Source organism: Nannocystis punicea, from assembly GCF_026965555.1.
Taxonomy (GTDB): Bacteria; Myxococcota_A; Polyangia; order Nannocystales; family Nannocystaceae; genus Nannocystis; species Nannocystis punicea.
In genome coordinates, this window is sequence record NZ_CP114040.1 from 2,070,385 (window position 1) to 2,127,766 (window position 57,382).

The window sequence follows — 57,382 nt, forward strand, 5'->3', positions numbered from 1 at the left end:
GGGTCTGCTCGCGCCGCTCCTCGCCGCCTTCGCTGCCGGTCACGCCGCCGGCGCTGCCCTGCGTCAGCTGGGCGCGGTACTCGTGGAAGGAGGTGCGGGCGCGTTCGATGGCGTCGCGGATCGACTCGAGGGTGGCGTCGGTGGCGGTACGGATCTGCTGCTCGAGCTTCTCGATCCGGGGCTCCATCTGCTGCTCCCAGCGGTCGCGGGCCTCCTTGCCGGCGAGGTTGAGTCGGACGCGGATCTCGTCGCGGAGCGTCCGTAGCTCCTGCATGCTGTTCTCCAGGGTATTTCTCAGGGAGGTCATCGCAGTCTCCTTGGCGCCGGTGGTTCGGCGCGGCCGCGGTGGTTATGCTGCGCCTCGCATGCAGCGCAACCGAACTGGACCACAGCGACGGAGGGCGACGTGCGCGCCCGCGGTCTGACCCGCCGGACCTGGCTCGCCGGGGCATCGGCGCTGATCGCGTGCCGGCCGGGCGGGGGCAAGACCGCAGCGACCTGTCCTCCGGACCAGGCCGGTGGTCTGCTGGTCGTCCGCAACGGCACGATCTGGACCGGCGATCCGGCCGAGCCGAACACCCGGGCGATCGCGGCCGTCGGCGGGCGGGTGATCGCTCGCGGGGCCGCGGCCGAGTCGCTGGCGCGCGACTGTCCCCGAGGACAGGTCCTCGATCTGGCCGGCGGCAGCGCGGTGCCCGGCCTCACCGACGCCCACGCCCACCTGGTCGGGCTCGGCTCGGCGCTGGTCGAGGTCGACCTCCGCGGGGCGCGATCGGTCGAGGAGGTGGTCGACCGCGTGCGCCGCGGCGCCCCGCCGGACGGCTGGATCACCGGCCGCGGCTGGGATCAGAACCTGTGGCCGGGCGCGGCGATGCCGACCCACGATCCGCTGACGACCGCGTTCCCCGAGCGACCGGTGTGGCTGCGTCGGGTCGACGGCCACGCCGGCTGGGCCAACGCGGCAGCGCTGCGCGCGGGCGACATCACCGCGGCGACGGAGGTGCCGACAGGCGGGGAGATCTTGCTGCGCGAGGGGCCATCGGGGCGCGAGCCGACGGGGGTGCTGGTCGACGCGGCGATGGACCTGATGCCGGTGCTGCCGCCGCCGGGGCCGGAGCTGCGCCGGCGGCTGCTGCTGGCCCAGGACTACGCGCTGGCCCGCGGGCTGGTGGGGGTGCACGAGATGGGCGTGGGCCGCCACGTGGACGCGCTGCTGCGCGAGCTGGCGGCCGAGGGCCTGCTCAAGCTGCGCCTGGTCGGCTACGCCGACGAGTCGTGGTTCCGCCGGGGAGATGGCCTTCCGGACCTGGCCGATCGGCCAGCCATGGACGACCGCTACGCGCTGCAGGGGGTCAAGATCTACGTCGACGGGGCGCTCGGCAGCCGCGGGGCGGCGCTGCTGCAGCCCTACAGCGACCGGCCGGGCCACACCGGGATGTTCCAGCACGCGCCGGGCGAGCTGGCCGCGGTGGTGACGCGGGCGCTGGCGCACCAGTATCAGGTGGCGGCGCACGCGATCGGCGACGCGGCCATCCGCGCGGTGCTCGAGGCGCTCGCGGGCGCACGGCCGCCGGCCGATCACCGCCTGCGGGTCGAGCACGCGCAGATCGTGGACCTCGCCGACATCCCGCGCTTCGCCGAGCTCGGGGCGATCGCCAGCATGCAGCCGACCCACGCGACCAGCGACATGCCGTGGGCCGAGCAGCGCATCGGCGCCCAGCGCCTGGCTGGGGCGTACGCGTGGCGCCGCTTCCTCGACGCGAAGGTGACGCTGGCGTTCGGCTCCGACTTCCCGGTCGAGGAGGTCGAGCCGACGTTCGGCCTCTATTCTGCGATCACCCGCCAGGACGCCGCCGGCAACCCGCCCGGCGGCTGGCTGCCCGACCAGCGCCTGACCCTCGCCGAGGCGCTGGCGGCGTTCACCCGCGGGGCCGCGTACGCGAGCCGACGCGAGCGCTGGGCCGGGACGCTGGCCGCGGGGATGCTCGCCGACGTGACCTGCTTCGAGGGCGACATCACGAAGATGCAACCGCTCGAGCTGCGCACCGCGAAGGTGCGCGCGACGATCGTCGGCGGGGAGGTCGTCGCGCCGAAGTGAGGGCGGGCCGCGGAGAGCTTTTGTCCGGGCGTCGACGATGCGACAGGCGGCCCGCGTCGAGCGAGACGCTCGCGGCGATCGTGCGCCTGCGAGTGATCAGCGGGGAAACCGAAGCAGCATCTCACGCAGGCGCTTCAGGGTCTTCTCAGAGGCGAGACATTCGCAGGGCGACAGCCCGGAGAGCGCTGGATTTCGCTGCCCGATCCACCCCAGGGCCGCGTCTCCTACGCTCGCGAGGATGACGTTCGCCAGGGCTTCGTCGCCGCCGAGCTGTCGCTTGAGCGCTTCACCCGCGGCATGCAGGGCCGTTTGCCCGCGAAACAGCGCGGCGAACCGCTCCCAGGCCTCATCACCCGAGTCGATGTCTTCCAGCTCCGTCATCTCCGCGAGGTCCTGATCGGGTGGGTGTGCCTTCAAACATGCCTTTATGGCAATGTTCTTGAGGGCATGTTCGTGAGGACATGCTTTCTAGGGCATGTCCTGGAGAGCATGCTCTTTTCGCGACTTCAGCCGCCGACCATGGCGCGCCAGGCGGGGTCGTCGGCGAGGGGGGCGAAGCGGGGGTCGAAGCGCATGCGGTCGGTCATCAGCTCGGGGGAAGGGGCGCGGCGGAGGGCGCGGGCGGCGAACTCGAGGGCGGCGTCGCGGTTGCCGGCGACGGCCTCGAGGGCAGCGCGCTCGTACTCGATGTCGAGGTCGGAGCGGCGGGCCGCCGGCAACAGCTCGGCCAGCGCGGCGGCGGCGGCCAGGTCGACGCGGGCCCGCTGCTCCTGGCGCAGGGCGCTCCAGGCCCGCCCGCGCTCGAACAGCAGCCTGACCTTGAGGACATGTCCGTCGACGTCCGCGGTGGCCGGGCGGAACTCGCCGAGGTCCGACAGCGCGGTGGTCAGCGCGCGCTCGATCAGCGGGTCGCCGTGGTGGGGGACGACGTCGGCCATCGCGTCCCAGAACAGGCGGAAGTAGCCGGGGCCGAAGGCGGCGCGCACCAGCGGGGCGATCGTCTGCCGGCGCGCGCGCATGAGGCCGAGCAGGACGGCGCGGGCGAGCGGGACCTCGAGCAGGCCGGGGCGCAGGGCCGCGCTCGCCTCGTGCCAGCGGCCGAGCTCGGACAGGGCCAGGGCGCGCCAGATCGCCAGCTGCGGGTCGTCGTCGGGGACCCGCTTCAGCTCGGCCAGCGCCGCCTCGGCCTCGCCCTGGACCAGCAGGCGGGCGGCGAAGGCGACGGGGGTCTCGTCGCTCGCGGCGCCGATGCGAGCGCCGCGGAGGGTCAGCGCGCGCAGCCTGGCCGAGCTCCACAGGCCGGTCGCGGTGCCGAAGCTGCTGGGCATGACGACCAGCTCGTAGCGGCCCGGGGGCGGCTGCGCGTCGGCGCCGAGCCGCACGCGGCGCTCGTGGCGGACGCCGTCGACCACGGCGCTGCAGGCGGCCTGGCCGAGCTCGGGCAGGAGCTCGAAGGCGAGGTGGAGGTGGCTGGGGCGGGCCGGATCTTCACCTGGCTCTTGGGTCAGGATGTGCTCGTCCTGGCCGCCGATCTCGCAGGAGTGTCGGCGGCGGAACAGGCCGCCGCCGCCGATGACGTCGATGCGGGCGGCCGTCAGGAGGTTCGGGCTGCCGATCGGGCGCACGCCGACGACGAGGCCGGAGCCCCACTCGCCGCGCTCGAGCACGAGGTCGACGTGGAGGGCGAGCGGGCCGGTCGACCACTCGAAGGGGAGGCGCGCGATCGGGCCGCGGCCGGCGAAGGCGTCGATCTGGAGGTGCTCGCCGACGAGGTCCTGGTGGGCCGCGGTCGGGTCGTCGATCTGCCACGGGGCCGGCAGCGGCTGGTCGAAGCGCAGGGCGACGACGTCGACGTCCTCGACGATCGCCGTCAGCTGGGCCACGCGGTCGCGCACGTGGGCCGCCTCGGCGCGCGGCAGGTCGTTGCGCTCGGCGAGCACCCGCGAGACCCGCAGGGCGTCGGCGAACCGGCCGGCCTGCTCGTAGGCGCGGGCCGCCCCCAGCAGGGCGCCGGTCTGCTCGCCGAGCTGCTCGAAGCGCTCGGCGGCGGCCAGGTGGTCACCGGCGGCCTCGTGCAGGCCGGCGGCGCGCAGGCGGGCGGCGGCGCGCGGCTCGTCGGGCAGGAGGCCGGCGAGGTCGTCGAGGGCGCGAGCTGCCTCGGAGGACAGGTCGAGCGCTGCCAGCTGCTCGGCCCGCTGCCACGCGCGGGCCAGCAGCGGGTCGGTCAGGGCGGGCGGCGGCGCCGACTCGGGCGCGTGCGGGACCCGCAGCACCGGCGTCGCCTCGGCGCCGGCGCCGAGCAGCCAGGTGTCCTGGCCGCTGGCCTGACCGGTGGTGCGGGCGATCAGCTCGGTGGCGGGGTCATCGTCGACCTCGACCAGAGCGATGGGCTCGAGGCCGGCCAGGATCGCCGCGGCGAAGCTGCCGTCGCTGCGCTGGCGGTGGATCACGCCGAAGCCCGGCTGCAGCTCGGGGTCGTGGGCGGCGACGACGATGTCGTCGAGGCCGTCGCCGTCGATGTCGCCGATCTGCAGCCGGTGCAGGTCGACCGGCGCGGCCGCGCCGGCGCGCCGCGGAGCCGGCAAGAAGCGCGCTGTCTCGAGCTCGCGGCCGACCAGGCGCAGCAGGTAGATGCCGGCCGGGGGCCCGGCGGGGGCGCTGGCGGGGAAGGCGATCTTGCTCGGGTAGCCGTCGGTCTTGGCGGCGACGAGGAGGAGCTCGCCGTCGGCGGCGCGGAGGGTGGCGAGGCCGACGACCGCGCCGAGCTTGCGGCGGGCCACCAGCTCGAGCGCGCGGCCCTTGCCCGGCCGCAGCACGCGGACGTCGAAGGCGCGCCACGGGCCGGCGGCGATCGCCAGCTCCTCGGCGCCGTCGCGGTCGAGGTCGGCGGCGACCACCGCGGTGATGTCGGAGTTGGTGGCGTCGGTCTCGGGGTGCGGATGGTCGATGCGCCATGTCCCATCGGACAGTGGCCGAAAGGACAGGAGAAGCCGGCCGTAGGGGCCGGTGCCGAGGTAGACCTCGCGCTCGCCGTCGCGGTCGAGGTCGGCGACGGCGGCGGACAGCGGCTCGTCGGCGGTGACGCTGACCAGCTCGGCCAGGCGCTCGGGCCCGGCGGCAGACAGCGAGACGCGGCGGTGCGCGGCGGACCAGGTGACGAGCAGCGGCGGCTTGCCTGGCCCGAGGGACAGGGGGTGCAGGCGCGGGGCGAACCGGCTCGGCAGGGCGTAGCTGCGGACGACCGGCAGCTTGGGGGTCGGGCGGACGACGTCGAGGCGGCCGGGCGCGGGGCTGTCGACGTGGAGGTAGAGCTCGCGCGGCGCGGCGCCGGGCGCGGTGAGGGTGCCGGCGCCGAGGACGTCGTGGCCGAGCGGGGCGGCGCCGGTCCAGGCGGCGGCCAGCGGCGCGAGGTCGACGAGCGTGGGATCGTCGGGGTCGCGGACGCGGGCGGCGGCGAGCGCCGCGAAGTCGTGGCGGGCGAACGCAGCCTCCGCGCACTGGCCCGACCACGGGCTCTTCGGCGCCGAGCCGGCCAGCAGGTCGCACAGGGTGCCGAGCTGGTCCCACGACCACTGCTCGTGGAACAGGCGCACGAAGTCGCCGAGGATCGATCTCTCGGCGGCGGGGTCGAGCGCGGCCGCGTAGGCGCGGGCGTAGGCGGCGCGGGCGGCGGGGATGTCGTCGCGGGCGCGCATGCGGTCGCCCCAGCCGCGCAGGGCGTCGGCGAGGGCGCGGGTGGTGCGGTGCTCGGGCACCGCGACGAAGGCGTCGAGCACCGCGGCGGCGTCGGCCTGACGGCCGGCGTGGAGGAACTCGTCGATGCTCTCCTCGGCGGCGCGCAGCCGCCCGGCGGCCAGCGCCTCGGCCTGCGCGCGGGCCTCACGGTCGCGCCATGAGCTGACCCAAAGGACAGATATAACCGCGGCCGTGAGCGCGGCGGCGGCGACGGTCGCGACGGCGACGACGCGGCGGCGGCGGCCGTGGTCGCGGGCCAGCTCGGCGGCCAGGACGTCGAGGCCGGGCCAGCGCGCGCCGGGGTCGTGGGCCAGGCCGCGCAGCACCAGCCGCTGCAGCCAGGCCGGCACCGGTCGCTCGAGGCGCGGCGCCAGCTGGCCGCGCACCACCGCCTGCGCGACCTCGTCGGCGGTCTCGCCGGCGAACGGCCGCTCGCCGTGCAGCGCCTCGTAGAGCGCCACGCACAAACTGAACTGGTCCGACAGCGCGTCGGCCGGGCGGCCGCGGAACTGCTCGGGCGACATGTACGCCGGCGTCCCGAGCAGGATGCCCGAGGCGGTGCGGGTCGCGTGCGCCCGCGCCAGCGGGACCTCGTCGGTGTGCTCGTCGTCGTCCTCGTCGCCGAAGCGGACCAGGCCGAAGTCGACCACGCGGACCCGGCCGTCGTCGCCGACGAGGATGTTGTCGGGCTTGACGTCGCGGTGGACCAGGCCCGCCGCGTGCGCGGCCGCCAGCCCGCGGGCCGCCTGGGCGAACACCGCCGCGACGTCGCGCCAGCTCCGACGCTGCTCCGAGAGCCATGTCCGAAGGGTCATCCCCGTGACGAACTCCATGGCGACGAACACCTCGTCGCCGTGGAAGCCGACCTCGTGGATCTGGACCACGTTGGGGTGCGACAGCTTGGCCAGCGCCTGCGCCTCGCGCAGCAGCCGATCCTGCCAGCGCGTGCTCGGCTCGCCGTCGCGGGCCTTCAGCAGCTTGACCGCGACCTTGCGGTCGAGCTGCGGGTCGTAGGCGGCGTAGACCACCCCCATCGACCCGGCGCCGAGGCGTCGGAGCAGCGCGAACCGACCGATCCGTCGCGGCTCGACGACCGGCTCATCGTCCTCGGCCTCGCCGCCGGGACGGTCGTTGGGTGTCCGAAGGGACATACGGGCCAGCAGGGCGACACGGACGCCCGGCGGAGAACAAGCTCAGGACTTGATATCGGTCGTGACGTCGAGGTACGCGATCGCGCGCACAAACTCGAGCAAACGGCTGCGAGTCTTCGGCGCGGCGTGGTGGAAGCGTACGCCCATGCCCGGCTTGTCGGGGGCGACCTGGCCGGTCGTGTTCCACACGACCTCGCCCGTCAGCTCGAGCCGCTGCGGCGCGCCCTCGCCGGCCCCGGCGCGCGGCGTGAAGCCGAGCTGCAGCACGGTGCCGACCGGCAGCGGCTTGTCGGTCGAGATGAAGATGCCCATCGACGAGATGTCGGTGATGTGGGCGAACAGAAAGGTGTCCCCCGAGGTGCAGTCGACCTCGAAGTGAACCGGGAGGCGGGGCTCCGCGCGGCGATTGGCAGGAGAGTCGGCGGTCACGAGGTGTCACGCCCCGAGGGCGGTGTCAGCGAGGGTACGGAAGGGCGAGCGGTACGGAAGAACGAGCGGGCCGCGAGGCCGGGGGCGCTGCGGCGCTAGAGATTGCACTGGATCAGCATGGCGGTGATGTTGTCGGTGCCGCCGGCGCGGTTGGCCTGCTCGATGAGCTCGGCGACCGCGTTCTCGAGGGTGCTGGCCTCGCGCACGATCTTGTAGATCGTCTTGTCGTCGACCATGCCCGACAGGCCGTCGGAGCAGAGGACGAACTGGTCGCCGTCGTTCACCTGGTGCTTGGTGATGTCGACCTGGACCGTGTCGCGCATGCCCAGCGCGCGCGTGATGACGTTCTTGTGCGGGAAGTTGCGCGCCTCTTCCTCGCTCATGTCGGGCCGCGCGTCCTTGTAGTCCTCGAGCAGCGAGTGGTCGCGGGTCAGCTGCTTGATCTCCGAGTTGATCCGGTAGCAGCGCGAGTCACCGACGTGGGAGATGTAGACGTGGTCGCCGACGAACATGCAGCCGACGATGGTGGTGCCCATGCCGCGCAGGTTCGGGTTCTTCTGCGCGGCGTCGTAGATGCGCGCGTTGGCCAGCCTTATCGCGGCGACCATGCGGTTCTCCGGGTAGGACAGGTTCGGGTCGTATCGGTACGGCCACGTCGCGTCCATGTCCTTGGAGTGCATGTAGAACTCGCTGATGACGTCGCCCGAGAGCTTGCTCGCGACTTCGCCGCACGCGTGCCCGCCCATGCCGTCGGCGACCAAGAACACCTTCTCGTCTTCGATCAGCGAGAAGTAATCCTCGTTGTGGGCGCGCTTCATGCCCACATCGGTCTTGGCAGCGTAACGAAGTCGCACGGTGGGCTTTATCCTAGCGGACCGGCGCAAGGGCGGAAAGGCCGGCGACCGGGCGCGCGGAGGGCGCTCCGGCCCGCGTACGCGAGCCAGGCCGTGCCGCGGCGAGGGGTGCTAGGGTGCCCGAGCGATGCCCACGGCCCAGATCCTCACCATCGGCGACGAATTGCTGTCTGGAGACACGGTCAACACCAACCTGGCCCATCTCGGGGAACGCTGTCGACGCCTCGGTTTCGAGGTCGTCCGGGCGGTTTCGGTCCGCGACCGGATCCCCGAGATCGTGGCCGCCGTGGCCGACGTCGCGGTCGATCTCTGCCTCGTGTCCGGCGGCCTCGGCCCCACGTCGGACGACCTCACCGCCGAGGCCGTCGCGCTCGCCGCCGGCGTCCCGCTGGTCCGCGACGCCGCCTCCGAGGCCGCCATCGCGGCCGTGTTCGCCGGTTTCGGCCGCCCCATGCCCGACATCAACCGGAAGCAGGCCGACCTGCCGGCGGGCTGCGACGTGTTGCCGAACCCGGTCGGCACCGCCCCGGGCTTCGCCGTCGGTCTGCCGCGCGGCGCGTACGTCGTCTGCATGCCCGGGGTCCCGCGCGAGATGAAGAAGATGATGGCCGAGCAGGTCGAGCCGCGGCTGCGCCGGCGGTTCGCGCTGCCGGACATCCCGCGCCGCGTCTATCGCCTGATCGGTCGCGGCGAATCGGCGGTGGCCGTCGAGGTCGAGCCGATCCTGGCCGCGGCGCGGGCCCGCTCGCCAGGGCTCGCGGCCCTCTACCTGCACTACCGGGCCGCGACGCCGCAGGTGCTCCTGATCCTCGAGGGCCTGGCCGGCGAAGGCGGAGCGCGGGCCACCGAAGAGGAACTGCGCAGCTTCGACGCCCCGTTCCAGGCGGCCCTCCGCAGCTCGCTCTACGGCATCGGCGAGGCCGAGCTCGAGGCGCGGGTGCTGGCCGCCTGTCGCCAGGCAGGCCTCACCCTGGCTACCGCCGAGTCCTGTACCGGAGGACAGGTGGCCGCCCGCCTCACCGCCGTCGCCGGCGCCTCCGACGTGTTCTTCGGCGGCGTCGTGGCCTACGCCAACAGCGTGAAGACGCAGGTCCTGGGGGTGAGCGAGGACAGTCTCGCGACCCATGGCGCAGTGTCCGAGCCGGTGGCGCGGGAGATGGCGGAGGGCGCGCGGCGGGCGCTGGCTGCCGATCTGGCGGTGGCCATCACCGGCATCGCCGGCCCCGGCGGCGGCACGCCCGAGAAACCGGTCGGGACGGTCGACTTCGCGGTCGCCGACACCGAGACGTGCACGCACAAGCGAGTGCAATTGTGGGGCGACCGGGCGCTGATCCAGCACACGGCGGGGATCGTGGCCCTCAAGCTGGTGTGGGACCGCCTGGTCGCCCGCGGCCTGGCCCGCGTCGCCGAACTCGATTGAGATTTTCTACGAACGATCGCCGAACAATTGGCGGCGAAGGAGTCTGCGACTTCACGCCAGGAAGATCTCACAGGCGCCGCCGGCAGCGCCGCGAGCGATCGAACCGGACTGGCGCCAGGTCGGGCGGCGCTCGTCGCGGTCGAGAGAGATAGATGAAGGTGGTGAGCGGGACATGCCCGCGAGCAACCGTCATGCGTGTCAAGGGAGAACGGACCACCTGGCGTGGGTCCGAGCCATCGCGTTGAGGCTCACGAGAAGCTCGCGCATGCAAGCGACGATGGCGGAGCCGGGCGCGGAGGAGGTCGGCGAGGACAGGTGGCGCCGGGATGGGTCGGAGGTCGGCGGGGACAGGTGACGCCGGTGGGTCGGTCGCCCGCGGGAAACAGGTGACGGCGGAAGTGGAGGATGTCCGCGGGGACAGGTGAAGCCGGGGCGGGTCGGCTGTCCTCGAGAGCAGGTGAAGCCGGACGCGGTGGATGTCTGCGAGGACAGGTGACGCCGCGGCGATCAGGGGCAGCGCACCGGGGGGTCGCTCGGGGCCTGGATCCGCGGGAGCGCGGGGTCGTGGTAGGCGAGCGGCGCGAGCGAGACGGGGCCCATCTTCTCGAGCTCGGCGGCCAGGGCCTCGCGCAGCGGCGGGTCGTCCTCGAGGGTGATGGTCGCCAGGCCGCGCTCCTGCAGGCCGGCGAAGGCCCGGTCGCCGCCGGTGGCGAGGAAGTCGCTGGCGAGGACGACGATCTCCTGCGTCGCCGCGAGCGGGACGCCGGCGGCCTCGAGGGTGACGCGGAGGTCGGGGCCGTCACAGGCAGCGACCGCCTCGAGGCCGCCGAGCGAGAAGAAGGCGCCGCCGCCGAGGCTGCCGGCGATCATGGCCGCGAAGTCGCCGGCGGAGAGCTTCACGCGGGCGAACCGGTTGTCGAACGGGAACGACTCGTACAGCGCGCCGTAGCGCAGCGGCCCGGCCGGCAGGTCGGCCCGCAGGCCGCCGCCGTTGATGATCGCGGCGTCGGCGTCGGGCCGGGCCCGCAGCATGAGGTCGACGAACAGGTTGCCGAGCGGGTTCTCGCCCTTGCGGCGGGCGACGAACGGGGCGGCGATGGTCGGGCCGAGCGGGCGCTCGCGCACGAGGTCGGCGGCGGCCAGGGCCGGGGCGACCACCGCGGCCACGGCGGGGTCGGGCGTCAGCGGCTGGCCCTGGGCGTCGCGCGGGTCGCAGACCGCGAGCGGATCGTCGGGGTCGGCGTCGGCGCCCGAACACAGGCGACGTGGCCCATGGACCATGTTCGATACGACATGTCCGGAAGTTCTGTCGATGACGAGGTCGACGCGGCCGTAGGCGGCCCCGAGCGCGTACGACTGGACGACGGCGACGCCGGCGACCCGGTGGGCCATGGCCTGGTGGGTGTGGCCGGCGACGATGACGTCGACCGCGCCCGGCGGGAGGGCGCGGGCGACGGCCATGATCTCGTGGTCGGGCTCGCAGCCGGTCAGGTCGTCGGGGTCGGCGAAGCCGGTGCAGCGGCCGCCGGCGTGGGCGGCGACGACGACGACGGCGGCCCCGCGCGCGCGCAAGGAGGCGGCCTCGGCGGCGATCGAGCCGGCCAGCGGGGCGATCTCGAGGTCGGCGATGTTGGCGGCGATGGTGGTGTGCGGGGTGCCCTCGGTGGTGACGCCGACGATGCCGACCTTGATCCCGGCGCGCTCGATCAAGGTCGAGGGCACGCCGAGGTCGGGCGGCTCGCCGCCCCTGCGCCGCAGGTTGGCCGTGAGGAAGGGGTAGGGCGCCTGGCGGATGCGGGCCTGCAAGGCGCCGCGCGGGTCGGCCTCGCCCTCGCCGAACGGGAGCGCGGCGGTCGCTCGCGGGCCGACCGGGCCGAAGTCGAACTCGTGGTTGCCGATGGCGACGGCGTCGTAGCCGAGCGCGGCGTAGGCGTCGACGACGCTGGCGCCCTCGACGAGGTTCGACTCGAGGGTGCCCTGGAACATGTCGCCGGCGTCGACGAGGACGACGCCGCCGCCGTCGGCCGCGCGCTCGCGCCGGAGGGCGTCGAGGTGGGCGGCCAGCAGCGGCAGGGCGCGCAGGTGGCCGTGGAGGTCGCTGGTGCCGACGATCGAGAGGACGACGCGGTCCGTGGGCGGCGGCTCCTCGGCGTGCGAGCGGCAGGCGCCGACGAGCAGGAGCAGGAGCGCGGCGAGGATTGAGAGCCGGGGCACTTCCGTGGTCCCCGTCCTGGACGCCGATTCGCGCGATCGCGAGGAAGGATGGGCGGTCGCCATGCGGCCGTCGCGGGTTGGTTCGCTCGGTGGCGAGGAAGGGTGGGCGGTTGCAGTGCAGCCGTCGTGATGGGGTCCGCGAGGCGGCGAGGAAGGGTGGGCGGTTGCAGTGCAGCCGTCGTGATGGGGTCCGCGAGGCGGCGAGGAAGGGTGGGGGGTCGCCATGCAGCCGTCGCAATTGGGTGCGCGCTGTCGTGGGGCTTCGCTGGCAGATGCGAGCGCCTCCCCGAGGCACACGTGGCGAGCCGATGCGGCCGGCGATGATGCGCGGGAGGTCGCTGCGATGCAGCCTTCGCGGTCCGGCTCGCGCGGCCTCATGGCTGCGCGAGCGAGCGGCTCTGCGGCGCGAGAGCACGCGCGGGGTCGCGGTGAATGGCTCGCGGTCCGGGCGAGGTGTAGGTCGAGGTCCGGTTCGCGGGGTCGCGGTGGTACGGCCCGGACGAGCGCCTCCGCGACGCGCAGGCTGCGGGCCCGAGACGAGGGGAGGCGCGAGCGGTCCGGCACGGCGGTCAAGATAGCCCGGCCGGGCCGGCGGCGGGCGCTCCGCGGCGGGACCGCCGGCGAGCGAGCTGATCGGTTCCAAGCTGAGGCGATGGTGGATGGGATCACGCCGGAGCGGGTGCGCGAGATCGTGGCGATGGCGGACCGGCCGGTCCTGCGCAACCTCCTGATCACGCGCGGGTATCACCGCCTGACCCTGGCGATGGCGCAGGTGCTGGACCAGGGCGACTTCACGTGGCCGATCTTCGCCACCTGGGCGTCCAAGCAGGCCGGGCAGTTCATCCGTGAGGAGGAGCTCGGCGCGGGGATGACGACGCTGCTGGCCGCGCGGATGCCCGCGGTGCTGGACAGCGTGACCCTGCGCGCGCCGATCCGGCGGGCGCTGACGCAGATCGCCCGCCACGTGATCACCGGCAATACTCTGGTGTTCGAGGAGCTGGGGGTGGCGTTCGCGACGTTCGCGGGCACGTTCGCCGAGCCGGCGGCGCGCACCGAGGAGCGGCTGGCCGACGTGGTCGCGCTGTTCAGCGAGGGGCCGAGCCTGGCCGACGTGGTCACGATGGCCGACGACGGGACGCTGGAGCGACGGTCGCAGGGCGGGCAGACGATGATCCGCGAGGCCCTGGCCTACTACTTCATGGCCCTGCACGAGCGGTCCGCCGCGGCGCGCGCCGAGCTGGTGCTGCTGGCCAACGGGCTGTGCGGGCTGCACGAGCAGACGCGGCTGCAGCCGTACATCGGCGGGGCGCTGGCGGCTCCGCTGGCGGGCCTGGCGGGCGACGAGGGGACGATCGGGGCGGCGCTGGCGACCGTGATGCGCCGCGCCGCCACGGAATTGATGATGACGATGGCGCTGCCGGGGCAGGTGCTGCGGCTCGGCTCCGACCTGCCGGCGCCGCCGGGGCAGCCGCTGTGGCCCGAGGCGCTGGCGCGGCTCGAGCACCCGCGGCTGTTGCAGCTGACGGAGGAGCTCGGGGCCTACGCGGCGCGCGAGCGCGGGCTCGGGCTGGTCGACCGACTCGAGGATTGGCTGCGGCCGGGCGAGCCGGAGGTGCAGGGCTCCGGGGCCGACGACTGGTCGCGCCTCGGCGACCGCATGCGCTACATCTTCGAGTACTTCCGCTCGCGCCAGCGCGACGCGAGCCTGCTGGTGTCGCCGTTCTCGCCGGCGCAGGAGCAGGACCTGCTGGCGGGGCGGGTCCCGACGGGCCCGCTCTGAGCGGGGGGATCGCCGGCCGGGGCGGGGCCGGCGACGCGGCAAAATCGACGAAAAAGCCCCCCGGCGGCCGATCTCGCGGACGTCAAGGGCCGAAAGCGCTTGATACGGAACACTTGTTCTCCTATAGATCACGCGCGGGCGCTAGACCGCGCACTGAGGATTCAAAACGCTCATGGCCACACCACCCCCGACCACCCCCGCTCCCAACCAGCGCGACTCTGCGATCGAGCTGGCCCTGCAGACCATCGAGAAGCAGTTCGGCAAGGGCTCGATCATGCGGCTCAAGGACGGAAAGATGCCGTCGGGCGAGGTCGGTGTGATCTCGACCGGGGCGGTTCCGCTGGACATCGCGCTCGGGATCGGCGGGCTCCCGCGCGGCCGCATCGTCGAGATCTACGGGCCGGAGTCGTCGGGCAAGACCACGCTGACGCTGCACGTGGTGGCCGAGGCGCAGCGCCGCGGGGGGGTCTGCGCCTTCATCGACGCCGAGCACGCGCTCGACGTCAGCTACGCGCGCAAGATCGGCGTGCGCACCGAGGACCTGCTGGTGTCGCAGCCGGACTTCGGCGAGCAGGCGCTCGAGATCTGCGAGACCCTGGTCCGCTCCGGCGCCATCGACGTCATCGTCGTCGACTCGGTGGCGGCGCTGACGCCGAAGGCCGAGCTCGAGGGCGAGATGGGCGACAGCCACGTCGGCCTGCAGGCGCGCCTGATGAGCCAGGCGCTGCGCAAGCTGACCGGCGCGGTCGCCCGCAGCCGCACGATGGTCGTCTTCATCAACCAGCTGCGCATGAAGATCGGCGTGATGTTCGGCAGCCCCGAGACCACCACCGGCGGCAACGCGCTCAAGTTCTACTCGTCGATCCGCCTCGACATCCGCCGCATCGGCGCGATCAAGGAGGGCGAGCAGGTGGTCGGCAACCGCACGCGCGTCAAGGTGGTCAAGAACAAGCTGGCCCCGCCGTTCCGCGAGGTCGAGTTCGACATCACCTACGGCGAGGGCGTCAGCCGCGAGGGCGCGGTGATCGACATGGGCGTCGAGGCCAAGGTGGTCGAGAAGGCCGGCGCGTGGCTCAGCTACCGCGGCGACCGCATCGGTCAGGGCCGCGAGAACGCCAAGAAGTTCCTCAAGGAGAACCCCGACATCTTCGCCAAGATCGAGGCGGAGATCCTCGCCAAGCACGGCATCACGCCGGCGCACCAGGCGTCGGTCCCCGTGGCCCAGCCGCCCGGCGACGGCGACGTGCCGTCGAAGGGCGCGCCGATCAAGATGGTGCCGGCCGCCGGCGATCCCGACGAGGGCAAGGGCCGCGGCCCGCGCGGCAAGCCGCCCGAGCCCGAGCCCGAGCCCGGCAAGGGCAAGGGCGCGCCGGTCAAGGCCGCCAGCAAGTGATCCGCGGGCCCGTGCGGGCCGCGAAGAGAGAGCGGCTCGTCTCGCGTGCGCGAGGCGGGCCGCGCTCGCGACCGGGCGGTCGGTGAGAAGGGCGCGCCGGTCATGGTCGCCAGCAAGTAATCCGCGGGCCCGTGCGGGCCGCGAAGAGAGAGCGGCTCGTCTCGCGTGCGCGAGGCGGGCCGCGCTCGCGACCGGGCGGTTGGTGAGAAGGGCGCGCCGGTCAGGCCGCCAGCGAATGAGCCGCGGGCGGAGCGGCTCGTCTCGGTGCGCGGCGGTCCGCTCGCTGCGGGGGGCGGGTTCGTGAGACGGGGCAGCGATGGCGCCAGCGAGTGAGCCGTGGCTGCGAAGAGAGCTCGGCTCGTCGTGGGTGCGCGAGGCGGGCGCTCGCGCCGAGGCGAGTCATCCGCAGGGGATATTTCGGCGGGCGCGATGGCTGTTCGAGAGGACATGTCCCACAGGAAATGTCCTCAAGGAAAGGAGTGTTCGGACATGTCTCCGCGGTCAGTCGCCGCGGGCGGCCACGAAGGTGCCGTGGAAGCCGAGCGGGGTGGCGTGGGGCAGGCGCAGGCGGGCGACGGTGGCGAGCTCGCGGGCGTCGAGGACGAGCAGGTGGTTGGTGCGCTCGGCGTCGACGTAGTGCATCGACAGCAGCCAGCCGTCGTCCTCGTCGACCCCGCCGGGGCGGGGGACGAACACCGGCTCGCCGGTGAGGGCGGGGCCGAAGTCGCGGAAGGTGGTGGTGGCGCGCTCGCAGTCGACCTTGAGGATGCCGGTCGAGAACGGGGCCTTGCGGCCGGGGGCGGAGCCGATCGACCAGGCGTAGCGGTGGCGCTGGCTGATCCGGTCCTGGCGGATCGTGCCGAGCTCGCCGGTGTGGTCGGTGAGCGTCTGCTCGCTGACGCCGCCGCCGGGGTCGATGCGGTAGCGCGTGAGGTACGGCTTGACGTGCTCCTCGGGCCGGTCGGGGCGCGGGTTCAGGTCGGGGAAGCGATGCATGCGGTAGCCGTCGAGGAAGATCGCCCCGCCCTCGTCCTCGAAGCCGTTGGGGAAGTGGAAGATGAAGCAGGCGGCGGTCTCGGTGCGCCGGTGCGCGGTGCTGTCGCGGTCGACGACGAGGATCTGCGTCGGCCCCGGCAAGGCCCGCATGGTCTGCACCGGCGGCGCCAGGCCGAGCAACATCTTGCGCAGGTCGAAGGTGGTCGGCGTGAGGAAGAAGACGCGATGGCGCGCGGTCAGCACGAAGTCGTGGATGAAGTAGCCCCCCGGCATGTCGATGAACTCGGGCGGAGCGGCCCGCCCGCTGGCGTCGACGCGGTAGAGGCACAGGCGCGAGCGGGTGCCGGTGGCCGCCAGGCCGAAGTTGAAGAGCTCGCCGGTGACGGGGCAGACCTTGGGGTGGGCGCTGAAGGGCAGCTCGGGCGCGACCAGGCGCTCGACCAGGTTGCCGGGGTTGTGGAGGGCGCCGCCGAGGTCGTCGCGGGCGAGGGTGTCGAGGTTGTCGGGGTCGAGCCGGTGTGGCCAGCCGGCCTCCCACAGCGCGAGCAGCTTGCCGCCGTGGTGGACGACGCTGGTGTTGGCGACGTTCTTGAATCGGGTGCGCAGGAGGTTCTTCAGCAGGCCGCCGGGGATGTTGGTGCCGAAGTTGCGAAAGAGGATCCGCCGGGCCGACTCCTCGGCGAGAAACTCGCGAGTGCGGACGTAGCGGTTGCGGTAGGTGACCCCGCCCTGGCCGTCGAAGGCGAAGCGATTGATGTGCCCGTCGCCGTCGAAGAGGTGGCCGTAGCGGTGGCCGTAGAGCTCGAGCCGGCCGGGGCCGTTGCGGAAGAGGACGCCGCGGAGCTGCTCGGGCACTGCGCCCTCGCACAGCGGCAGGCGGACGTCGAACTCCTGCGTGACGGCCTCGTTGGACCGCTCGTAAATGTCGTAGAGCTCCGGTGCGGCGGACATGCCAGGCGATGTAGACGAGGCCGGCGCAAATTGCGAGGCGGGGCGGGGACCAAAACGCGCTCAGGCGCCGCGGAACCCGCCGCACGGGCGAACACGGGCCGTTTGTGTTAGGGTGGGTGTTCGATGACGCGGAGCTCGTTCACGGCGATCCTCCTGGGCGGGGCGCTCGCAGGCGGCTGCTCGAAGCCGAACCCGCTGTTCCTCGACACCTGGGATGTCGTCACCGACAGCGGTGGCTCGCAGAGCCAGACCTCCGTCGGCACGATCGAGCCGACCACAGTCTCGCCGCCGACGACGACGTCGACCGACCCGCCGCTGACGACCACGTCCTCGACCTCGCTCACCAGCTCGTCCGACGTCACGACGACGACGACCGAGCCGAACCCGACTACCGAGACCACCGGCGATCCGTTCGTGTGCGACGAGCTCGACATGAACGGCTGCTGCGAGGTGGTGGTCGCGGCGGAGGCCGACGCGTTCTTCAGCGACGCGGTCGACGGCGCCTCGGGCGTCGGCTGCCCGCCGGCCGAGCCGCCGCTCGAGAACAAGGACCTCGAGTGCAAGCACATCAGCTTCGGCAGCTCTCCCGCGGTGAGGGTGTTCAAGGACAACGGCGAGATCCAGGCGGCGGACAAGGGCATCAGCATGATGGCGATGCGCTTCCCGACGAAGGACGGGCAGCTGTTGTCCCAGGACGGGCCGGTCCCGACCGACCTGATTGACTCGGTTCAGCTCGAACTCGCGGCTACCTATAACCAAATCTTCTACTCCGACCTGAAATTCACCATCTACGCGCTCGGCGCCAGCGGCTGGATGGAGGGCGACGCGGGCCAGCCGGTCAGCTGCATCAAGGGCCTGGCGTCGTTCGCCTGCCTCGCATGCGGGGATGTGGTCGGCCAGGGCTGCGACGCCACCTGGGTGCCCATGCAGGAGTCGACGATCCTCGACGTGTTGCAGACGCTCGGCGTCGTCGATGCGGTCGCGGGCGGGAATTCGGGGCTGGCGCCGATCGAGCTCGGGTCCCTCAACTCCCCGACGGAGTGGGTGCCGATGATCGCCGAGGGCGGCATGGTGATGGCGCCGCACTCGAGCAAGTTCATGGGCACCGCGTATCCGGAGCTCATGCCGTCGCCGGGGGTCAAGATCGGGACGCACGAAGCAGGGACGCCCCCGCTGCTGCGCGTCCGCGTGTGCAAGCAGTAGCCGGCGGTGCGGGTTCGGCGAGCGGGGGCTCGACGTCGCGGGTGCGCGGTGGAAGGAAACGGGTCCAGCCGAACGGCGAACTCGCCCTCGGTGAAGCCGGGCAGGCGGGTCGGGTGCGCCAGCCGGGGCGCGCCTGCGAGGGAACGGGCGCGCTGCGAGGACCGCCGAGGCTCAGCCGAACGCCAGCTCGAGCGCCTCGCCGACGGTGCGGGCCAGGCGGACGTCGACGCCGAGCTGGTCCTTCAGCTTCCTGGCCGAAAGGGCATGTTGTTTGGGACCTGTCGGAAGGAGCACCCGCTTCATGCCCAGGCGGGCGGCCTCGGACAGGCGGGCGTCGGAGCGCGGGGCGGGGCGCAGCTCGCCGGTGAGGCCGACCTCGCCGAACACGCACAGGCCTGGCGGGAGCGGCTGGCGGCGGTGGGACGAGGCGACCGCGAGCAGGACTGCGAGGTCGCTGGCGGGCTCGCCGAGGCGCATGCCGCCGACGGCGTTGACGAACACGTCCTGGTCGAGGGCGAACACGCCGGCGTGGCGGTCGAGCACGGCGAGCAGCATGGCCAGGCGGACCGGATCGACGCCGACGCAGGTGCGCCGCGGGTTGCCGAACGCCGCGGCCAGCAGCGCCTGGACCTCGAGCAGCAGCGGTCGCGAGCCTTCGAGGCTGGCGGTCACGCACGAGCCGATGGCCGGGCTGTCGCGATCGGTGATGAAGGCCTCGGAGGGGTTTGCGATCTCCCGCAGGCCGTCGCCGCGCATCTCGAACACCCCGAGCTCCTGGGTGCTGCCGTAGCGGTTCTTGGTCGCGCGCAGCATGCGGATCGCCCGCTCCTCGTCGCCCTCGAACGAGAGCACTGCGTCGACCAGGTGCTCGAGCAGGCGCGGGCCGGCGAGCTGGCCGTCCTTGGTGACGTGGCCGACGACGACGACCGGCACGCCGTGGGTCTTGGCGAAGCCGACCAGCGCCGAGGTGACTGCGCGGATCTGGCTGATGTTGCCGGGCAGGCCGTCCTGGGCGCCGCTGTGGACCGTCTGGACCGAGTCGACGATCAGCGCGGCGAGGGTTTTGGCTCGCTCCTGGGCGGCGCTCAGGACCTCTTCGATGCGGGTCTCGGCCATCAGGAGCAGGCCGGGGTGGCTGGCGCCGAGGCGGCCGCAGCGGGCCGCGACCTGGGCCACCGACTCCTCGCCGCTGGCGTACAGGACGACGCCGTTGCGCCGGGCCAGGCCGACAGAGGCCTGCAGGAGCAGCGTCGACTTGCCGATCCCCGGCGGCCCGCCGAGCAGCACCACGCTGCCGGGCACCAGACCGCCGCCGAGCACGCGATCGATCTCCCCCATGCCGCACGGGCGCCGCGGCTGGCGGTCGACGATCGTCTGCGCGTCCGTCGAGGCCACCACCTTGCCCGGCCCGGCCGGCCGGTCGCCGGGCGGCGGCGCCGTGACCTCCTCCTCGATCGTGTTCCACGCGTCGCACGTCGGGCACTTGCCGAACCACCCGGTCGTGACCGCGCCGCACGCCTGACACACCCACCGCTGCTGGGGCTTCTTGACCTTGCTCATGGGACCTGTTTAAAAAGGCATGGCGCGAGGGACATGGCGCGAGGGACAGGAGAATCCTGGACCGCGGGCGCGTCGCCGCGACGCGAGCTCAGGTCTACGTCGCCCGCCGACCCGGGGCAAGCGCCGCGGCGCGGGCCGGATGCGCGGCCGCCGAGAGCGGCGTGGAGGCCCGTAGTTTCAGGGCCGCGTCGTGCCCGTCGGTCGAGTGAGCCGGCGACGGGAGGTCAGAAGCGGATGCCGAGCTGGGCCTGCACGGTCTGGGCGGCCTTGGGGTCGCCGTTGTTGGGCAGGCCGGCGAGGGTGCCGTCGGGGCTGTACTCGACGCCGCGGCTGAAGGCGCCGAACGGGAACATCACGCCGTACTGGAGCTGGAAGAAGATCGGCTCCTGCCGGTCGTGGTAGCGGAAGGCGGCGTCGATCTCGAGGCCGTAGTTGGCCTTGTTGCCCCACGTGTTGAGCCGCTGGGGGGCGACGGCGTACTCGATGTCGAGGCGGCCGGAGAAGTTGTTGTCGAAGAAGTAGAACGCCAGCCAGGGCTTGAAGTAGGCGGCGTTGGAGGCGGTGCCGAGCAGCTCGCGGAACAGCAGCAGGTCGGAGAAGTAGGCCGGGTTGAAGCGGAACTTCGACCAGGTGCGATCGTCGAGGTTCGAGTTCCACGGGGTGTTGTAACGGAAGCGCGGGTCGTTGTCGCCCGAGGCGAACCCGTGGTCGAGGCCGAGGTGGAACTTGTCCTTGAACAGGCCGTACTTGAACTCGAGGGCGTAGCCGAACTGGGTCAGCCAGCGGCGGCCCATGTCGGGGTCGTTGATCGTATAGACGTCGTCGCGGTCGTTGCCCTGGGCGGTGTCGAGGGCGCCGCGGTCGTTGATCTCGTTGAAGCGGCCGAGCACGGCGGCGCCCTCGAGCTCGACGCGCAGGGTCTTCCAGTTGACGCGGAACCACACGTCGGGGGTGAAGACCAGGGCGCGCCGGCGGATCAGGATGTTGGCGTAGTCCTGCAGCTGGTCGTAGTACTCGTTGCCCGAGCTGCCGATGTCGGAGCCGTACTGCTCGTTGAGGTGCGGGTCGATGCCGATGCCGGGGGTGCCGGTGACGCGGTCGATCGCCTGGTAGCGGGCCCACACGATCGCGCCGTAGTTGACGACCGGGCGCCCGAGCGCCAGCTTGCGCTGCAGCATCGCCGGGTCGTCGCGGCGGAGGATCGAGATGCGCCACTGGTAGACGTTGTCGAACTTCTCGACGCTGATGGTCTGGCCGGTGGTGTAGTCCTGCTGGTACGGGCCGTAGAAGGGGCCGAAGATCTGCGCGGTGGTCGGGCCGCTCGAGGCCCAGTCCCACGAGAACTCGAGCGTGTGGGTGCTGCGGCGGTCCTTGCCGAAGTCGAACCCGAGGCGCAGCGAGTCGACCGAGTCGCCGTAGTCCATGTCCAGCATGCGGACGATGTCGGCCGCCTCGCCGCGGTAGTAGCCGTTGCCGTCGTTGGCGACGATGCCCATGCCCCAGTGGTGGGGCATGCGGCCGAACTTGATGTCGAGGCCCCAGCCGAAGCGGATGTGGCCGTACGCGCGCTTGACGACGATGCTGTCGCGGCCGCTGTTGCGCATGTCGGACGGCGGCAGCTGGGTGCGCGTGAACAGGTCGATCGGCGCGTTGGGGTTGTCGGCGAGCAGCGAGTCGGGCGTGCTGCCGAGGACGAGGTTGTCGAGCGCGTCGAGCTGGGCGTGGACCTTGACGGTGTCGGTGACGTGGATCGTCGGCTCGATGCGCATGCGCATGTTGGCGCTGGCGAACCCGTTGCGGCGGCCGCAGCGGCGGCTGGCCTTGCTGGCGTTGATGCCGAGGCCGGTGAGCGTGCCGACGCAGTTGACGTCGCTGGCGCTGCTGCCCTCGCCGAAGCCGCCGACGGTCTCGGCCGCGACCGACGGCGGGACGAAGTACGGGTTCTCGAGCGCCGCGTTGTCGGCGTAGTTGGTGCCGATCGTCGACTGGTTGCTCTTGCCGCTGCCGAGGTCGAGGCGGTGGAAGTAGTCGGCGCGCATGCGCATGTAGCCGTGCAGCTCGAACAGCTGCAGCTGCCGCAGGCCGCGCGGCTGCGCCGGCACCGGCTCGATCGGCTGCAGCGCCTTCTTGTCCTTCGGCGCTGCCTCGGCCGGGCCTTCCTTCTTCTTCTCGCCCTGGCCGCCCTGGCCCGGCATGCCGCCGCCGCCCATCGGGCCCATGCCGCCGCCGCCCATGCCTCCCATGCCCATGCCGCCGCCCATCGGCGCCTGCGCGTGCGCGGTAGAAGAGCCGGTGAACAGGTTGACGAGGCCGAAGGCCGGGATCAGCCAGAAGAGGCGGTGTGGCCGCGGGGGCGGAGAGGTCGGCATCGGCGAGGCGCCGGACGCTAACAACCACGCGGTGGTGCGTCAACCAGTGCGCTGACTCGGGACGCACGAAAACTCGGGAACAAGTCCCTCGCGGCTGGAGTTTCGTCGATCGTCGTGCGGCTCTTTCGGGGCCGGCAGCCAATTTGCGGCGCGCGCCCCGGCCTCGTACCCTCGCGGCGATGGCGACGTGGTGGCAGCCCGGTCAGCTCTTGTTCGTCGGTTTCGAGGGGAAGACGGTCCCGCCGGACCTCGCCCGCCTGCTCGGTCAAGGCCGGATCGGCGGTGTGATCCTCTTCGCTCGCAACATCGAAGGTCCCGAACAGGCGCGCGGGCTGGTGCGTGCGCTCCACGAGGCGGCGCCGGCAGACGTGCCGCTGCTCGTGGCGATCGATCAAGAGGGAGGGCGCGTTCAGCGCTTGAAGGCTCCCTGGACCCTCTGGCCGCCGATGCGAGCCCTCGGGCGGAGGGACGAGCCGACGACCACGGCGTCGGTGGCCGGGGCGCTGGCGCGTGAGCTGTCCGACCTGGGGATCGGCCTCGACTTCGCGCCGGTGGTCGACGTCGACACCAACCCGGTCAACCCGGTGATCGGCGATCGCAGCTTCGCGGCCGAGCCGGCGCGGGTGGCCCGCCACGCGACCGCCTTCATCGAAGCGATGCAGGGGGCCGGCGTGGCTGCGTGCGCCAAGCACTTCCCCGGCCACGGCGACACCCGCTCCGACAGTCACTTCGAGCTGCCCCGTCTGCCGCACGATCTCGACCGCCTGCGGGAGGTCGAGCTGGTGCCGTTCGCGGCCGCGGCGCGGGCCGGCGTGGCCAGCATCATGTCGGCCCACGTCCTGTTCGAGGCGCTCGACCGCAAGCGCCCGGCCACCCTGTCGCCGCCGGTGATGCAGCTGCTGCGCGGCGAGCTGGCCTACGACGGCGTGGTCTTCAGCGACGACCTCGAGATGAAGGCCGTCGCCGACCACTTCACCCCGGAGCAGCGCGTCCGCTGGAGCCTCGAGGCCGGGCTCGACGCGCTGCTGGTGTGCAGCCAGGCCGATCTCCGCGACGAGTCGCTGCGCCTGCTCGAGCACTTGCCCGACACCCTGGTCGAGACGGCCCTGCGGCGCGTGGTCGCGCTCAAGCAGAAGTTCGCCCCGCGCCACCGCGACCGCGTGCTCGGCCCGCCGAAGCCGAAGGAGGCGCCGGGGCTGGTGGCCGACCTGTTCGCCGCGCCCGAGGCCCTGCGCACGCCGGAGCCCGAGCAGGTCGGGCCGCCGTATCTCGAGCACGAGGAGCTGGCGCGGCGGGTCCGCGACGAGCGCTGAGCGCGACGCTCGGGGCATGGGGAGTGGCTCTGCGGCTTGCGACGTCGCCCGACGGCGCGGCGCGAGGATGGCCGAGCTTGGGGTCCGGGACGTTCGGCGGCTGACGACGCCGCGTGACGACGCGGAGGTCTCGGAGCGTGGGGATGCACAGGGGCGGCGCGGGATGCGGTGGATGTCTCTCGGGACATGTGAAGCCGCTCCGGGGCTTACGGGTACAGTGAGGTTCCAGATGGATCCGCGCGATGCCGGTGATTCCTGGCGCGTATGTGTCACGAGAGACATGTCCTGTAGAACATTTCCGTGATGGCATGTCCTTCGGGACATCTATCGAGAGCGCGCCTCGCGGGCAGGAGCGCCCGTGAGCCGGCGCGGACGCCAGCCGGCGCGGGAGCCTCACGGTTCGCGCGTGTCGCCCTCGGCGTGGCCTCGTGCGGGCGGGCCGGGGACCGCCCCGTGGCGGCCGCGCCGGCCGGTAGAGCTTGCTAGCTTCGTCGCGGGAGGGTCGGCATGGGGCGAGCGCGCGGCGAAGGGGTGCTGGCGGCGGTGCTGATTGCGTGGAGCGGGGGCGAGGGCGCGGCGAGGGCAGCGCCGACGACCGCGGGGCAGCATGCGAGAGCGGCGCTGCAGGCGAGTTTGCCGGCGGGCGTGGGCGTCTATCACATCCGCGTCGCCTCGGGCCACGGCGGCGGCAAGGGCCGCGACCTCCACGCGGGCGAGCACTACACCGGCTCGGCCGTCAACATTCGCATCGCGTGCTCGACAGCCACCACCTGACCGCGTCGACGCTGCTCGACTACGCGGGCGTGCACGTCGTGTACTGGCGGCTCGATCCCAACGGTCAGCCGGTGCATCGCGTGTGCGACTGCGTGACGTGGTGGGAGCAGCGGGTCTACGAGCACATCGACGGCCCGCTGGCGGCGAGCGGCAAGCCGGTCAAGCCGAAGGGCTCGCACAACAAGGCGCGGGCCCTGCCGGACGCGCAGATGGACGCGCTGGCGCCGGTGTGCGAGAAGATGAAGCTGGTCGGGCCGACTGTGGCCTATCCGGCGCAGGGCAAGCCGACGGCGAAGGAGCAGACGCCGCCGCCCCCGTACGTGCCGAAGGGCGCGCCGCAGTCGCCTCCGCAGGTGCGGCCGCACATCGGCGAGCCGATGCTGTCGGCGCTGCGCGACGGCTTGCCGCAGACGCACGGGATCTACTGGCTCAGCACGCCGTGCGAGTACCCGATCCACGTCTACGTCGGCTCGGCCGACGATGTGCGCAGCCGCCTGCTCTACCAGGATCACCCGAAGGCGCGGATGGTGCTCGAGGCGCCGCGGCCGACGGTGGGGACGTGGGCGCTCGACATGTCGCGGGCCGAGCTGCCGCCCGGGCGCGACCCCGGGGAGGTGTGCGCCTGCTTGACGTTCGCCGAGCAGGTCATCATGGACGAGATCCTCGGCAAGAGCCCCGAGTGGGCGCCGCCCAACATGCAGTCGCTGGTGCCCGGGCAGGTCGTCCTCAACTCGGGGCGGGCGATGGCGAAGGAGCGCATGAACGACCCGAGCATGATGTCCATGTGCTACCCGGTGCTCGGCTCGCTCGAGCTGCGCTGGCCGCCGCCGGGCTCGTGCCCGTTCCAGGCGCCGCAGGCCGGCCCGCCGGCGCGGCAGGGGCAGCAGCAGGGCAGGCCGCCGGGGCAGGGCTGGCCGCCGGCCGAAACGCTGCTGTGCCGGGCGCCCGAGCAGGCCGCGAGCGCGGGCGAGTGCGGGCCGTGATAGGGCGCGAAGGACATGCCCGAACGGACATGTCCTGGCGCGCATGCCCCGGCGGACATGCCCTAGAAGACAGGCGTCAGCCGGCGATCGAGCAGAACGCCTCGTAGTCGATCAGCTCGATCTCCTCGGGCTTCTTCGAGCACACCCGGCACTCCGGGTCCTTGCGCAGCTTGAGCGTGCGCCACTTGGTGCCGAGGGCGTCGAACACCAGCAGGCGGCCGGACAGGGTCGAGCCGACGCCGAGGATGATCTTCAGGGCCTCGTTGGCCTGCAGGGTGCCGACGATGCCGGGCAGCACGCCGAGCACCCCGGCCTCCTGGCACGACGGCGCCATCCCGGGCGGGGGCGGGTCGGGGTAGAGGCAGCGGTAGCAGGGGCCCTCGTGGGGCAGGAAGGTGGTGAGCTGGCCCTCGAAGCGGAAGATCGAGGCGTGCACGACCGGCTTGCCGAGCTTGAGCGCGGCGTCGTTGAGCAGGTAGCGGGTCGGGAAGTTGTCGGCGCCGTCGACGATGACGTCGTAGCCGCCGATGATGTCGAGCACGTTCTCGGAGGTCAGGCGGGTCTGGTGGGCGACGACCTTGACGTCGGGGTTCAGGGCCTGCAGCGTCTTGCGGGCGCTCTCGACCTTGGGCATCCCGAGGCGCTCCATGTTGTGGAGGATCTGCCGCTGCAGGTTGCTCTCGTCGACGAGGTCGTCGTCGACCATGCCGATGGTGCCGACGCCCGCGGCCGCGAGGTAGAGGCTGGACGGCGAGCCGAGCCCGCCGGCGCCGAGGCACAGCACCTTGGCGTCGAGCAGCTTGCCCTGCCCGAGCTCGCCCACCTCGGGCAGCATGATGTGCCGGCTGTAGCGCTTGATCTGCTCGGCCGAGAGGTTGCGCGGGCGCTCGAACGCGTAGCCGGCCTGCTTCCACGCGCGGAAGCCCCCGGCCATCGACGACACCCGCTCGTAGCCGAGCTCGTGCAGCGACCGGGCCGCCAGCGCCGAGCGCGTGCCGCCGGCGCAGTAGAGGATGACCTCGCGGTTCCGGTCGGGGACGAGGTCTTCGATCTTCAGCTCGAGGAAGCCGCGGGGGATCCACTCGGCCTTGCCGACGAAGCCCTGCTCGTACTCGTCGCGCTCGCGGATGTCGACGAGCACCGGCGGCGGTTCGCCGCCCGCCCCGTGCACCCGGGCCCGGGTGTCCTCGACCGACACCTCGCGGACCTGGCGCTTCACCTGGCTCAAGATCTCGTTGAAGCTCGCCATCGCCTCTTCTCCGTGCGGGGCGGGAAGTTCACGGTCGCCCCGTCCGTGGGTTTTAGCCGAAGTCGTCGCCGAGCCGACAGGTTCGCGGCTGTCTTTTGGGGCATGTCCGCCGGTGCAGGTGATTGCAGTGCGCTGACTCACCGCCGGCGCGTGCAAAGCCGACGTCCCGGCGACCGACCTGTCAGGGTCCGATGCCCTCGCTGCCGCACACCGTTCTCCTCGAGCTGCTGCGCCGCGCGCCGCCTCTCGTCGTCACGCTGCTGCGTGAGGGTTGCGCGGCGCCGTTGCCGCGATTCGCCGGCGCGCAGGTCGTGGAGTGCGAGTTCGCCGACATCGACCCTGCCGAGGTGCGCGCCGACCTGGTGCTGACGCTGACGGGCAAGGGCGGTCGGCCCGCGCTGGCGATCGTGGTCGAGGCGCAGCTGCGACGCGATCCCGCCAAGCGCTGGGTCTGGCCGGTGTACCTGGCGTCGCTGCGCCGGCGGCTGCAGTGCCCGGTGCGCCTGCTGGTGCTGACGACCCGACCGGCGGTCGCGCGCTGGTGCAGTCGACCGATCGACATGGGCGACGGCCGCTGGGTGCTGGTGCCCGACGTCCTGGGTCCGGAACAGATCCCGCAAATCACCCGCGCCGGCGCGGCCCGGCGCGAGCCGGAGCTCGCGGTGCTGTCGGTGCTGGCCCACGGCCGCGGCCCCCGAGCGGTCGCCATCGGCCGCGCCGCGCTCGCAGGCGTGACCATGCTCGACAGCGCGCGTCGCCCTCTTTACACTGATCTCGTCCGGTTTTTTCTCGGCGCCGCCGCGCGCGCCGAGCTCGGAGTCGACGCCATGCAGCCCCTGAGCGACGAGGAAATGCTCCGCCCCTACTTGTACCTCTACCGGCGCTCGATCTTCGGCCAGCTCATGGCCCCGCTGCATCGAGCCCGCCGCGAGGCGCGACAGGCAGAGGCGCGCGCGACCGTGAGAGGGCACAGGGACGGCGAGCTGGCAGGCCTTCACGAAGCGCTGCTCGCCATCCTCGACGCGCGGTCGATCGCCCTGACCGCGACGCAGCGGCGCACGATCACCAGCTGCCGCCGGCGAGCCCAGCTGTTGCGCTGGGTTCAGCGCGCCGCCACCGTCACCAGCACGCGCGAGCTGTTCGCTGCCCGCCGTGCGACGAAGCAGCCGGTCGCCCCGCGTTGACGCGCTATACTCCGCGCCCCGTGCCCGCCACCGCCTCCCCGACCGCCGTTCCTGACGACCGCGAAGCGTTGCAGACGCTCGCCCGCAGCCGGGAGCGCCTGGTCGAGCAGCTGCACCGGCGGATCGTCGGCCAGCAAGGGGTGATCGATCACCTCCTGGTGTGCCTGTTCGCCGGCGGCCACGGTCTGTTCGTCGGCGTGCCCGGCCTGGCCAAGACGCTGCTCGTCAGCAGCCTGGCGCAGGCGCTCGAGCTGCAGTTCTCGCGCGTGCAGTTCACGCCCGACCTGATGCCGGCCGACATCACCGGCAGCGACGTGCTCGAGGAGGACCCGGTCAGCGGGCGGCGCAACTTCCGGTTCGTGCCGGGGCCGGTGTTCTGCAACCTGCTGCTGGCCGACGAGATCAACCGGACCCCGCCGAAGACCCAGGCGGCGCTGCTGCAGGCGATGCAGGAGGCGCGGGTCAGCGCCGGCGGGCGCACGCACCCGTTGCCGCTGCCGTTCCACGTGTTCGCCACCCAGAACCCGATCGAGCAGGAGGGCACGTACCCGCTGCCCGAGGCCCAGCTCGACCGCTTCATGCTGCAGATCGTGGTCGGCTACCCGAGCGAGGAGGACGAGCGGCAGATCGTCGCGCTGGGGGCCGAGCAGGCGCCCGAGCTGCAGCCGCTGCTGACCCCGGCCGAGCTCACCGCCCACCAGGCGTTGGTGCGGCGGATCCCCGTGCCCGCCTCCGTCGTCGCGCACGCGGTCGCCCTGCTGCGCGCGACCCGGCCGAGCGAGGCCACCTGTCCCAAGGGGCTGCGCGAGCTGATCCAGTGGGGCGCCGGCCCGCGCGCGGGCCAGCAGCTGGTCGCCGCCGCGCAGGCGCGGGCGGCCCTCGACGGGCGCCCCGCCGTCACCTCCGACGACGTGCGGGCCCTGGCGGCGCCGGTGCTGGCCCACCGCCTGGTCCGCAGCTTCATCGCCGAGAGCCGCGGCGTCGGCGCGGACGAGCTCGTCGCCCAGGTGCTGGCCGCGGTGCGGGCCTGAACGTCGCCATGTCCTCGCCGCCAGTCAGATGCTTTTTTCAGGGGCGGAGTAATCTGTCCTTCGGGGCGGGTCGGTCCCCCGCAGGGGTAGGCTGGCGGTCGGGACATGTCTTTGTGGCCATGTCTTCAAGGCCAGGCTTGCGACGACCTCGCGTCCCGGGATGGTCGAGAGGACAGGGTCTCATGGACATGTCCTTCGGGCCAGACATCCATCAACCCGGGCTCGCCGCCTGACCGTCACGCCATGGCCACCGGACCCGACCCCGACACCGCCCTCGCCGCCGCGCTGCCGCCCGAGCTGCGCGAGCTGCTGCGCGGGCGGGTGCTGCGGGTCGGCCAGGCGGTGTGGGGCGGGCGGCCGGGGCGGCACCTGGCGGCCCGGGCGGGCGCGGGCGACGTGTTCCGCGGGCACCGGCCGTACGTCGCGGGCGACGACCTGCGCCGGCTCGACTGGCGCGCCGCGGCCCGCGACGACCGCTACGTCCTCCGCCAGCACGACGCCGAGGACGTGCTGTCGGCGGTGTTCCTGCTCGACGGCTCCGGCGGCATGTCCTATGGGACAGGCATCGAGCGCAAGTCGACCTACGCGGCGGCGCTGGTGGCCGGGCTGGCCAGCCTGGCGGCCCGCCAGGGCGACCGGGTGGGGCTCGCCAGCGGCGGCGGCGGCGGTGTCGAGCTGCAGCAGGCGCGGCCGCAGGGCGGGGCGCGCCGGCTGCTCGCGCTGGCCGAGGCGCTGGCCCGCCCGTCCGCGGGGATCTGCCCGTGGCCGCGGCTGGTCGCGGCGGTCGGGCCGCAGCTGCCGCGGCGCAGCCTGGTCGTGCTGGTGTCCGACTTCCTCGACCCTTGCGCCGAAGGACAGGTCGCAGGGGACATGTCCGAAGAGGCAGGGCTCCCCGCGGCCGAGGCCGGCCTGCTCGACGAGCTGGCGGCGCTGGCGGGGCGCGGCCACGCGGTCGTGCTGCTGCAGGTGCTGCACCGCGACGAGCTCGAGTTCCCGTGGTCCGGGCGCGAGCTGCTGCAGCTCGAGGACGTCCGCGGCGTCCGCCCGGAGGTCGAGGGCCTGGGCGCCAGCCTGCGCGCGGCCTACCTGCAGCGGGTGCAGGCCTACCTGGCCGCGTTCCTCGGCGGCTGCCTCGCCCGCGGCCTGGTCTGCCACCGCGTCGTCACCGACACCCCCGTGACCGCCGCCTTCCTCGGGCTGCTGCGCGCGCTGGGCGGCGAGCCGGCGCCGGAGGAGGTCGGGGCGTGATGGCGCGGGCGACGGGAAGGGACGCTCGGCTCCTGGCGACGTGGGCCTCACCTGTCCTCGGGGACATGCTCGCACGGCGTCCTGTCCTCGGGGACATGCTCGCGCGGCGTCCTGTCTTCGGGGGCATGCCCGGGCGGCGTCCTGTCCTCGGGGACATGCTCGCGCGACGTCTTGTCTTCGGGGGCATGCCCGGGCGGTGTCCTGTCCTCGGGGACATGCTCGCGCGACGTCTTGTCTTCGGGGGCATGCCCGGGCGGTGTCCTGTCCTCGGGGACACGCTCGCGCGACGTCCTGTCCTCGGGGACATGCTCGCGCCGCGCCCTGTCCTCGCGGACATGCTCGCGCCGCGCCGACGCCGCGCGCAGGAGGTCCGGGCGTGAGCCTGCTGGCGCCGCTCTTGCTGCTCGGCCTGCTCGGCCTGGCCGCGCCGCTGATCGCTCACCTGCGCGGGCGCGAGGAGCCGCGGAAGATCGCCTTCGCCGCGACCCGCTTCGTGCGCACCGGCGACGAGGTCGTGACCATGCGCCGGCACCTGCGCGACCGCCTGCTGCTCGGGCTGCGGCTGGCCGCGCTGGCCCTGCTGGCGCTGGCGCTGGCGCGGCCGGTCAGCTCGGGGCGGGCGCGGGTGGCGGTCCTCGGCGAGCCGCACGACGCGATCCTGCTCGTGGATGGCTCCTTGAGCATGTCCTTGAGGACAGATCGCGTGCGGGCGCTGGACGGGGCGGCCGACGCCGCGGCGGCGGTCGTCGACGCCTTGCCGCCGGGCAGCCGGGTCGGCCTCGTCACCAGCGATCCGTCGGGCCCGCGGCTGGAGCTGTCGGCCGACCTCGGGCTCGCGCGCGAGGCGATCGGCGAGTGGCTGGCGGGCGGCGCCCCGCGGGCCGGGGCGTGGCCGCTCGACAGCGGCCTGCCGGTCGCCGCGGCGCTGCTGCGCGGCGACGCCGGCGGCCGGCGGCGGGCGGTCTACGCGATCGGCGACCCGACTGCGCGCGGCCTCGGCAGCCTGCCCGAGACCGCGGGGCCCGACACCCCGGTCCTGCCGGTGCCCGCGCTCGGCAGCCTCGACGCCCTGCCGCCTGTCCCCGAGCACCTGTCCCTCGATTCCGTCGGCTGGGAGCCGGCGCGTGACCTCGACCCGCGGGCGGTGCGGGTGTGGGGGGTGGTCCGCCGCCACGCGCCGGGGCCGCTCGAGCCGGACAACCTGCGCCGCGTGGCCGTCGCCATGCAGCTCGGCGGCGAGGAGGTCGCGCGCGCCGACGTGATGGTGCCGCGCGGCGGCGAGGCGCGGGTCGAGTTCACGCACACGCTGATCGGCGACGGCCCCAGCCCGGCCTCGCTGGCGCTGGTCGAGCTTGCCGACGACCCGCTGCCCGGCGACGAGGTCCGTCACTTCTGGCTGGCCGGCGAGGACGAGCTCGACATCGTGCTCGTCAACGGCGACCCGAGCGAGATGCGGGCCCACGACGAGGTGTTCTTCCTCGCCACCGCGCTGTCCGCCGCGCCCGGCCGCCGCCTGCGCGTGCACGGCCTCGCGCCCGACCAGCTCGAGGCCCGCCTGCGCGAGCCGAGGCCGCTGGCCGGCGTCGACGTGGTGGTCCTCGCCAACGTCCGCGCGCCCGCCCCCGACGCCGCTGCCGCGCTGGCCCGCCGCGTCGAAGAGGGCCTCGGCCTGTTCGTGACCGTCGGCGAGCGCGTCGAGGCCGCCGCCTACAACGACCGCCTCGGCGAGCTGCTGCCGCTGCGCCTGCGCGAGGCGCTGGTCGTCGGCACCGCGCCCGGCCGCACCGAGAACCGCACCGAGGGGCTCGCGCCGGCCAACCTGGCCCACCCGGCCCTGCGCGGCCTCGGCGACGACCTCGGCCTGCTCGGCGCCCGCACCCGCCGGCTGTTCCTGCTCGAGCCCGACGCCGCTCGCCCGGTCGACGTCGCCCTCAGCTTCACCAGCGGCGCCCCGGCCCTGATCACCCACACCCACGGTCGCGGCCGCGTCGCGCTGCTCACCACCTCGGTCGACCGCGACTGGTCCGACCTGCCCCTTCGGCCAGGTTTCGTCCCGCTCGTCGAGCGCCTGGTCGCGTACCTCGACGCCAGCCAGCAGGGCGCCGCGGGGGCGGTGCTGCGCGTCGGCGAACCGCGGATCTTGCCTGGCGACCGCCCCGCGACGGTGATCACGCCGACCGGCGAGCGCCTGGCCGCGGTGCCCGACGGCCACGGCGAGGCTGTCTTCAAGGACACCTGGGTGCCCGGCCACTACACCGTCGAGCGCGGCGAGGACGAGCCGCCCCTCCGCTTCGCGGTGCAGGTCGACCCGGCCGAGAGCGACACCACGCCGCGCGCGGTCGCCGGCCCGCAGATCGAAGGCGACGAGGTCCTCGCCGCCGCCCGCTACCCGCGCTGGCGCCCGCTGGTGCTGCTGGTGGCGCTGATCCTGCTGATCGAGTCGATCCTCCGCTGGCGCCTGACGACCCGCCGCGGGCAAGCGCGCGGCCGGTGAGCCGCCCATCTTATTGGCTACTGGTGGCGCTGATCCTGGTGATCGAGTCGAACCTCCGCTGACGCTTGACGACCCGCCGCGGGCAAGCGCGCGGCCGGTGAGCCGCCCATCTTATTGGCTGCTGGTAGCGCTGATCCTGGTGATCGAGTCGATCCTCCGCTGGCGCCTGACGACCCGCCGCGGGCAAGCGCGCGGCCGGTCCCACGCGGCGCGCAGATCCGCGGCCGGAGCCCGGCCGCCAGCGACGTCTCACCGCCGCCACGGGGACTCCTACCATCGGGCCCGGCCGCCATCTTCCTCGCCGGCCTGGGGCCGGTGAGCTGCCCTTCTTGTTGAATGGACATGTTCATACGAACATGCTCTTGAGAGCATGTTCGTATGAACATGTCCTCGAGTCGTCGCTCCGCGACCGTGCTGCGAGCCGAGCGTCGAGGAGTTCGCGGCATCACGCTGCGAGCTGCCCCGAGGCGCGAGCCGGCGCCAACAGCGTGCGCGAGCGCCGAGGGCAGGGGGCCGTGCACCGGGCGACGGCGGTGGCGGCCTTCTCTGGTGTGCGTGCGCCGTCACGCCTGCCGCGACGAGCCGAGGGTGCGGCGGATCGCCGTCACGCCGGTGTCGATCATGGCGGCGAAGCTCGGCGCGGCCGCGTCCGGGGCCACGTCGGTGATCCACACGAGCCGGCTGCCGCCCAGGTCGCCGGGGAGCACCTGGAACGAGGCGTGGTGGCGAACCTCGGGGTTGTCGACCACGGCGTAGGCCAGGCGCCGGCGGACGTCGTCGCGGCCGATCAGCCGCTCGCGCACGACGACGTCGCCGATGAACGTGACTGTGCGGTACTCGCCCGCGAGCGTGGTGTCGACCACGAAGCCGCGGGCCAGCCGCTCGTGGATCGCCCCGACATCGCAGAGCGCGGCCCAGCTCGCGTCGACGTCGGCGTCGACGAGGATCTCCCTGTAAATTGTCGTCATGGGTCTGTCTCTCCGCGGAGAGGCTGGCACCGGGCCTCGCCGGGCGCTTGGACGATCTTGCGGCGGTCGTCGGGGCGGGTACCCTCGCGCCGTGACCTGGTTCCTCGACAAGGCGTTCCTCGCGGGCCTCGACCTCCACGCCTACGACGCAGCGGCCATCGCCACGCGCGTCGGCGCTGCCCCCGACGCGGTCGCCGCGTTCGTCGACCCGCGGCGCACTCTGTGGGTCCAGAGCGGCCCGGAATACGGGTGGCTGGCCGGCGCGGACCGGCAGCACCGACCGACGCTGCTGTTCGTCGGCGCACCGCGCCTCGACTCCGCGACGGTGCAGCCGCTCAACGCGGTGACGTTCGACCGTGGGGCCATGACGATCGAGACCGCGGCGATCGCCCTGTCGGGCCCGCTCGAGTGGGAGGGCGTCCTCGCCGCGGCCGCGGCCGCGATCGGCTTCATCCACGTCGGCAACGCGCCGATCTTCCCCTTCAAACACCCGACGATCTGGCACTACGCCGCGGTCCCGTTCCCGTTCCATCTGCACGACGACGCGCTCGGCCGCGGCGAGGGCGACCCGGAGCTCGTGCGCCGGTGGATCGAGCGCGGCAACTACGTCCTCCACTGCGGCGACGCGTTTTATTTGGGCGAGGGCGGCGAGGTCGAGTCGTCCTGAGCTGGATGTCTCCGAGTACATGTAGAAAAGGGCATGCTCCGAAGCGCATGACCTGAGAGACACTTTTAAAAGTGCCGCGTCACCGGCGCCAGACCAGCTCGGTCGGCGCGTAGTGGCGCATCTCCTCGATCTGCGCCACGTAGGGGCGGATCGCCTGGAAGAACGGGCCGAACTCCGGGCCGCGGCGGAAGCCCTGCAGGTGGGCCTCGGTCGACTCCCACTCGATGCGCAGGACGTAGTGCTCGGGCGCCTCCTCGCAGCGCGTCAGCTCGTAGGCCAGGCACTGCGGGGCGGCGCGCAGCGAGGCGCAGGCGCGGTCGTAGGCGACCTCGAAGGCGGCGGGGTCGGTGGGCACGCGGTAGCGGATGTACTCGACGATCATCGGCCGCGAGCATCCGCCCGCCGGCGCCGCCGATCAACGCACCGGTTGGTGCGTGCGCGCGGCGCGACGGGCATGATGCTCGGCGTGACCGACTTGACGCGGACCTTCGGTTGCCCGGTCGAGCTGACCCTCGAGGTGCTCGGCGGCAAGTGGAAGACTGTCCTGCTGGCGCGGCTCAAGCAGGGCCCGCAGCGCTACGGCGACCTGCGGCGCAACGTCCCGGGGCTGAGCGACAAGATGCTCACGCAGCGGCTGCACGAGCTCGAGCAGGTCGGCCTGGTCCGGCGCGAGGCGATCGCCGGCCACGAGCACTACGCGCTGACCGCCCGCGGCGAGTCGCTGCGCGCGGTGCTGCAGTCGCTGTACGACTGGGGCAGCGCGTTCGCGGTCGAGGCGGACGTCAAGCTCGCGCCGTAGCGCCCCGGTTGCAGCGCGGATTCGCCGACGTCGAGCTCGCATGCATGGCGCCGCCGTCCGATGCTTGCGATCGGCCTGGCACGCCGAGGTGCGCTTCGCCTCCGCGGAGGCGATCGCGGCGCTGCAAGAGGCGCTCGCGCGCGGCACCTTCGGCGACGTGCTCGAGCTGCTCGTCGCCCGCCTGCGGGCCAATCCGTCGGCCGACGTGTGAGCGCCGTCCGCCGGAAGCCCTGCGTCCGCGCTGGCGGGCCCGTCCGCGCGGCGTGGTCTCGCGGTCGAGCTTGCCTGGATCGCCGGCGCCGACCATGGTTGAGGCACCGCGGAGGAGCTCATGCAGCAGACAGAACCGACCGGACGTTGCGACTTCCTCGACATGCTCGAAGAGTCGGCCCACTTCAAGCGGCCCGTGCAGGTCGAGCTGCGCACCGGCGAGAGCTTCCAGGCCCAGGTGCTCGACGTGATCACCGAGTCGGGCGAGGACTTCGTGCTGTTTCCCGACCGCGAGCGGATCCCGGTGACCCAGATCGTCCGCTGCACCTCGACCTTCGATCACGACCCGCACAGCTACGACGAGAAGCTCTGACGCGCCGCCTGTCCTCGAGGGCAGGCGCCATCCGGCGGGAGCCGGCGGGGAAGACAGAGGACCTCCGCGTCCAGCGGCTCTCCGTGGCGCACAGGTCCGCGCGCTCGGGCTGGTGCCTACGAGGGCTGGTACCCCCGCCTGCCGCCGGGCCAGGTCCCGGGCTCCGATCGGCCGGGTCCCAGGGCTGCGCCGATCCGGCAGCGTGAACGCGTCGCGGCGTTCACCCGGGCATGCTCGCATAACTCATCCGTGACGGCCGGCGCGGAGCCCGCGGCCGGGGCTATGATGCGATCATGTTCCCGCGTCTGCGCCTGCTCCCTGCCGCGTTCCTGCTCGCAGCTTGCAACGAAACGCCGCCGGCGGGCGCGACTGACGGCGACACCAGCACCAGCGGGTCGACCTCGAGCGGCGCCACCGAGCCGACCACCGGCAGCACCAGCGAGGGGACCAGCATGTCCCCGACGACAGGTCCCGAAGAACCTGAACTTCCGGGCATGTTCGCACCCGAGCCGCTGATCCGGCACGTCAACCCGTTCATCGGCACCGGCGGGTCGGGCTACGGGGTGGGCAGCGCGTTCCCGGGCCCGCAGGTGCCGTTCGGCCTGGCGCGGCCGGGGCCGGACACCACCCTCGCCGGCGGCTTCGCGCTCGGCTTCTCGCACTGCGCCGGGTACCACTACGACGACACCGAGGTCCAGGGCTTCTCGCAGACGCGCATGCACGGCACCGGCATCGTCGACTACGGGGCGGTGCGGGTGATGCCGACCCTCGGCATGAGCCCCGACAAGACCGACCCGGGCGGCTACCGCGTCGCGCTCGACAAGGCGACCGAGAAGGCCAGCGCCGGCTACTACGCGGTCACCCTGGCCAGCGGGATCGAGGCCGAGCTGACGGCCACCGCGCGGGTCGGCCTGCAGCGCTTCACCTTCCCCGAAGGACAGGACCCGGTGGTCATCCTCGATCTGGCGCACGGCCTGCCCGACGTCGAGACTGTCAGCGGCCAGGTCGAGGTCGACGCCAAGGCGGGGGAGATCCGCGGCCACCACCACGTGTCGGGCGGCTACTCCGGGCGCTTCGGCGGGGTCAAGGTCTACTACGCGCTGCGGGCCTCGCGGCCGTTCGCCGAGTTCGGCAGCTGGAACGACGGTGCGCCGACGGCCGGCGCGCCGTCGCAGGAGGGCGAGGCGGTCGGCGCCTACCTGCGCTTCGACCCCGGCGAGCCGGTCGTGATCGCCGTCGGCCTGTCGTTCGTCGACGCCGCGCACGCGGCGATGAACCTCGACGCCGAGGCGCCGGAGCTCGACTTCGAGGCCGCGCGCACCGCCGCCGAGGCCGCGTGGGAGAAGGACCTCGCGCGCGTGCAGGTGCGAGGCGAGAGCGCCCGCGACTTCGAGCTGTTCTACAGCGCGCTCTACCACGTGCTGTTGATGCCGACGCTCGCCAGCGACGTCGACGGCAGCTACCGCGGGCTCGACGACGCGGTGCACACCACCGACGGGCCGTACTACACCGACTTCTCGCTGTGGGACACGTTCCGCACGCTGCACCCGCTGCTGACGCTGCTCTACCCCGAGTACCAGGGCGACATGCTGCGCTCGCTGACGCGGATGGCCGAGGACGGCGGGTGGATGCCGCGCTGGCCGCTCGGCACCGGCTACACCAACGGCATGGACGGCGAGAGCGCGACGGTCGTCTACGCCGACAGCATCCTCAAGGGCTTCGACCCCGAAGAGGTCGGCCTCGCCTCGGCCTACGCGGCGATGCGCGAGACCGCGATGGCGCCGGTGCCTCCGGGCTCGCCGTACGGCGGGCGCATGGCGGTCGACAAGTACATCGAGCTCGGCTACGTCCCGGTCGAGGCCGGCTTCAGCTCGTCGTCGTGGACGCTCGAGTCGGCCTACAACGACTTCGCGCTGTCGAAGCTGGCCGAGGCGCTCGGCGAGCAGGGCGACGCGGCCATGTTCGCCGAGCGGGCCGGCTACTGGAAGAACGTGTGGGACCCGGACCAGCAGCTCCTGGTCGCGCGCTCCGAGAGCGGCGCGTTCGTCCCGGTCGCCGACCCACTCACGTGGCAAGACTTCTACGCCGAGGGCAACGCGCTGCAGTACGCCTGGTACACCCCGCACGACATCGAGGGCCTGGCCGACGCGATGGGCGGCCCCGACGCGGCGCTGCAGCGGCTGCAGAAGTTCTTCGAGGACTCGGAGAAGGAGGTCCTCGGCCTGATGCCGCAGCAGTACTACTGGCAGGGCAACGAGCCCGACATCCACGCGCCGTTCGTGTTCAGCGCGCTGGGCGATCACGCCGGCAGCGCGCGCTGGTCGCGATGGGTGCTGCGCAACCGCTACGGCGACACCCCGTCGGGCCTGCCCGGCAACGACGACGGCGGGACCATGAGCGCCTGGCTCATGTTCGCGGCGCTGGGCGTGTTCCCGATCGCCGGCACCGAGGTGTACCTGCTCGGTAGCCCGATCTTCAGCGAGTCGATCCTCCACCTCGAGGGCGGCGACCTGCGGATCGTCGCGCCGGTGACGTCCGACGACGCGGTCCACTCCGCCGCGGCGAGCTGGCAGGGCGAGCCGCTGGCGCAGCCGCGCCTGCTCCACGGCGACATCGCGCAGGGCGGCACGCTGCAGATCGATCTCGGACCCTGACATCGCGGTCATGTCGCGCCGCGCCCTCACGCGCCTGTGCTCGCGTGCGACGTGCGTGCGACCGCCTCCAACGGCGAATCGCCGCGGACACGCGCGCCAGCGACCTTCTGCGACGCCGCTGTCAGAGGCTGCGCGCACATCGACGTCGCGTGGTCTCCCCGGTGCGCCTCGCGGCGGCGCGTGCTAACCCCCCGGCATGCGTTCTTACAGCTTCTCCTGCCTCGGCCTCGTCGTCGCCCTCGCGCTCGCGTGCGACTCGAAGCCCAGCGACTCCGACACCGCCAACATCGACAGCAGCACCGGCACCGACGGCACCTCTTCGGACGGCACCGAGGGCGTCAGCTCGACCGGCGGCGGCACCGAGGGCGAACCGGCGACCACCAGCGCCGGCTCGATCTCCGCCACGAGCACCAGCCCGACCAGCGAGAGCGAGGGCGGCAGCGCCACCGATCCCGGCACCAGCGGCTTCCCCGATCCGACCGGCATGACCGCGACCTCGAGCGACGTCACCTCGGCCTCGGACGTCACCACCGACGGCCCGGCGCCGGAGCCGACCCCGTGCGAGGGCGAGGCGATCGTGATCGACGCGGCCGCGCTGGCCTACACCGACGCGCAGGTGCCCCCCGACCCCGATCCGACCGGCGGCTCCTCGGGCACCAGCGGCGGCGAGCCGAACGACCCGAACACCCTGCACGTGCGCCTGTCGAACCAGACGGCCACCTGCGCCGACCCCAACGACACCATCGACTGCGGCAACAACTGGGAGGTGTCGATCCGGATCCCGCCGGCCTACCAGACGCCCGGCCTCTACCACCTGCTCGGGCCCGACGTCACCGGCACCGCGATGGAGACCGGCAGCGCCGACGACCCGAACGACTGCCCGTTCGGCGGCGGCAGCTTCGGCGCCACCTTCGAGCTGATCTCGATCGACGACAAGGAGGTCGTCGGCCGCCTGTGCCACGTCGACTTCCCGTTCTTCGACACCAAGCCCAACCTCGAGGGCACGTTCACCGCGCCGCGCTGCCAGTAGAGCGAAGGGCCATGTCCTGACGGACATGGCCCTTCATTCATGCATGAAAGGGCATGCCCGAAGGGGCACGCCCTTTTCGCTCATCCGGGCAGGCCGTCGGCGAACACCACGTTGGCGGCGAAGTAGTAGACGACCGGGCCGACGAACAGCAGGGCGTCGACGCGGTCGAGCATGCCGCCGTGGCCAGGCAGCAGGTTGCCGGAGTCCTTGACGCCGTGGCTGCGCTTCAGCATCGACTCGAACAGGTCGCCGACCTGGCCGGCGAGCGAGCCGAGGACGCCGAGGACGACCGCGTGGCCGACCGCGAGCTCGGGCAGGAGGAACGCCGAGCCGAACCCGAGCGTCGCCACGTTGGCGCCGACCAGGCCGCCGAGCGAGCCCTCCCAGGTCTTGCCGGGGCTGACCGCCGGGTAGAGCTTGTGCTTGCCCCACAGGCGGCCGAACGCGTACGCGCCGGTGTCGGACAGGAACGCGATCGCCAGGGTGACGAACAGCCAGCCGGGGCCGAAGTGGTGCTTGATCTGCGGCCACAGCGAGGCGAGCAGCGGCACGTAGAGCAGCGCCGCCAGGCACACCGACATGTGCCGGCCGGCCTGCTCGAGCGCGTGCTTGCGCGACAGCAGCACCAGCGCGACCAGGATGACGGACGCCATCAGCAGCGGCGGCAGCACCCGGCCGGCGCTGAACACCATCGGCAGGGCCACCACGGCGGCGCCGATCACGGCCATGATGGCGCGCAGGCCGTACTCGGGCCCGGACGGCACGGCCGGGCCGGACAGCGAGCGCTGCGGCAGGGCCATGCGCAGGTACTCGTCGAGGGCGAGGCCGCCGAACAGCACCGACATGGCGAGGATGCTCCACGGCGAGCGGTCGACGAACAGGGCGACCAACAGGATCGGGACGAGGACGATCGCCGTCCACAAGCGCTTGATCAGATCGGCCACGTCAGCCCTTGCCTCGTTGCGCGGGGAAGATCCCGACCGGCGGCGGCTCGTCGAGCGCGTCGGCGTCGGACTCGCCGGGGAGCTGCCCGAAGCGGCGCTCGCGGCGACTGAAGTCGTCGAGGGCCTCCATCAGGTGCTCGCGCGCGAAGTCGGGCCACAGCACCTCGGTGAAGAACAGCTCGGCGTAGGCGACCTCCCACAGGAAGAAGTTGGAGATCCGGTGCTCGCCGCTGGTGCGGATCAGGAGGTCGAGCGGCGGCAAATGGCGGCTCGAGTCGAGGTACGAGGAGAACGTCTTGGGGTCGATCTCGTCGGGCCGCAGGCTGCCGGCCTGGACCGCGCGGGCGATGCGCCGCGCGGCCTCGGTGATCATCTCGCGCCCGCCGTAGCTGAGCGCGAGGCACAGGGTCATCTTCTCGTTGTTCGCCGAGGCGGAGATGAGCTCGCGCATCGGGTCGCGGACGTAGCTCGGCAGGCGCTCGGTGTCGCCGACCGTGATGAGCCGGATCTGGTTGTCGAGGATCTCGGCCCGCTCCTCCAACAGGTAGCGGTTCAGCAGCTGCATGAGGTGAAACACCTCCTGCGGCGGCCGGTCCCAGTTCTGGCTCGAGAAGGCGAACAGCGTCAGCGCCTCGACGCCGAGCTCACGGGCGGCGCGGACGACCCGGCGGACGGCGTCGGCGCCGTGCTCGTGGCCGACCTCGCGCGGCAGACCCTTCTGCTGCGCCCAGCGGCCGTTGCCGTCCATGATGATGCCGACGTGCCGCGGCAGGCGGCCCTCGCCCGCGCCCGCGCCCGCTCCGCGCGCAGTCATCGGCCGGGCCCTCGGCGATAGCTGGGAGCGAAAGAGCGAGGGGGACGCCGAGCAGGGTATGTCATGACTAGGAGGCGCTCCGTGGGGCCCGGGGTGTTTCAGGCCCCCGCGACCGTAAAACTGGCGCGGCCCCGACAGGGTGTTCGTCGGATCGTGCGGGCCGCCCCCGGATACCACGGGCTCGCGCGGCTGCAAAGGAGGCAAAGCGGCCAAAGCGGCGCGCCTGACGGAGTTTGGGTTGCCGCCCCCGCGGGCCGTCGCGTATAGTGGCTGACCTCGGGCGTGCTGCCGGCCTCAGGCGTCGCAGACGTGCCACAGACTTGTCTCACTGGCCCGATGCGTCCGCTTCGGCCGCTGCCGCCGCCCCCGGCACCCGCGCCCAACGAACCCTCATGAGTCACGCAGAAACGCTGGAATCGTACATGCTCCGGATGGAGCTGCCCCACGAGAAGGTCTCCGACGACACATGGGTGGTCGGGCCGGAGAGCCACTCGGGCATCCGCATCGTGGTCCGCATCGACGAGCCGATCGTGCTCTACTCGTCGCCGATCTTCGCGGTCACCGAGGCCACGCCCAACCACCTCGGCCTGTTCCGCCGCCTGCTCGAGTTCAACGACACGACGCTGCACTGCGCCTACGCCCTCGACGGCGACCAGATCCTGCTGACTGGCGCACATCAGCTCGCCGACCTCGATTTCAGCGAGTTCCAGGCCATGGTCGAGGACATGGCGATGGCGCTCGACGGACACTTGGAACAGCTCACTCCGTGGCGCCCGGCGCCGATCCACAGCGACAGCGACAGCGACATCCAGGAGGGCAACTGAGATGGGACTTTTTTCACGCCTCGGCACCCTCATCCGCTCCAACATCAACGAGCTCATCAACCGGGCCGAAGACCCGGAGAAGATGCTCAATCAGGTGTTGGTCGACATGAAGCAGCAGCTCATCGAGGCCAAGAAGCAGGTGGCGATCGCCATCGCCGATGAGAAGCGGATCAAGAAGCAGTGGGAGCAGGAGGCCGCCAAGGCGGCCGAGTGGGAGAAGAAGGCGATGCTGGCCCTCAAGGCCGGCGACGAGAACCTGGCCCGCGCCGCCCTCCAGCGCAAGGGCGACCACGACGAGGTCGCGTCCCAGCTCAAGGACCAGTGGGAGGCCCAGAAGAACTCGGTCGAGCAGCTCAAGGTCGCCCTCCGCGGCCTCGACGCCAAGATCGAGGAGGCCAAGCGCAAGCGCAACCTGCTGGTCTCGCGCCAGAAGCGGGCCGAGGCCCAGCGCACCATCAACGAGACGCTGTCGAGCATCAACTCGACGTCGGCCTTCGACACCTTCGGCCGCATGTCCGAGCGCGTCACCCAGCTCGAGGCCGAGGCCGAGGCGACGTCGGAGATCGGCGGCGTGCTCGAGGAAGGCAGCCTCGAGTCGCAGTTCAAGGCCCTCGAGGCCGGCAACGTCGACGACCAGCTCGAGGCCCTCAAGCGCAAGATGGCCCTCACCGCCGGCAAGTCCGAAGACCCGCGCCAGCTCGGCTCCGGCCGCGCCGACGCCAAGTCGGCCCCGCCCGCCGAGGAGCTCAGCGCCGACGACCTCAAGGCCGCCGAGATCGACTCCCAGCTCGAAGAGCTGAAGAAGAAGCTCAGCGGCTAAACCCGCCGAACGACCGCCGGCCGGAGCGCGACCTCGCGTCGCCTCCGGCCGCGTCGCGAGCGGCGAGCGAGCCGCCAGGCGAGGCGACTAGACGCGCGGCCAGCTGCGCTGGCCGTCGCGGTCAGCATCGACTCGCCCGCTGGCGTGAAGGGAATGCCTGTTCAGTCATGTTTAAAAAGACATGTCGGATAGGGCATGTCCGTTGGGACATATTCAAGAGACGGCCAGCCGCGGCCGCTCGGACATCGCCGCGTGGCGAGTCCCCGCCGGGTGACGAGGCAGTCAGCGAGACCTACTCGCACCACACGCCGCACGGCGAGTCCCGGCCATGCGCTCAAGTACAGCCGGAGAACTGGAGGTCGGCGACGATCTCGAGGCCCGGGGCGCGGCACTCGACGACCGCGTGGCCCTGGATGGCCCAGATGTTGTTGACACGGACGTTGCCGCGCTCGACGTGCACGTCGAACATCTCGCACTCGCCCGCGGCGGTGACGACGAGCGCCAGGTCGTGGTCGGGGATGTTCATCGCCAGCGAGTAGCCGTCGACCGGGTCGTCGACGATCCGCACGCCGCTGCCGCCGTCGCCGCGCTCGGTCAGGTCGACGCCGAAGAACTGCCGGTGCTCGCCCGAGACACATGTCGTCGGGGACATGGTCCATGCGCCATATTCGTCGCTGTCGACCGACAGCATGCCGCCGAGGTCGTCGCCCGAACCGCAGGCGGACCCGCAGCCCAGGAAGAGGAAGAGGCCGAGCGAGGAGCGTCGCACGCGGGCAGCGTAGCAGCCGCGGGCGACGGCTGCCGGGCCGGGCGCGCCTCGGGACGCTCGCGCGGGGGAACGTCGAGAAGAACGGCGCGACGGGGTCGGGATGACTCGCCGGGTGCGACCCTCGAAGCCGGCGTCGGCGCGACGGGGTCGGGATGACTCGCCGGGTGCGACCCTCGAAGCCGGCGTCGGCGGGCGGACTCGAGCTGCACGCGGAGACACGACTCGATCGCGCCGAGGAGCTCACGCGAGCCGATCGCCAGGACGCGCGGGCCCTGGCCTTGAAGGGCTCAGGCGAGCTCCTCAATAAAAGTGAGAGCCGCGAGCGCGGGCGCCTCAGGGGGTGTGCGCGGGCGGCTTGGAGCCGGGCGTGCTGCCGGGGACGGTGCTGGGCTGGGCGGTGCTGCTGGGCTGGGCGGTGCTGCTGGGCTGGGCCGTCGAAGGGCGCGGGCCGGTCGTGGCGCCGCCGGGGCCGAGCGGGTTCGCGGTCGACGGCGACCTGGTCGGGGCACCCGAGGGCGGGCCCGGGACCTTGACCGGGGTGATCGTCGCCGGCTTGAGCGGCGCGCCCGACTTCAGCGCGATCTGGTCGATCTTGGGCAGGTCGCGGGCGAACGACACCAGCACCTGGGCCTTCATGCGCGGCTTGGCGGTGGCGCGCTTGGCCGGCTCCTCGGCGATGTCGTCGGGCTTCCAGGTGTGCCACAGCGGGGCGCCGTCGAGCTGCAGGCCGGCGAGGGCGTCGAGGAGCATCTGCAGGTCCTCCTGCTTGCTGCTCGAGAGGGTGAAGCGGCAGCGGACCGTGTGGCACTCGACGTTCGAGGTCGAGACCGACGGCGAGGGCACCACGCCCTTGAAGGTCTGCAGGCGAGTGGCAGTGATGACCTGGGTAATGAGCGGGCGGTGAGCCACGCTCCACGCGTCGAAGGTCGGCTCGGCCTTGAACGCGACGGCGTCGTAGGCCCCGTGCAGCTGCGCGAGCAGGCCGTCGGCGCGCGGGCTGGTGAAGGGTTCGAAGCCGTCCTTGTCCTTGTCGTCGTCGTCGTCGCCGGCGGCGGGGGTCGGGCTCGGCTTCGGCGGCGCCTCCTTGACGACGGGCGGCGGCAGCGGGCCGGGCGGGACGGTGAGCACCCAGTGGGCGATCATCGCCGCGCTGACGCAGAGGAACGGCAGCAGCCAGGCGACGAGGGCCGGGCGCCCGGTGGGACGTGGTTCGAGCGAGTTCATGGTGTAGTCGTCGTAGGGGTAAGAGGGGGTAAGGGGATCCGCACGCGCCAGGCGCCGTCCTCGCGGACGAGCGTGAGCGTGTGGCTCTCTTGCTGGGAGCCCAGCAGGCGCACCTGGGCGAGCTCGCCGTCCTTGGCTTCGGATGGGTCGGCGTCGCCGACCAACTCGGCGCCGGCGAGCTCGAAGTTGGGGTCGACGTCGACGATCTGCAGCATCTCGGCCGGCTCGATGCGCCGGCGACCGCCGACCTGGTCGGAGGCCTGGGCCGCAGCCGCGGTCAGGCGCTCGGTGGCGGCCCGCTCGAGCAGCGGGTAGACGGCGTTCATGTCGCCGCGCTGGATCGCGGCAGTGAAGGCCTGGGCCGTCCGCACCGGGTCGCCGCTGCGGTCGCCGCAGGCCCCCGCCAGCGCGGCCCAGCAGATCAGGGCGGCCGTGCGCAGGACCGCGGGGATGGGGGAGCGCTGCCGCGAGTGTCCGCCGGGACAGGTTGTAGAGGACATGGCGTGAAAGACATCCATCGAGGCGGGCGGTTCGGCCGCTGCGGCCGGGGCCGCGTCAAGATGGCCTTCGAGACAGGTCTCTTCGGTCATGGCTCGTCGTCCTTCACGCGGTGGAGGCCGAGGCGCTTGAGCAGCTCGCGCAGGTAGTAGCGGGTGATGCCGGCGGACGCGGCGGCGCGGCTGAGGTTGCCGTCGTGTTGCTCGAGCAGGCGGGCGAAGTAGCGGCGCTCGAAGGCGTCGACCATGGTCTGCTTGGCCTCCTTGAACGGCTGGGCGAACAGGGCCTCCTCGCCGGGGCCGGGCGCGGGATCGGCGGCGGCGGCCGGGGCGGGCACGGGGCGGCCGGGGCGACCGAGGAACAGGTCGGCGGGCTCGATGACGCCGGCGCTGGCGAAGTGGACCGCGCGCTCGATGGTGTTCTTGAGCTCGCGGACGTTGCCGGGCCAGGTGTGGGCGACCAGGGCTCGCTTCGCGGCCGGGCTGAGGACCACGCCGCCGCCGCGCGGGCGGGTGAAGTCGCTGACGAACTTCTCGGCGAGCAGGAGGACGTCGTCGCCGCGCTCGCGCAGCGGCGGCAGCTCGACGGTCATGACCGACAGGCGGAAGTACAGGTCCTCGCGGAACAGGCCCTGGCCGACCATCGTCTTGAGGTCGCGGTGCGTGGCCGCGACCACGCGGACGTCGACCTTGCGGACCTGGGTCTCGCCGATCCGCTGGACCTCGCGGCGGTCGAGCACGCGCAGCAGCTTGGGCTGCAGCTCGAGCGGCAGCTCGCCGATCTCGTCGAGGAAGAGGGTGCCGCCGTGGGCCTCCTCGAAGGCGCCGGCGCGGCTCTCGAGCGCGCTGGTGAAGGCGCCCTTGCGGTGGCCGAGGATCGCGGCCTCGGCCAGCTCGCGCGGCAGGGCGCTGCAGTCGAGGACCACGAACGGGCCCTTGTGGCGCGGCGACTCGTCGTGCAGGGCGCGGGCGACCAGCTCCTTGCCCGAGCCGGTCTCGCCGCCGACGAGCACGCTCATGTCGGTGTCGGCGATCCGCTCGAGCACGGCGAACAGCTCGCGCATGCCGGGGCTCTGGCCGATCAGCGCGCCGAAGTGGGCCTGGCGCGAGATCGGGACCTGGACCTCGTCCTCGGCGAGGAACGCGATCGAGGTCTTGCCGAGCTGGATCGTCGCGCCCGGCTCGATCCACGCCTCGCGGATCCGCACCCCCCCGACGTGGGTGCCGTTGGTGCTGCCGAGGTCGCGCAGCAGCACCGCGCCGTGCGGGCCGCCGGCGCCGAGCTGCAGCTCCGCGTGCAGGCCGCTGATCGAGCTGTCGGTCAGCACGAGGTCGTTGACCGCGCTGCGGCCGATCGTCAGGCGCGGCCGCGCGGTCTGCACCTGGGCGTCGCGGTCGGGGCCGTCGGTCACCCGCAACATCACGCGACGCAGCGGCCGCGACGGCGCCGGGCGGGCCACGCTGGTCGTCATCGCCGCTTCGCGCGGCTCGTCGCTTCGGAAGGTCACGGCTGGCTCGTCATCGCTGGAGGAAAGAAAGGACAGGTCGCTCGGGACAGGTCACTCGGGACAGGGCGCTCGGGACAGGCGGCGCGGGGCGAGGGCCAAAGGGCCGGGCGCGGCAGGGAGGAGCGTCGGCGGCGTGGGGGAACCGGGGGCGCGGGACGGAGCGGCTGGGTGGCGGTGCCGCGAGGGAGAAGGCGAGGGCGCGACGGCGGCGGCGCGAGGCGCCGCGAGGGGGTGAAGCCGGCGGCGAGGAGCGGCGGCGGGGGCCGCGGGGTGAAGCCGGGTGCGCCGGAGGTGCTTGCGGAGGCGGCGCGGACAGGGCGAAGGGGACATGTCCTTCAGTTCAGGTATTGCTCGCGGCCGTCGACGATCCGCAGGTGGCGCGGGCGCTTGCCCCCGCCGCCCTTGCGCGGGCCGACTTTGCCGGAGGCGGGTCGGTTTTGCCAGCGACGGGCGACGACGAGGGCGAGGCAGCCGGCGACGAGGCCGGGGACGACATCGGGCCAGGCGCCGCGCAGCAGCGGAGGGACGAGCAGGAACGCGACCGCGAGGCCGGCGAAGCTGCGCGAGGTGAGCGGGAGGACGCCGAACAGCGCCAGAGGCTGGCGCGCGAACACCACGCCGAAGGCGACGACCGCGGCGACGTCGACCGGGGTGGTGCCGCCGTGGGGGACCGCCAGCACGGCCGGGACGGCCAGGCCGAGCAGGCCGAGCACCAGGTAGCCGAGGATGGCGGCGCCGAGGACGAAGCCGAGGTAGCGCGCGGTGCCGAGCCGCGCCTCGACCTGGCTGCCGACGAGCCACTGCAGCAGGGCGGTGCCGATGAGGCCGGCGAGCTGGCCGTCGGGGAACAGGAGCGGCGCGGTGAGCGGCTGCCAGAGCGCGGTCTCGCCGAGGAACGGCGCGCCGAGCAGGAGCACGCGGGCGAGCGGCAGGTCCGAGACGAAGGCGCTGGCGGCCGTGGCGGCCACCAGCAGCCAGAAGCTGCCGGGCCGGAAGCGCGGCAAATTCGCGAACGGCGAGGTCGGCACGGTCTGGGAGTGTAGCAGGTGCGTCGCGCGCGCCCGTCGATGTACGCCGGTTTTTTGCGGCACGCGGGGCGGGTTTGGCACGCTCCGGCGCATGGACCCGAAGAACCGCCGCCGTCATCGCGTGTTTGCGACCAAGCACACGGAGTATCACCTGCGGGCCGACGAGTGCGTGGGCGTCCGCGACCGCACCACCGGCGCGTGGCTGCGGCGCCACGCGGCCCTGCGCCTGCGCGCGGTCCAGCTGCCGCCGATCGGCGCCGACGCGGAGTGGATCGGTCGTCGCCTGCAGTTCTGGGGACACGCGACCGACGTGACGACGTCGCCGGTCATCGAGGTGACGCGGCCGGAGCTGCACGTCCTCGCCCACTACGTCAGCGGCGTGCGCAGCGGCGAGATCGCTGCCTGAGCGGGGCGGAGGGGTCTGCTGGCCTTCGGGGCAGGTTCGCCGCGGACCCGCACGCACTCGGGGGCTCGTCCGGAGCGGGTGACGGCGAGCTCGCTGCGCGGCTGTCACGGAGGGGTCTGCTGGCCTTCGGGGCAGGTTCGCCGCGGACCCGCAGGCACGCGGGGGCTCGTCCGAAGCGGGTGACGGCGAGCTCGCTGCGCGGCTGTCACGGAGGGGTCTGCTGGCCTTCGGGGCAGGTTCGCCGCGGACGCAGCACGCACTCGGGGGCTCGTCCGGAGCGGGTGACGGCGAGCTCGCTGCGTGGCTGTCCCGGAGGGGTCTGCTGGCCTTCGGGGCAGGTTCGCCGCGGACCCGCAGGCACGCGGGGGCTCGTCAGGAGCGGGTGACGGCGAGCTCGCTGCGCGGCTGTCACGGAGGGGTTTGCTGGCCTTCGGGGCAGGTTGGCCGCGGACGCAGCAGGCACTCGCGGCCGCTGCTAGCGACCTCGGCGAGGCTGGCGCATTCGACATGCGCCCAAGGGCATGTCCATCAGCGCATGCTCTAATGGACATATCTTGAAGGACATGTCCTGAATTGCCGACGCGGCCGACCGCGCGGGGCGGGCGGCCGCGAGGGCGTCCGGGGCGGCTACTTGGAGCCGGTCTTCTTGGCGGCGGTGCTGGGGCCGCGGGTCGGGTCGGGGCCGCCGGCGGGGACGGGGGCGCCGTCGGCCGACACGGCGGTCGACGGGGTCCGCGTCGAGTCGACGGGGCCGGTGGCAGGGTTGGCGGCGCCGGTCGGCGGAGTCGCGGTCCCAGGGGCGCCGGTCGGCGCGGTGGCGGTCGACGGGGTGCCGGTCGCCGGGGCCGTCGGGTCGGTGGTCGCGGGCGGGGTCTCGGCCGGGGCGTCGCCGGCCTTGGCCGCGGCCGGGTCGCCGTCGCCGTCGTAGCAGCACAGGATGCCGCCGTTGCGCTCGGAGGTGACCGAGCCGCAGCCCTCGGCCTTGCCGAGCGAGATCTTGGTCTGGCCGCGCCAGATGGCGTCGCGGCACTTGCCGAACGCGCAGCCGTCACCGCAGCAGACCGGCTCGGAGCAGATGCCGGAGTCCATGCACGGGAACACGGTCTCGGCGGTCGGCGGCGGCGGGCACAGGTCCTCGGTCTGGCCGTGGCTCATGGCGGCGACGAACTTGCCGGGGCCCGCCTCCTTGTTGCAGGCGTTGGCGGTGGTGTGCCGCTTGAGGTCCTCGTGCTTGCCCTGGTAGCCGCACACGTGCCAGCCCTTGGAGCATGCGTCGGCGGGCGAGGTGCAGACGCCCTTGTCGTCGCCGCAGGCCTTGCCGGTCGGCTTGTCGCGCAGGCTCTTGGTGCCCTCCCAGGTGGCGAGGCAGCCGGCGATCCGCTTGTGCCGGGTGAGGTCGGCGAAGCCCTCGCGCTGGCCGTCGGCGCAGCCGATGACCTCGGGCTCGCCCTTCTCGCTCTCGATGAACTTCACGCCCTGGAGCGAGCGCGGCGGGTCTTTGCCGGAGGGGTCGTCGTAACCGCCGACGTTCGGCCCGGGGCCGCACACGCAGGCGGACTGGAGCACAGGTACGGCGAGGAACACGGCCAGGAGCCGCGAGAAGCGAAGCTGGAACATGGGGCGCAAAGAATAGGCGAGTTGCGCGCCGCGGGGAAGGTTTCGGCCGGGGCCGCGGATCGCGAAAATTTGCGCAAACTCGCCTCGCGGACCCCGGGCCCGCGCGACCTCGCGGGCTGGCGCTGTCGGCCGGCCGCGGCCACCGCGGTGCACGGCGAGGCCGCCGCCGGCAGCGACGGGCCGCGAGCGAAGTTGCAGGCGGGGTCCGATTCGGACGCGCACGAGCTGGTTCGGGGCAGCGTCGCCGCTCCGTAGGTGCCGCTCGGTTCACGGCGCGTGGCGACGTGGTGGCCGCGAGGTCGAGGAGCTTCGGTGTCGGCGCGCCGCGGCGCGTTCTCCGAGGTCGGGGATCGGCTCGCAGATCCGGCGTCGCGGTGGCCCACACCTCCGCGGGCTTGTCCGGCAAGAACGCCCAGCTCGCCGGCGCCGCGATCACGCTCACCTCGTGGCGCGGCCGGAAGTCGCGCATCGCATGACGCTGGTCTCTGCATGCACTGCCCATCAGGCACTGCGTCTCGTGCCCGGGCACGGGTCGTTGCTCGCGTGCCGCCTCTCCGTCACCCGCGCGTCCTCGCGGGCGCGCGAACTTCTCGGCGGCGCCGGATCGGTCGCGCCGTGTTCAACGCGCAGACGAGCGGGTCGTCGGCGAAGGCGTGGGAGCGTCGGTCTCGTCGGCGGGCGCGAGGGCCCGGAGCGCGGCGCGGGTCGCCTCGAGCGCGCTCAGGCCCTCGCCGTGCTCCGCCCACCACATCAGCGCGGCGAAGGTGGCCGCGATCAGCGTGCGTGCGACCAGCGGCGGAGGCGTGTCGGACGACGCGCGGGTCGCCAGCGTCGTGGCGATCACCGCCTCGATCTCCCGCAGCGTCGGGTGGTTCAGGAGCGCGGGCGCGTCGGCCAGCAAGCGGAGGCGCTGCCGGGCCATCGCGGCCGCCTCGGGGTCGTCGAGCGAGCGCAGGAAGGGCTCGGCGAATTCGCGGAGCACGCCGCCGACGCCCAGCTCGGCGCCGGCCAGCGACGCGGCGCGCTGCTGGACGACGGCGCGCACGTCGTCGAGGCCGTCCCAGACGAGGTCCGACTTCGACGGAAACAGCCGAAACAGGGTCCGACGGCTCACCGACGCGGCCTCGGCGATCTCGCCCATGGTCACCCGGTCGAACCCGTTGCGCTGAAAAAGTCCCAGGGCGATGCGGGCGATCCGGCGCGGATCTGCTTCCTGGGGACGTCCTCGCTTCGACGCTGTTTGCATTTTGGCACCCTATGCCATAAATGGGATGGAGCAGACACGAGGCGCCCATGCGGCCTCCGAGGACGACCTGACATGAGCACCCGAATCGACCCGGCGACGGCGATGCCCGTGCCCTTCGACGTGCAACGCGAGCTCGAGCGACCGGAGGCGAGGGCCGACCCGTTCGCCGCGTACGCGCGGTTGCGGCGGTTGGGGCCGGTGCTCCGCTGGCGCTCCCGCTTCGCAGAGAACCTGGTCATCACGCGCTACGACGACGTGATGAACGCGCTGCGGGACCCGCGGCTCGCCAACGATCGCCGCAACATCGGCGACGGCGGCAAGAGCCCGCTCGAGCGCTGGTGGATGCCGAGCATCATGAAGTTGTTCCTCGGCAGCATGGTGATGAAGGACCCGCCGGATCATCGCCGCCTGCGCAACCTCGTCCAGAAGGCGTTCACGCCGGCCATGGTCGAGCGCCTGAACGGGCGCGTGGAGCAGATCACGGCGGAGCTGCTGGACACTGCGGCGAACAAGCCGACGTTCGATCTGATCGCCGACCTCGCGTTGCCGCTGCCGCTGACCGTCATCTCGGAGATGCTCGGCGTCCCGGAGCCCGAGCGGATGCGGTTCCGCGAGCTGCTCGGCAAGGTGCTCGAACCGGCGAGCATGAACCTCGTGGGGCTCGTCCTCAACTACCCCAACATGCTCCGGCTCAACCGGTTCCTCCGGCGCCTGGTGCAGCTGCGGCGCGAGCAGCCGGGCGACGACCTGGTGACGGCGCTGGTGCAGGCCGACGAGGGCGGCGACCGGCTCAGCGAGGACGAGCTGATCTCGATGGTCTTTCTGCTGCTGTTCGCCGGCCACGAGACGACGGTGAACCTGATCGGCAACGGCGTCCTGGCGTTGCTGCAGCACCCCGACCAGCTCCAGCTGCTGCGCGACCGCCCCGAGCTGATCGACCTCGCCATCGAGGAGCTGTTGCGGTTCACCAACCCGGTGGGCACAGTCTCGCCGCGGTTCGCTCGCGAGGACCTCGAGATCGCGGGCGTACGGATCCCCAGGGGCAGCACGCTCACCCTGCTGCTCGCCTCGGCCAACCTCGACGACACCGCGTTCCCCGGCGCGGGCCGGCTCGACATCACCCGCAACCCGAACCGCCACGTCGCGTTCGGCTTCGGCGTCCACTATTGCCTGGGCGCGCCGCTCGCCCGCGTGGAGGCGCGTATCGCCATCCCCGCGCTGCTCCAGCGCTTCCCGGGCCTGCGGCTCGCGGTCCCGGCGGAGAAGATCCGCTGGCGGGCCAACATGGGCCTGCGCGGGCTGGAGTCGCTGCCGCTGTCCGTCGCGCCGGGCCACGCGGGGCGGCGGGCGTAGGGGCGGCGAGCGGCGCGTCACCGGCGGATGATGCCAGGGGGAGCGCCGCCGGTCAGGCCTAGGCCTCGGGGTCGTCGGGCGCGGGCGGGACCGACTCGGGCGGGGCGAGGCCGGCGGCCTGCTCGCGGCTGCGAGTGATGAGGTACGAGACGCCGACGCTGAGGAAGAACAGGCCGACCATCGGGAACGCCATCATCAGCTGCGAGACCGGCTCGGGCGGGGTGAGCACGGCGGCGATGACGAAGATGGCGATCACCGAGATCTTCCAGAACCGCAGCAGGCTGCGGTGAGTGAGCACGCCGGCGAAGCTGAGGAAGGCGATCAGCAGCGGGAACTCGAACACGGCGCCGAAGGCGACCAGGATCTTGGTGGCGTCGCGGATGTAGTCGTTGAGCGTGAGGTGGTACGCGACCGTGGTCTCGGCGCCGCTGGTGCTCTGGGTGTACGAGAGCAGCCACTGGATGGTCCATGGCAGCACGACCTTGTAACAGAAGGCGGCGCCGGCCAGGAACATGAACACCGAGGTGGCCACGAACGGGATGACGTAGCGCTTCTCGCGGGCGTAGAGGCCGGGGGCGATGAACATCCACAGCTGGTAGAAGCCGATCGGCGCGGCGAGGAAGATGCCGGCCGCGACCGCCACCCGCATGTCGGTCATGAAGGCGTCCATCATCGCCAGCACCTGCAGCTCGGGCTTGCCGTCCATGCCGGCGGCCGCCCAGGCGGTGTGCAGCGGCGCGGCCAGGAACTCGCGCAGCTCGGTGGCGTAGACGAAGCTGAGGATGCACGCGACCACGAGGCCGAGGAACGCCTTCACCAGGCGGTTCCGCAGCTCGCTCAGGTGGTCCCAGAACGACATCGGCTGGTCGCCCTCGGGGCCCTCGGCGAGGCCGTCGAGGCCGTTGGTGGCCGGCGAGGGGACGACCGCGGACAGGGGCGCGGGCGCGGGGACGGGCGGGGTGTTGCCGGTGCTCATGCGACGTCACGCTCGTTGGCGGGCCGGGCCGGCGCGGCCGGGCCGGCGCGCGAGGCGGGTTCGGCCGGGACTGCGCCCGGCACCGGGACGGCCCGCGGGGCGGCCTCGGACGGCGCCGACGAGACCGTGCCGGCGACCGGGACGGCCCGCGGGGCGGCCTCGGCGGCCACCGTCGAGACGGTCGCGGCGGCCGGGGCGGGCGCGGGCTGGCTGTCCGAAGAGACCTGCTCCGAAGGACCTGTCGCCGCGGGCTTGTCCCCGAGGGCAGGCGCTCGCTTGGCCTCCTCGCGGGCGAGCTCGTTGATCTTCTGCTGGGCCTTGACGACCTCCATGCGGGCGCGCTGGAGCTCGCGGCGGGCGATGTCGCGGGCGCCGTCGAGCTCGGCCTTGGTGCCGTGGTAGGCGGCGCGGATCTCCTCGATCGGCTCGCGCAGCTCGTCGGCCTCCATGACCTGGGCCCGGAACTGCTCGGCGGTGCGGCGGATGCTGCCGTAGATGCCCGCCAGCGTCTTGATCAGGCTGGGCAGCTCGCGGGGCGAGAAGAGCATCAGGGCGACGATCCCGACCAGGATCATCTCGGTGAGGCCGATGCCGAACACCGGCAGACCATAGCAGTGTCCCGCCGCGCGGGCGAGCGGGCCGGTGGCGCGGTCTGCGCGGACGGGCGGACGGGCAGCCCTGGGGGCCTCCGCGGCCGCGCACGCGGGTGCCAGGACGTCCCGCACGCGCCGGCGCGGCGACGCCCGGACTGGTGAGCGATCGCCGGCCGGCTGCGCGGCCACGGCGGGGGTGCGGGGGCGCCGGAGCTGGCTGGCCGAAGGGACAGGTACGGCGAACTGCGCCGGGCGCGGCGCGGGGGAGGGGGCGAGGGCGGAGATGTCTGGAGGGACAGGTATGGGCCCGGCGGCGCGGGAGCGAAGCGTGGGAGATGGCCGGAGGGACAGGTGCGGCGGGCCGCCGAGCGCGGCGGGAGCGGAGCTTGGGAGATGTCCGGAGGGACAGGTATGGCCGCGACTGGCGCGGCGCGGAGCTTTGGAGATGTCCGGAGAGACAGGTGCGGCGGGCTACCGAGCGCGGCGAGAGCGGGGCGTGGGAGATGTCCGGAGAGACAGGTTCGGAGGCGGCCGAGCGCGGCGCGGAGCGGAGTGTGGGATATGTCCTGAGGGACAGGTGTGGAGGACTGCCGAGCGCGGCGGGAGCGGGGTGTGGGAGATGTCCGGAGGGACAGGTGTGGGGGGCCGCGGCGGGGGCGAGGCTTGGGAGAGGTCCGGGGGGACAGGTGCGGCGGGCCGCGGCGGGGGCGGAGCTTGGGAGATGGCCGGAGGGATAGGTGCGGCGGCCGCCGAGCGCGGCGGGGGCGAAGCGTGGGAGATGTCTGGAGGGACAGGTTCGGCGGCCGCCGAGCGCGGCGGGGGCGAGGCGTGGGAGATGTCCGGAGGGACAGGGCGGCGGCCGCCGAGCGCGGCGGGGCGAGGCGTGGGAGATGTCCGGAGGGACAGGTGCGGCGGCCGCGGTGGGGACGAGGTGTGGGAGATGTCCGAGGGGACAGGTGCGGGGGGCCGCGGCGGGGGCGAGGCTTGGGAGATGTCCGGGGGGACAGGTGCGGGGGGCCGCGCGGAACGAAGCGTGGGAGACGTCCGGAGGGACGGGTGCAGTGGGCGCGGCGGGGGCGAAGCGTGGAGATGTCCGGAGGGACAGGTGCGGGGCCGCCGCTCGGGGCGAGGCTCGGGAGATGTCCGGAGGGACAGGTGCGGGGCCGCCGCTCGGGGCGAGGCTCGGGAGATGTCCGGAGGGACAGGTGCGGGGGGCCGCAGCGCGGGGCGAAGCGTGGGAGATGTCCGGAGGGACAGGTGCAGCGGACCGCCGCCCGGGGCGAAGCGTGGGAGATGTCCGGAGGGACAGGTGCAGCCGGTCGCGCCGGGGGCCGCCGAGAGCGGGCCGCAGGGGCGAGGGACGGCGGACTTCGAGAACTGGCTCGAAGGACATGCCCGCTCGGCCATGGCCGGAGCGGCCTGCACTTCAGGACATGCTCGAAGAGCTAGACGCGCGCCGGGCCGGGCTTGCCGGTGCGCGGGGGCTGGCGGCGCGGCGGGGCGACGCCGACGCTGGTGCTGAGCTGCTCGTAGAGGCTGCGCTGGTAGGTCATGCCTTCCTTGACCGACTTGAGGCCCTCCACGATCTGGTCGGCGCCCTGGGTCTGCGCGCGGTGGGCCTTGCTGAGCTGGCTGACCATCTCGCTGATGGTCTCGATCGCGCGGGTGATCTGGCGCGAGCCCCGGGTCTGCTCCTGGGTCGAGCGCTCGACGTGGCGGGTGATCGTCTTCATCTTCTCGGCCGAGCGCATGATCTGCTCGGCGCCGCGAGCCTGCTCGCTGGTGGCGGTGGCGACCTGCTGCACGGTGGTGGCGACGACGTTGATCGCGTCGGTGACCTGCTTGGAGTTCTGGGTCTGCTGGACGGCGACGCGGGCGATCTCGCGGACCATGCCGGTGGAGCGGCGGGCGGCGTCGGAGATCCGCTTGAGCGCGTCCTCGGCCTGATGGCTGACGCGCACGCCGTCGTCGACCGACTTGCTCGAGCGCTGCACCGCCTCGACGGCGTTCCGGCTCTCGCGCTGGACCGCCTTGATGATGTCGGCGATCTCCTTGGTGCTGCTGGCCGAGCGCTCGGCGAGGTCCTTGATCTCGTCGGCGACGACCGCGAAGCCCTTGCCGTGCTCGCCGGCCTGGGCGGCGATGATGGCGGCGTTGAGCGCGAGCAGGTTGGTCTGCTCGGACACGTCGTCGATGACGCTGAGGATCTTGCCGATCTCGCTGATCCGCTCGCCCAGGCGGCTGATGACCGCCACGCCGTCGGCGGAGTAGGTCTTGATCAGGTTGATGACCTCGATGGTCTGGTTGATGGCGTCCACGCCGCCCTCGGCGGCCCACACCACCTCCTCGGACAGGCCGGCGGTCTCGTTGGCGTTGTTCTCGACCTGCTGGATCGAGGTGTCCATCGCCGTCATCGCCAGCGAGGTCTCCTCGGCGGTCGAGCTCAGCGCCTCGATGTTCTTGGCGACCTCCTTGACCGAGTAGGTCATCTCCTCGATCGAGGTGGCGGTCTCCTGCACGCTGGCGGCGAGGTTCAACATGCTCTCGGCGACCTCGTCGTTGGCGGCCGCCATCTCGAGGATCGAGCTGGCGCTCTCCTCGGCGTTGCTGGCCAGCAGCTCGACGTTGTCGGCGATGCCCTTGAGGCCGCCGTTGACGTTGTTGAGCGCCTGCGAGGTCTCCTCGAGCGCGCCGGTGGTGGTGCCGAGGCCCTCGGCCAGCTCCTGCATCAGCGCGGCGCCCTCGGCGTCGATGCCCCGGGTGCTCAGGCCGCCCTCGTCGAGCATGCGCCGCAGCTCCTCGGCGTCGCGCAGGGCGCCGTCGCGCTGGCTCAGCGCCTCGGCCAGGCGAGCCTGGATCCGCCCGAGGTCGGCGGCGGTGGCCTCCTGCTCGCGGCGCGCCGACTCGAGCTCGCTGGTGAGGCGGTGCCGGGTCTCGTTGGCGCCGCGGCGCACCGTCTCGAGCTCGCTGCGCAGGACGTCGAGCTCGGGCACGCCGCCGCGCACGCTCTGCTGCAGCGCCCGCGACTCCATCTGGGCGTCGTGCAGGCGCGTCTCGAGATCGGCGAGCCGCACCTCGGCGGCCTGAGCCCGGCCGGCCTGCTCCTGCGCCCGCGCGGTGACCTCCTGCAGCCGCGTGGCCAGGCTCCGCTGCTCGAGCTCGGCGCTGCGCAGCTGGTGCGCGTCGGCCTGCAGCCGCGCGGCCAGCTCCTGGCCGTGCGCCTGGCAATTCTGCAGCCGCGCGGTCAGGTCCTGCACCTGGGCCTGAAGGCCATGCGCGTGGCTGGTCGCGTCGTGCAGGGCGCGCTCGGACTGGTGGCTGCGCGCCTCGAACTCGCGCAGCGCCTGCCGCTCGTCGCTGGCCCGCGCGAGCTCGCGGTCGGCCCGCGTGCCGATGTAGTAGCCGGCCGCGCCGGTGAGCAAGGCGATGGCGCCGGGGTAGATGGGCTCGAGCCCGCCGAGGACGGCGATGCCGGCGAGAAGCCCGAGGATCAGCGGCGACCAGGGCGGCAGCGGGAGTCGGTTGTCCATTCGCGCGTTGGCGGCGATTGTAAAGAAAGGCCGGGCGGGCCTCCAGGCCGCGGCGCGGCGACAGGTTGCGCGAAAACGCTCGCGCCCACGGCGCGAAGTGCGG

46 protein-coding genes (1 of these 46 cut by a window edge) are annotated in these 57,382 nt (G+C 72.8%); 22 read left to right on the forward strand and 24 right to left on the reverse strand.

The features are described 5' to 3' along the window. Positions 1-307, reverse strand: the 5' portion of a protein-coding gene (locus O0S08_RS08000; protein ID WP_269038434.1) for a hypothetical protein. The gene continues 56 nt to the left of window position 1, outside the view; the window shows 307 of its 363 coding nt (coding positions 1-307); it begins with the start codon at positions 305-307; the stop codon falls past the left edge of the window. 99 nt (positions 308-406) lie between these two features. Here O0S08_RS08000 and O0S08_RS08005 point away from each other — a divergent pair, with 99 nt between their 5' ends. Continuing rightward, positions 407-2,098, forward strand: coding sequence for an amidohydrolase (locus O0S08_RS08005; RefSeq protein WP_269038435.1), 1,692 nt, complete (start codon positions 407-409; stop codon positions 2,096-2,098). Positions 2,099-2,194: 96 nt separating this feature from the next. On the opposite strand, the gene O0S08_RS08010 is transcribed toward O0S08_RS08005, so the two are convergent. The 4 genes from O0S08_RS08010 to O0S08_RS08025 all read right to left on the reverse strand — a co-directional run bounded on the left by O0S08_RS08010 (position 2,195) and on the right by O0S08_RS08025 (position 8,267). Continuing rightward, on the reverse strand, positions 2,195-2,479 hold the full coding sequence (locus O0S08_RS08010) for a hypothetical protein (protein WP_269038436.1): 285 nt from the start codon (positions 2,477-2,479) through the stop codon (positions 2,195-2,197). 125 nt (positions 2,480-2,604) lie between these two features. After that, positions 2,605-6,984, reverse strand: a complete 4,380-nt coding sequence (locus O0S08_RS08015; protein ID WP_269038437.1) for a protein kinase domain-containing protein — start codon at positions 6,982-6,984, stop codon at positions 2,605-2,607. 42 nt (positions 6,985-7,026) lie between these two features. Further along, positions 7,027-7,413 (reverse strand): TIGR02266 family protein, encoded by a 387-nt coding sequence (locus O0S08_RS08020; RefSeq protein WP_269038438.1) that lies wholly within the window; start codon positions 7,411-7,413, stop codon positions 7,027-7,029. Positions 7,414-7,508: 95 nt separating this feature from the next. Beyond that, positions 7,509-8,267, reverse strand: a complete 759-nt coding sequence (locus O0S08_RS08025; protein WP_096330958.1) for a Stp1/IreP family PP2C-type Ser/Thr phosphatase — start codon at positions 8,265-8,267, stop codon at positions 7,509-7,511. Between the two features lie 127 nt (positions 8,268-8,394). On the opposite strand from O0S08_RS08025, the gene O0S08_RS08030 reads away from it, so the two are divergent. Next, entirely contained in the window at positions 8,395-9,687 is a 1,293-nt protein-coding gene (locus tag O0S08_RS08030) for a CinA family nicotinamide mononucleotide deamidase-related protein (RefSeq protein WP_269038439.1), read from the forward strand. A gap of 507 nt (positions 9,688-10,194) precedes the next feature. Here O0S08_RS08030 and O0S08_RS08035 read toward each other — a convergent pair. Next, on the reverse strand, positions 10,195-11,901 hold the full coding sequence (locus O0S08_RS08035; protein ID WP_269038440.1) for a bifunctional metallophosphatase/5'-nucleotidase: 1,707 nt from the start codon (positions 11,899-11,901) through the stop codon (positions 10,195-10,197). 652 nt (positions 11,902-12,553) lie between these two features. Here O0S08_RS08035 and O0S08_RS08040 point away from each other — a divergent pair. Further along, positions 12,554-13,681 carry a hypothetical protein gene (locus O0S08_RS08040; protein WP_269038441.1) on the forward strand — a complete coding sequence of 376 codons (1,128 nt, stop codon included), beginning with the start codon at positions 12,554-12,556 and terminating at the stop codon, positions 13,679-13,681. A 172-nt stretch (positions 13,682-13,853) separates the two neighbouring features. Further along, complete coding sequence (gene recA, locus O0S08_RS08045; RefSeq protein ID WP_269038442.1) at positions 13,854-15,074, forward strand: recombinase RecA; 1,221 nt, start codon at positions 13,854-13,856, stop codon at positions 15,072-15,074. 501 nt (positions 15,075-15,575) lie between these two features. On the opposite strand, the gene O0S08_RS08050 is transcribed toward recA, so the two are convergent. Further along, a complete protein-coding gene (locus tag O0S08_RS08050) occupies positions 15,576-17,021 on the reverse strand; it encodes a carotenoid oxygenase family protein (protein ID WP_269038443.1) in 1,446 nt (481 codons plus the stop codon). Positions 17,022-17,144: 123 nt separating this feature from the next. Between O0S08_RS08050 and O0S08_RS08055 the strand changes: the two genes are divergently transcribed. After that, complete coding sequence (locus O0S08_RS08055) at positions 17,145-18,224, forward strand: hypothetical protein (protein WP_269038444.1); 1,080 nt, start codon at positions 17,145-17,147, stop codon at positions 18,222-18,224. 171 nt (positions 18,225-18,395) lie between these two features. On the opposite strand, the gene radA is transcribed toward O0S08_RS08055, so the two are convergent. Both radA and O0S08_RS08065 read right to left on the reverse strand, forming a co-directional pair. Continuing rightward, positions 18,396-19,784 (reverse strand): DNA repair protein RadA, encoded by a 1,389-nt coding sequence (radA, locus tag O0S08_RS08060; protein WP_269038445.1) that lies wholly within the window; start codon positions 19,782-19,784, stop codon positions 18,396-18,398. A 224-nt stretch (positions 19,785-20,008) separates the two neighbouring features. Beyond that, positions 20,009-22,153 carry a TIGR04551 family protein gene (locus O0S08_RS08065; protein WP_269038446.1) on the reverse strand — a complete coding sequence of 715 codons (2,145 nt, stop codon included), beginning with the start codon at positions 22,151-22,153 and terminating at the stop codon, positions 20,009-20,011. Between the two features lie 179 nt (positions 22,154-22,332). On the opposite strand from O0S08_RS08065, the gene nagZ reads away from it, so the two are divergent. The 3 genes from nagZ (at position 22,333) to O0S08_RS08080 (ending at position 25,223) form a co-directional block, all read left to right on the forward strand. After that, the gene (gene nagZ / locus O0S08_RS08070) at positions 22,333-23,466 is read left to right on the forward strand and encodes a beta-N-acetylhexosaminidase (RefSeq protein ID WP_269038447.1); all 1,134 of its coding nucleotides are present in this window, start codon (positions 22,333-22,335) and stop codon (positions 23,464-23,466) included. A gap of 507 nt (positions 23,467-23,973) precedes the next feature. Next, complete coding sequence (locus O0S08_RS08075; RefSeq protein ID WP_269038448.1) at positions 23,974-24,240, forward strand: hypothetical protein; 267 nt, start codon at positions 23,974-23,976, stop codon at positions 24,238-24,240. Beyond that, positions 24,219-25,223 carry a hypothetical protein gene (locus tag O0S08_RS08080; RefSeq protein WP_269038449.1) on the forward strand — a complete coding sequence of 335 codons (1,005 nt, stop codon included), beginning with the start codon at positions 24,219-24,221 and terminating at the stop codon, positions 25,221-25,223. Before O0S08_RS08075 ends, O0S08_RS08080 begins: the two co-directional genes overlap by 22 nt. A 76-nt stretch (positions 25,224-25,299) precedes the next feature. Here O0S08_RS08080 and moeB read toward each other — a convergent pair whose 3' ends face one another. Then, positions 25,300-26,472: a molybdopterin-synthase adenylyltransferase MoeB gene (gene moeB, locus O0S08_RS08085; protein WP_269038450.1), complete on the reverse strand. Its 1,173-nt coding sequence runs from the start codon at positions 26,470-26,472 to the stop codon at positions 25,300-25,302. Between the two features lie 191 nt (positions 26,473-26,663). Between moeB and O0S08_RS08090 the strand changes: the two genes are divergently transcribed. From O0S08_RS08090 to O0S08_RS08105, 4 genes are all read left to right on the forward strand, one after another. Next, positions 26,664-27,656 carry a hypothetical protein gene (locus tag O0S08_RS08090; protein ID WP_269038451.1) on the forward strand — a complete coding sequence of 331 codons (993 nt, stop codon included), beginning with the start codon at positions 26,664-26,666 and terminating at the stop codon, positions 27,654-27,656. Next, positions 27,653-28,687 carry an AAA family ATPase gene (locus O0S08_RS08095; protein ID WP_371879531.1) on the forward strand — a complete coding sequence of 345 codons (1,035 nt, stop codon included), beginning with the start codon at positions 27,653-27,655 and terminating at the stop codon, positions 28,685-28,687. Before O0S08_RS08090 ends, O0S08_RS08095 begins: the two co-directional genes overlap by 4 nt. A 243-nt stretch (positions 28,688-28,930) precedes the next feature. After that, positions 28,931-29,935, forward strand: a complete 1,005-nt coding sequence (locus O0S08_RS08100; protein WP_269038453.1) for a DUF58 domain-containing protein — start codon at positions 28,931-28,933, stop codon at positions 29,933-29,935. Between the two features lie 376 nt (positions 29,936-30,311). Then, positions 30,312-32,429 (forward strand): BatA domain-containing protein, encoded by a 2,118-nt coding sequence (locus O0S08_RS08105; RefSeq protein WP_269038454.1) that lies wholly within the window; start codon positions 30,312-30,314, stop codon positions 32,427-32,429. Between the two features lie 563 nt (positions 32,430-32,992). Here O0S08_RS08105 and O0S08_RS08110 read toward each other — a convergent pair. Next, positions 32,993-33,397 carry an SRPBCC family protein gene (locus tag O0S08_RS08110; RefSeq protein WP_269038455.1) on the reverse strand — a complete coding sequence of 135 codons (405 nt, stop codon included), beginning with the start codon at positions 33,395-33,397 and terminating at the stop codon, positions 32,993-32,995. A gap of 91 nt (positions 33,398-33,488) precedes the next feature. On the opposite strand from O0S08_RS08110, the gene O0S08_RS08115 reads away from it, so the two are divergent. Next, a complete protein-coding gene (locus O0S08_RS08115) occupies positions 33,489-34,064 on the forward strand; it encodes a hypothetical protein (protein WP_269038456.1) in 576 nt (191 codons plus the stop codon). A gap of 79 nt (positions 34,065-34,143) precedes the next feature. Here the strand turns inward: O0S08_RS08115 and O0S08_RS08120 are convergent, their stop codons facing one another. Further along, complete coding sequence (locus tag O0S08_RS08120; RefSeq protein WP_269038457.1) at positions 34,144-34,446, reverse strand: putative quinol monooxygenase; 303 nt, start codon at positions 34,444-34,446, stop codon at positions 34,144-34,146. Positions 34,447-34,530: 84 nt separating this feature from the next. On the opposite strand from O0S08_RS08120, the gene O0S08_RS08125 reads away from it, so the two are divergent. From O0S08_RS08125 to O0S08_RS08145, 5 genes are all read left to right on the forward strand, one after another. Further along, a complete protein-coding gene (locus O0S08_RS08125) occupies positions 34,531-34,863 on the forward strand; it encodes a winged helix-turn-helix transcriptional regulator (protein WP_269038458.1) in 333 nt (110 codons plus the stop codon). A gap of 88 nt (positions 34,864-34,951) precedes the next feature. Continuing rightward, a complete protein-coding gene (locus O0S08_RS08130) occupies positions 34,952-35,074 on the forward strand; it encodes a hypothetical protein (RefSeq protein WP_269038459.1) in 123 nt (40 codons plus the stop codon). 120 nt (positions 35,075-35,194) lie between these two features. Continuing rightward, entirely contained in the window at positions 35,195-35,446 is a 252-nt protein-coding gene (locus O0S08_RS08135) for a hypothetical protein (RefSeq protein WP_269038460.1), read from the forward strand. A 293-nt stretch (positions 35,447-35,739) separates the two neighbouring features. Next, on the forward strand, positions 35,740-38,100 hold the full coding sequence (locus O0S08_RS08140; protein WP_269038461.1) for a GH92 family glycosyl hydrolase: 2,361 nt from the start codon (positions 35,740-35,742) through the stop codon (positions 38,098-38,100). Between the two features lie 196 nt (positions 38,101-38,296). Beyond that, a complete protein-coding gene (locus O0S08_RS08145) occupies positions 38,297-39,130 on the forward strand; it encodes a hypothetical protein (RefSeq protein ID WP_269038462.1) in 834 nt (277 codons plus the stop codon). Positions 39,131-39,210: 80 nt separating this feature from the next. Here O0S08_RS08145 and O0S08_RS08150 read toward each other — a convergent pair whose 3' ends face one another. Both O0S08_RS08150 and uppS read right to left on the reverse strand, forming a co-directional pair. Continuing rightward, positions 39,211-40,074 carry a phosphatidate cytidylyltransferase gene (locus O0S08_RS08150; protein WP_269038463.1) on the reverse strand — a complete coding sequence of 288 codons (864 nt, stop codon included), beginning with the start codon at positions 40,072-40,074 and terminating at the stop codon, positions 39,211-39,213. A gap of 1 nt (position 40,075) precedes the next feature. Then, positions 40,076-40,888: a polyprenyl diphosphate synthase gene (gene uppS, locus O0S08_RS08155; RefSeq protein WP_269038464.1), complete on the reverse strand. Its 813-nt coding sequence runs from the start codon at positions 40,886-40,888 to the stop codon at positions 40,076-40,078. Positions 40,889-41,280: 392 nt separating this feature from the next. On the opposite strand from uppS, the gene O0S08_RS08160 reads away from it, so the two are divergent. Further along, positions 41,281-41,712, forward strand: coding sequence for a YbjN domain-containing protein (locus tag O0S08_RS08160; protein ID WP_269038465.1), 432 nt, complete (start codon positions 41,281-41,283; stop codon positions 41,710-41,712). A 1-nt stretch (position 41,713) separates the two neighbouring features. Next, a complete protein-coding gene (locus tag O0S08_RS08165; RefSeq protein WP_269038466.1) occupies positions 41,714-42,532 on the forward strand; it encodes a PspA/IM30 family protein in 819 nt (272 codons plus the stop codon). 334 nt (positions 42,533-42,866) lie between these two features. Here O0S08_RS08165 and O0S08_RS08170 read toward each other — a convergent pair whose 3' ends face one another. From O0S08_RS08170 to O0S08_RS08190, 5 genes are all read right to left on the reverse strand, one after another. After that, a complete protein-coding gene (locus O0S08_RS08170) occupies positions 42,867-43,301 on the reverse strand; it encodes a hypothetical protein (protein WP_269038467.1) in 435 nt (144 codons plus the stop codon). A 333-nt stretch (positions 43,302-43,634) separates the two neighbouring features. After that, a complete protein-coding gene (locus O0S08_RS08175; RefSeq protein WP_269038468.1) occupies positions 43,635-44,525 on the reverse strand; it encodes a hypothetical protein in 891 nt (296 codons plus the stop codon). Continuing rightward, positions 44,522-45,025, reverse strand: coding sequence for a hypothetical protein (locus O0S08_RS08180; protein WP_269038469.1), 504 nt, complete (start codon positions 45,023-45,025; stop codon positions 44,522-44,524). The genes O0S08_RS08175 and O0S08_RS08180 overlap by 4 nt, the downstream gene beginning before the upstream one ends. Before the next feature lie 86 nt (positions 45,026-45,111). Then, positions 45,112-46,530, reverse strand: coding sequence for a sigma 54-interacting transcriptional regulator (locus O0S08_RS08185; RefSeq protein WP_269038470.1), 1,419 nt, complete (start codon positions 46,528-46,530; stop codon positions 45,112-45,114). Between the two features lie 335 nt (positions 46,531-46,865). Then, entirely contained in the window at positions 46,866-47,558 is a 693-nt protein-coding gene (locus O0S08_RS08190) for a rhomboid family intramembrane serine protease (protein ID WP_269038471.1), read from the reverse strand. A gap of 91 nt (positions 47,559-47,649) precedes the next feature. On the opposite strand from O0S08_RS08190, the gene O0S08_RS08195 reads away from it, so the two are divergent. Then, positions 47,650-47,964: a hypothetical protein gene (locus O0S08_RS08195; protein ID WP_269038472.1), complete on the forward strand. Its 315-nt coding sequence runs from the start codon at positions 47,650-47,652 to the stop codon at positions 47,962-47,964. A 627-nt stretch (positions 47,965-48,591) separates the two neighbouring features. On the opposite strand, the gene O0S08_RS08200 is transcribed toward O0S08_RS08195, so the two are convergent. Beyond that, the gene (locus O0S08_RS08200; protein ID WP_269038473.1) at positions 48,592-49,581 is read right to left on the reverse strand and encodes a hypothetical protein; all 990 of its coding nucleotides are present in this window, start codon (positions 49,579-49,581) and stop codon (positions 48,592-48,594) included. Between the two features lie 619 nt (positions 49,582-50,200). Further along, entirely contained in the window at positions 50,201-50,827 is a 627-nt protein-coding gene (locus O0S08_RS08205; protein ID WP_269038474.1) for a TetR family transcriptional regulator, read from the reverse strand. Between the two features lie 72 nt (positions 50,828-50,899). On the opposite strand from O0S08_RS08205, the gene O0S08_RS08210 reads away from it, so the two are divergent. Further along, the gene (locus O0S08_RS08210; protein ID WP_269038475.1) at positions 50,900-52,180 is read left to right on the forward strand and encodes a cytochrome P450 family protein; all 1,281 of its coding nucleotides are present in this window, start codon (positions 50,900-50,902) and stop codon (positions 52,178-52,180) included. Between the two features lie 58 nt (positions 52,181-52,238). Here O0S08_RS08210 and tatC read toward each other — a convergent pair whose 3' ends face one another. From tatC to O0S08_RS08225, 3 genes are all read right to left on the reverse strand, one after another. Next, positions 52,239-53,156, reverse strand: a complete 918-nt coding sequence (tatC, locus tag O0S08_RS08215; protein ID WP_269038476.1) for a twin-arginine translocase subunit TatC — start codon at positions 53,154-53,156, stop codon at positions 52,239-52,241. Continuing rightward, complete coding sequence (locus O0S08_RS08220; RefSeq protein WP_269038477.1) at positions 53,153-53,755, reverse strand: twin-arginine translocase TatA/TatE family subunit; 603 nt, start codon at positions 53,753-53,755, stop codon at positions 53,153-53,155. The genes tatC and O0S08_RS08220 overlap by 4 nt, the downstream gene beginning before the upstream one ends. Before the next feature lie 1,439 nt (positions 53,756-55,194). Beyond that, positions 55,195-57,279 carry a methyl-accepting chemotaxis protein gene (locus tag O0S08_RS08225; RefSeq protein WP_269038478.1) on the reverse strand — a complete coding sequence of 695 codons (2,085 nt, stop codon included), beginning with the start codon at positions 57,277-57,279 and terminating at the stop codon, positions 55,195-55,197. Between the last annotated feature and the right edge of the window lie 103 nt (positions 57,280-57,382).

What these genes read in the sequence shown, in the direction of transcription:
- O0S08_RS08010 (WP_269038436.1), bottom strand. Translation starts at nt 2,479, where the DNA reads ATGACGGAGCTGGAAGACATCGACTCGGGTGATGAGGCCTGGGAGCGG.
- O0S08_RS08015 (WP_269038437.1), bottom strand. Translation starts at nt 6,984, where the DNA reads ATGTCCCTTCGGACACCCAACGACCGTCCCGGCGGCGAGGCCGAGGAC.
- O0S08_RS08030 (WP_269038439.1), top strand. Translation starts at nt 8,395, where the DNA reads ATGCCCACGGCCCAGATCCTCACCATCGGCGACGAATTGCTGTCTGGA.
- O0S08_RS08040 (WP_269038441.1), top strand. Translation starts at nt 12,554, where the DNA reads ATGGTGGATGGGATCACGCCGGAGCGGGTGCGCGAGATCGTGGCGATG.
- recA (WP_269038442.1), top strand. Translation starts at nt 13,854, where the DNA reads ATGGCCACACCACCCCCGACCACCCCCGCTCCCAACCAGCGCGACTCT.
- O0S08_RS08050 (WP_269038443.1), bottom strand. Translation starts at nt 17,021, where the DNA reads ATGTCCGCCGCACCGGAGCTCTACGACATTTACGAGCGGTCCAACGAG.
- O0S08_RS08055 (WP_269038444.1), top strand. Translation starts at nt 17,145, where the DNA reads ATGACGCGGAGCTCGTTCACGGCGATCCTCCTGGGCGGGGCGCTCGCA.
- radA (WP_269038445.1), bottom strand. Translation starts at nt 19,784, where the DNA reads ATGAGCAAGGTCAAGAAGCCCCAGCAGCGGTGGGTGTGTCAGGCGTGC.
- O0S08_RS08065 (WP_269038446.1), bottom strand. Translation starts at nt 22,153, where the DNA reads ATGCCGACCTCTCCGCCCCCGCGGCCACACCGCCTCTTCTGGCTGATC.
- nagZ (WP_269038447.1), top strand. Translation starts at nt 22,333, where the DNA reads ATGGCGACGTGGTGGCAGCCCGGTCAGCTCTTGTTCGTCGGTTTCGAG.
- O0S08_RS08075 (WP_269038448.1), top strand. Translation starts at nt 23,974, where the DNA reads ATGGGGCGAGCGCGCGGCGAAGGGGTGCTGGCGGCGGTGCTGATTGCG.
- moeB (WP_269038450.1), bottom strand. Translation starts at nt 26,472, where the DNA reads ATGGCGAGCTTCAACGAGATCTTGAGCCAGGTGAAGCGCCAGGTCCGC.
- O0S08_RS08090 (WP_269038451.1), top strand. Translation starts at nt 26,664, where the DNA reads ATGCCCTCGCTGCCGCACACCGTTCTCCTCGAGCTGCTGCGCCGCGCG.
- O0S08_RS08100 (WP_269038453.1), top strand. Translation starts at nt 28,931, where the DNA reads ATGGCCACCGGACCCGACCCCGACACCGCCCTCGCCGCCGCGCTGCCG.
- O0S08_RS08110 (WP_269038455.1), bottom strand. Translation starts at nt 33,397, where the DNA reads ATGACGACAATTTACAGGGAGATCCTCGTCGACGCCGACGTCGACGCG.
- O0S08_RS08120 (WP_269038457.1), bottom strand. Translation starts at nt 34,446, where the DNA reads ATGATCGTCGAGTACATCCGCTACCGCGTGCCCACCGACCCCGCCGCC.
- O0S08_RS08135 (WP_269038460.1), top strand. Translation starts at nt 35,195, where the DNA reads ATGCAGCAGACAGAACCGACCGGACGTTGCGACTTCCTCGACATGCTC.
- O0S08_RS08140 (WP_269038461.1), top strand. Translation starts at nt 35,740, where the DNA reads ATGTTCCCGCGTCTGCGCCTGCTCCCTGCCGCGTTCCTGCTCGCAGCT.
- O0S08_RS08145 (WP_269038462.1), top strand. Translation starts at nt 38,297, where the DNA reads ATGCGTTCTTACAGCTTCTCCTGCCTCGGCCTCGTCGTCGCCCTCGCG.
- uppS (WP_269038464.1), bottom strand. Translation starts at nt 40,888, where the DNA reads ATGACTGCGCGCGGAGCGGGCGCGGGCGCGGGCGAGGGCCGCCTGCCG.
- O0S08_RS08160 (WP_269038465.1), top strand. Translation starts at nt 41,281, where the DNA reads ATGAGTCACGCAGAAACGCTGGAATCGTACATGCTCCGGATGGAGCTG.
- O0S08_RS08165 (WP_269038466.1), top strand. Translation starts at nt 41,714, where the DNA reads ATGGGACTTTTTTCACGCCTCGGCACCCTCATCCGCTCCAACATCAAC.
- O0S08_RS08175 (WP_269038468.1), bottom strand. Translation starts at nt 44,525, where the DNA reads ATGAACTCGCTCGAACCACGTCCCACCGGGCGCCCGGCCCTCGTCGCC.
- O0S08_RS08180 (WP_269038469.1), bottom strand. Translation starts at nt 45,025, where the DNA reads ATGTCCTCTACAACCTGTCCCGGCGGACACTCGCGGCAGCGCTCCCCC.
- O0S08_RS08195 (WP_269038472.1), top strand. Translation starts at nt 47,650, where the DNA reads ATGGACCCGAAGAACCGCCGCCGTCATCGCGTGTTTGCGACCAAGCAC.
- O0S08_RS08200 (WP_269038473.1), bottom strand. Translation starts at nt 49,581, where the DNA reads ATGTTCCAGCTTCGCTTCTCGCGGCTCCTGGCCGTGTTCCTCGCCGTA.
- O0S08_RS08205 (WP_269038474.1), bottom strand. Translation starts at nt 50,827, where the DNA reads ATGCAAACAGCGTCGAAGCGAGGACGTCCCCAGGAAGCAGATCCGCGC.
- O0S08_RS08210 (WP_269038475.1), top strand. Translation starts at nt 50,900, where the DNA reads ATGAGCACCCGAATCGACCCGGCGACGGCGATGCCCGTGCCCTTCGAC.
- tatC (WP_269038476.1), bottom strand. Translation starts at nt 53,156, where the DNA reads ATGAGCACCGGCAACACCCCGCCCGTCCCCGCGCCCGCGCCCCTGTCC.
- O0S08_RS08225 (WP_269038478.1), bottom strand. Translation starts at nt 57,279, where the DNA reads ATGGACAACCGACTCCCGCTGCCGCCCTGGTCGCCGCTGATCCTCGGG.